The 49,010-nt window shown below is 62.1% G+C and carries 39 protein-coding genes, 2 pseudogenes and 2 riboswitches; of the genes and pseudogenes, 21 read left to right on the top strand and 20 right to left on the bottom strand.

From position 1 onward, the window contains the following. Positions 1–551: 551 nt before the first annotated feature. The 4 genes from VMJ11_RS04060 to VMJ11_RS04045 all read left to right on the top strand — a co-directional run bounded on the left by VMJ11_RS04060 (position 552) and on the right by VMJ11_RS04045 (position 7,247). Positions 552–2,336, top strand: a complete 1,785-nt coding sequence (locus VMJ11_RS04060) for an IlvD/Edd family dehydratase (RefSeq protein ID WP_325617144.1) — start codon at positions 552–554, stop codon at positions 2,334–2,336. A gap of 79 nt (positions 2,337–2,415) precedes the next feature. Then, positions 2,416–3,594: a fumarylacetoacetate hydrolase family protein gene (locus VMJ11_RS04055; RefSeq protein WP_325617142.1), complete on the top strand. Its 1,179-nt coding sequence runs from the start codon at positions 2,416–2,418 to the stop codon at positions 3,592–3,594. A 47-nt stretch (positions 3,595–3,641) separates the two neighbouring features. Beyond that, positions 3,642–5,084 carry an aldehyde dehydrogenase family protein gene (locus VMJ11_RS04050; protein ID WP_325617140.1) on the top strand — a complete coding sequence of 481 codons (1,443 nt, stop codon included), beginning with the start codon at positions 3,642–3,644 and terminating at the stop codon, positions 5,082–5,084. Between the two features lie 201 nt (positions 5,085–5,285). Continuing rightward, positions 5,286–7,247, top strand: a complete 1,962-nt coding sequence (locus tag VMJ11_RS04045; protein ID WP_325617138.1) for an enterotoxin — start codon at positions 5,286–5,288, stop codon at positions 7,245–7,247. 19 nt (positions 7,248–7,266) lie between these two features. Here VMJ11_RS04045 and VMJ11_RS04040 read toward each other — a convergent pair whose 3' ends face one another. Then, positions 7,267–9,138, bottom strand: a complete 1,872-nt coding sequence (locus tag VMJ11_RS04040; protein WP_325617136.1) for a beta-galactosidase — start codon at positions 9,136–9,138, stop codon at positions 7,267–7,269. Between the two features lie 136 nt (positions 9,139–9,274). Here VMJ11_RS04040 and VMJ11_RS04035 point away from each other — a divergent pair, with 136 nt between their 5' ends. Beyond that, positions 9,275–9,793 (top strand): DUF308 domain-containing protein, encoded by a 519-nt coding sequence (locus VMJ11_RS04035; protein ID WP_325617134.1) that lies wholly within the window; start codon positions 9,275–9,277, stop codon positions 9,791–9,793. A 116-nt stretch (positions 9,794–9,909) separates the two neighbouring features. After that, a complete protein-coding gene (locus VMJ11_RS04030; RefSeq protein ID WP_325617132.1) occupies positions 9,910–10,290 on the top strand; it encodes an SHOCT domain-containing protein in 381 nt (126 codons plus the stop codon). A gap of 77 nt (positions 10,291–10,367) precedes the next feature. On the opposite strand, the gene VMJ11_RS04025 is transcribed toward VMJ11_RS04030, so the two are convergent. After that, positions 10,368–10,700, bottom strand: coding sequence for an RcnB family protein (locus tag VMJ11_RS04025; RefSeq protein ID WP_325617129.1), 333 nt, complete (start codon positions 10,698–10,700; stop codon positions 10,368–10,370). A gap of 422 nt (positions 10,701–11,122) precedes the next feature. Here VMJ11_RS04025 and VMJ11_RS04020 point away from each other — a divergent pair, with 422 nt between their 5' ends. Genes VMJ11_RS04020 through VMJ11_RS04010 form a run of 3 tightly spaced genes read left to right on the top strand, consistent with a single transcriptional unit; the run spans position 11,123 to position 16,936 of the window. Next, a complete protein-coding gene (locus VMJ11_RS04020; RefSeq protein ID WP_325617127.1) occupies positions 11,123–12,280 on the top strand; it encodes an efflux RND transporter periplasmic adaptor subunit in 1,158 nt (385 codons plus the stop codon). A gap of 11 nt (positions 12,281–12,291) precedes the next feature. Further along, positions 12,292–15,486 carry a multidrug efflux RND transporter permease subunit gene (locus tag VMJ11_RS04015; RefSeq protein ID WP_325617125.1) on the top strand — a complete coding sequence of 1,065 codons (3,195 nt, stop codon included), beginning with the start codon at positions 12,292–12,294 and terminating at the stop codon, positions 15,484–15,486. Continuing rightward, complete coding sequence (locus VMJ11_RS04010; protein WP_325617123.1) at positions 15,479–16,936, top strand: efflux transporter outer membrane subunit; 1,458 nt, start codon at positions 15,479–15,481, stop codon at positions 16,934–16,936. Before VMJ11_RS04015 ends, VMJ11_RS04010 begins: the two co-directional genes overlap by 8 nt. Positions 16,937–16,987: 51 nt before the next feature. Here VMJ11_RS04010 and VMJ11_RS04005 read toward each other — a convergent pair whose 3' ends face one another. Next, a complete protein-coding gene (locus tag VMJ11_RS04005; protein WP_325617121.1) occupies positions 16,988–18,487 on the bottom strand; it encodes a diguanylate cyclase in 1,500 nt (499 codons plus the stop codon). Positions 18,488–18,940: 453 nt separating this feature from the next. Between VMJ11_RS04005 and VMJ11_RS04000 the strand changes: the two genes are divergently transcribed. Beyond that, positions 18,941–20,662, top strand: coding sequence for a dihydroxyacetone kinase family protein (locus VMJ11_RS04000; protein ID WP_325617119.1), 1,722 nt, complete (start codon positions 18,941–18,943; stop codon positions 20,660–20,662). 229 nt (positions 20,663–20,891) lie between these two features. On the opposite strand, the gene VMJ11_RS03995 is transcribed toward VMJ11_RS04000, so the two are convergent. From VMJ11_RS03995 to VMJ11_RS03985, 3 genes are all read right to left on the bottom strand, one after another. Next, the gene (locus tag VMJ11_RS03995) at positions 20,892–21,323 is read right to left on the bottom strand and encodes a DUF6402 family protein (RefSeq protein WP_325617150.1); all 432 of its coding nucleotides are present in this window, start codon (positions 21,321–21,323) and stop codon (positions 20,892–20,894) included. A 333-nt stretch (positions 21,324–21,656) separates the two neighbouring features. Continuing rightward, entirely contained in the window at positions 21,657–22,187 is a 531-nt protein-coding gene (locus tag VMJ11_RS03990; RefSeq protein ID WP_325617116.1) for a cytochrome b, read from the bottom strand. A gap of 189 nt (positions 22,188–22,376) precedes the next feature. After that, complete coding sequence (locus VMJ11_RS03985) at positions 22,377–23,588, bottom strand: FAD-dependent monooxygenase (RefSeq protein ID WP_325617114.1); 1,212 nt, start codon at positions 23,586–23,588, stop codon at positions 22,377–22,379. Between the two features lie 173 nt (positions 23,589–23,761). Between VMJ11_RS03985 and VMJ11_RS03980 the strand changes: the two genes are divergently transcribed. Beyond that, positions 23,762–24,706 carry a LysR family transcriptional regulator gene (locus tag VMJ11_RS03980; RefSeq protein WP_325617112.1) on the top strand — a complete coding sequence of 315 codons (945 nt, stop codon included), beginning with the start codon at positions 23,762–23,764 and terminating at the stop codon, positions 24,704–24,706. A gap of 255 nt (positions 24,707–24,961) precedes the next feature. On the opposite strand, the gene VMJ11_RS03975 is transcribed toward VMJ11_RS03980, so the two are convergent. Next, positions 24,962–25,762 (bottom strand): ROK family protein, encoded by an 801-nt coding sequence (locus tag VMJ11_RS03975; protein ID WP_325617110.1) that lies wholly within the window; start codon positions 25,760–25,762, stop codon positions 24,962–24,964. Between the two features lie 44 nt (positions 25,763–25,806). Beyond that, on the bottom strand, positions 25,807–27,393 hold the full coding sequence (gene zwf, locus VMJ11_RS03970; protein ID WP_325617108.1) for a glucose-6-phosphate dehydrogenase: 1,587 nt from the start codon (positions 27,391–27,393) through the stop codon (positions 25,807–25,809). A gap of 268 nt (positions 27,394–27,661) precedes the next feature. On the opposite strand from zwf, the gene VMJ11_RS03965 reads away from it, so the two are divergent. From VMJ11_RS03965 to VMJ11_RS03955, 3 genes are all read left to right on the top strand, one after another. Beyond that, positions 27,662–29,416, top strand: coding sequence for an IlvD/Edd family dehydratase (locus VMJ11_RS03965; RefSeq protein ID WP_325617106.1), 1,755 nt, complete (start codon positions 27,662–27,664; stop codon positions 29,414–29,416). A 70-nt stretch (positions 29,417–29,486) separates the two neighbouring features. Continuing rightward, positions 29,487–29,550: riboswitch (Fluoride riboswitch) on the top strand. A gap of 160 nt (positions 29,551–29,710) precedes the next feature. After that, entirely contained in the window at positions 29,711–31,246 is a 1,536-nt protein-coding gene (locus VMJ11_RS03960; protein WP_325617103.1) for a MutS-related protein, read from the top strand. After that, positions 31,243–32,793 carry a MutS-related protein gene (locus tag VMJ11_RS03955; protein WP_325617101.1) on the top strand — a complete coding sequence of 517 codons (1,551 nt, stop codon included), beginning with the start codon at positions 31,243–31,245 and terminating at the stop codon, positions 32,791–32,793. The genes VMJ11_RS03960 and VMJ11_RS03955 overlap by 4 nt, the downstream gene beginning before the upstream one ends. 423 nt (positions 32,794–33,216) lie before the next feature. Here VMJ11_RS03955 and VMJ11_RS03950 read toward each other — a convergent pair whose 3' ends face one another. Next, positions 33,217–33,687 carry a hypothetical protein gene (locus VMJ11_RS03950; protein WP_325617099.1) on the bottom strand — a complete coding sequence of 157 codons (471 nt, stop codon included), beginning with the start codon at positions 33,685–33,687 and terminating at the stop codon, positions 33,217–33,219. A gap of 309 nt (positions 33,688–33,996) precedes the next feature. Then, positions 33,997–34,063: riboswitch (Fluoride riboswitch) on the top strand. A 185-nt stretch (positions 34,064–34,248) separates the two neighbouring features. On the opposite strand from VMJ11_RS03950, the gene VMJ11_RS03945 reads away from it, so the two are divergent. The 3 genes from VMJ11_RS03945 (at position 34,249) to VMJ11_RS03935 (ending at position 35,215) form a co-directional block, all read left to right on the top strand. Beyond that, positions 34,249–34,572 (top strand): DUF190 domain-containing protein, encoded by a 324-nt coding sequence (locus VMJ11_RS03945; RefSeq protein WP_325617097.1) that lies wholly within the window; start codon positions 34,249–34,251, stop codon positions 34,570–34,572. A 5-nt stretch (positions 34,573–34,577) separates the two neighbouring features. Then, positions 34,578–34,742 carry a hypothetical protein gene (locus VMJ11_RS03940; protein WP_325617094.1) on the top strand — a complete coding sequence of 55 codons (165 nt, stop codon included), beginning with the start codon at positions 34,578–34,580 and terminating at the stop codon, positions 34,740–34,742. 104 nt (positions 34,743–34,846) lie between these two features. Next, positions 34,847–35,215 carry a DUF190 domain-containing protein gene (locus VMJ11_RS03935; RefSeq protein WP_325617092.1) on the top strand — a complete coding sequence of 123 codons (369 nt, stop codon included), beginning with the start codon at positions 34,847–34,849 and terminating at the stop codon, positions 35,213–35,215. Positions 35,216–35,322: 107 nt separating this feature from the next. Here the strand turns inward: VMJ11_RS03935 and VMJ11_RS03930 are convergent, their stop codons facing one another. From VMJ11_RS03930 to VMJ11_RS03920, 3 genes are all read right to left on the bottom strand, one after another. After that, the gene (locus VMJ11_RS03930; RefSeq protein WP_325617090.1) at positions 35,323–35,589 is read right to left on the bottom strand and encodes a hypothetical protein; all 267 of its coding nucleotides are present in this window, start codon (positions 35,587–35,589) and stop codon (positions 35,323–35,325) included. Positions 35,590–35,832: 243 nt separating this feature from the next. After that, complete coding sequence (locus tag VMJ11_RS03925; RefSeq protein ID WP_325617148.1) at positions 35,833–36,936, bottom strand: TAXI family TRAP transporter solute-binding subunit; 1,104 nt, start codon at positions 36,934–36,936, stop codon at positions 35,833–35,835. Positions 36,937–37,496: 560 nt separating this feature from the next. Next, entirely contained in the window at positions 37,497–37,862 is a 366-nt protein-coding gene (locus VMJ11_RS03920) for a hypothetical protein (RefSeq protein WP_325617089.1), read from the bottom strand. A gap of 38 nt (positions 37,863–37,900) precedes the next feature. Here VMJ11_RS03920 and VMJ11_RS03915 point away from each other — a divergent pair, with 38 nt between their 5' ends. Continuing rightward, positions 37,901–38,278, top strand: a complete 378-nt coding sequence (locus tag VMJ11_RS03915; protein WP_325617088.1) for a hypothetical protein — start codon at positions 37,901–37,903, stop codon at positions 38,276–38,278. A 1,173-nt stretch (positions 38,279–39,451) separates the two neighbouring features. After that, positions 39,452–40,411 (top strand): virginiamycin B lyase family protein, encoded by a 960-nt coding sequence (locus VMJ11_RS03910; RefSeq protein ID WP_325617146.1) that lies wholly within the window; start codon positions 39,452–39,454, stop codon positions 40,409–40,411. A gap of 87 nt (positions 40,412–40,498) precedes the next feature. Here VMJ11_RS03910 and VMJ11_RS03905 read toward each other — a convergent pair whose 3' ends face one another. The 3 genes from VMJ11_RS03905 to VMJ11_RS03895 form a co-directional block, all read right to left on the bottom strand. Next, positions 40,499–41,089: a TetR/AcrR family transcriptional regulator gene (locus VMJ11_RS03905; RefSeq protein WP_325617086.1), complete on the bottom strand. Its 591-nt coding sequence runs from the start codon at positions 41,087–41,089 to the stop codon at positions 40,499–40,501. Positions 41,090–41,138: 49 nt separating this feature from the next. Next, positions 41,139–41,588: a MaoC family dehydratase gene (locus VMJ11_RS03900; RefSeq protein WP_325617084.1), complete on the bottom strand. Its 450-nt coding sequence runs from the start codon at positions 41,586–41,588 to the stop codon at positions 41,139–41,141. A 971-nt stretch (positions 41,589–42,559) separates the two neighbouring features. Continuing rightward, complete coding sequence (locus VMJ11_RS03895; RefSeq protein ID WP_325617082.1) at positions 42,560–43,477, bottom strand: LysR family transcriptional regulator; 918 nt, start codon at positions 43,475–43,477, stop codon at positions 42,560–42,562. Here VMJ11_RS03895 and VMJ11_RS03890 point away from each other — a divergent pair. Continuing rightward, a pseudogene (locus tag VMJ11_RS03890) lies at positions 43,477–44,235 on the top strand (ABC transporter substrate-binding protein). The gene VMJ11_RS03895 and the pseudogene VMJ11_RS03890 overlap by 1 nt on opposite strands. A 228-nt stretch (positions 44,236–44,463) precedes the next feature. Here VMJ11_RS03890 and VMJ11_RS03880 read toward each other — a convergent pair. Then, positions 44,464–44,931, bottom strand: coding sequence for a nuclear transport factor 2 family protein (locus VMJ11_RS03880; RefSeq protein ID WP_325617080.1), 468 nt, complete (start codon positions 44,929–44,931; stop codon positions 44,464–44,466). 681 nt (positions 44,932–45,612) lie between these two features. Here VMJ11_RS03880 and VMJ11_RS03875 point away from each other — a divergent pair. Next, positions 45,613–46,293 carry a VIT1/CCC1 transporter family protein gene (locus tag VMJ11_RS03875; protein WP_325617078.1) on the top strand — a complete coding sequence of 227 codons (681 nt, stop codon included), beginning with the start codon at positions 45,613–45,615 and terminating at the stop codon, positions 46,291–46,293. Position 46,294: 1 nt separating this feature from the next. Here the strand turns inward: VMJ11_RS03875 and hpnJ are convergent, their stop codons facing one another. The 4 genes and pseudogenes from hpnJ to VMJ11_RS03855 all read right to left on the bottom strand — a co-directional run. Beyond that, positions 46,295–47,716 carry a hopanoid biosynthesis associated radical SAM protein HpnJ gene (hpnJ, locus tag VMJ11_RS03870; RefSeq protein ID WP_325617076.1) on the bottom strand — a complete coding sequence of 474 codons (1,422 nt, stop codon included), beginning with the start codon at positions 47,714–47,716 and terminating at the stop codon, positions 46,295–46,297. Between the two features lie 205 nt (positions 47,717–47,921). Continuing rightward, the gene (locus VMJ11_RS03865) at positions 47,922–48,470 is read right to left on the bottom strand and encodes a hypothetical protein (RefSeq protein WP_325617074.1); all 549 of its coding nucleotides are present in this window, start codon (positions 48,468–48,470) and stop codon (positions 47,922–47,924) included. Positions 48,471–48,527: 57 nt separating this feature from the next. Then, the gene (locus VMJ11_RS03860; protein ID WP_325617072.1) at positions 48,528–48,773 is read right to left on the bottom strand and encodes a hypothetical protein; all 246 of its coding nucleotides are present in this window, start codon (positions 48,771–48,773) and stop codon (positions 48,528–48,530) included. A 53-nt stretch (positions 48,774–48,826) separates the two neighbouring features. Then, positions 48,827–49,010 (bottom strand): annotated as a pseudogene (locus tag VMJ11_RS03855) (hypothetical protein); the annotation flags it as partial.

The raw sequence follows: 49,010 nt of genomic DNA, 5'->3' as shown, positions 1-49,010 counted from the left end.
CCTTTTGCATAAGTCATTGAACGGTCTCGCTGCGAAGCAGACCGTTCCCGCTACTTCGTCGTGGTGTGGCCGGGCTTTGCCCGGCTAGTTCAAGGGCGCGCGCGTTCGAGTTGCGAGGCGTCGAGGCGCTGGTCTCGCGGCGTGGGTGCCGTGGTTGCGTGGACAGTCGATACTCAAACCAGTCATCGTGAGTGAAGGGGCTTGCGCTGTTGTGGTGTCGGTAGTATTTCTGGGCCAGTCTCCCGTCACAAATATGTTACCGGTAACTAAGCGATTAAATTATCACGGTGCGCAGCTCCGCGGCAAGCCAGGGGTTTCCACCTGGATCAACCGCGAAATCGCATGGCATCCACCAGGTGCACAGACCCTGCACAGCGTGATAACATCGAGAAATGTTACCGATAACAATGGCGCCGATCCATTCGTGAATCGCCTTGCGAATCCGGCATCGCGCGAACGGCCGGCTCAGTCCGCCGGGCGCTGACACTGTCAGCCAGGCAGGCGAGCGTGACCACCCCATCGTCAAGACAAGGAACCACGGAGCAAGACCTATGACCCAGCCCAACGCACGGCGCCTGCGCAGCCAGGAATGGTTCGACGATCCCGCCCATGCCGACATGACCGCGCTCTATGTCGAGCGCTTCATGAACTACGGCCTCACGCGTGAAGAACTGCAATCGGGCCGCCCCATCATCGGCATTGCGCAAACGGGCAGCGACCTCGCGCCGTGCAATCGTCACCATATCGAACTTGCGGCCCGCACCAAGGCGGGCATTCGCGATGCCGGCGGCATTCCGATGGAATTCCCCGTGCATCCGCTCGCCGAGCAGAGCCGCCGGCCCACTGCGGCCCTCGACCGCAATCTCGCGTATCTCGGTCTCGTCGAGATTCTTCACGGCTTCCCGCTCGATGGCGTCGTCCTGACGACGGGCTGCGACAAGACCACGCCCGCGTGCCTGATGGCCGCGGCAACGGTCGATATGCCCGCCATCGTGCTCTCGGGCGGGCCGATGCTCGACGGCTGGCACCATGGCAAACGTGTGGGCTCGGGCACGGTCATCTGGCATGCGCGCAATCTGCTCGCGGCCGGCGAGATCGACTATGAAGGCTTCATGGAGCTCACCACGGCTTCCTCGCCTTCCATTGGCCACTGCAACACCATGGGCACGGCGTTGTCCATGAACAGCCTCGCGGAAGCGTTGGGCATGTCGCTGCCCGGCTGCGCCAGCATTCCGGCGGCCTACCGCGAGCGCGGCCAGATGGCGTATGCAACGGGCAAGCGCATTGTCGACCTCGTGCGCGACGATGTGCGGCCTTCCCGCATCATGACGAAAGAGGCGTTCGAGAACGCCATCGTCGTCGCTTCGGCGCTTGGCGCGTCGACCAACTGCCCGCCGCACCTGATCGCGATTGCGCGGCACATGGGCATCGAACTGAGCCTCGACGACTGGCAGCGCGTGGGCGAGCAGGTGCCGCTCATCGTGAACTGCATGCCGGCAGGCGAGTATCTGGGCGAGGGCTTCCATCGGGCGGGCGGCGTGCCGGCGGTGCTTCGCGAGCTCGACCGCGGCGGCCTCGTGCATCGCGAGTGCCTGACGGTATCGGGCCGAACCATCGGCGCCATTGCCGACAGCACGCCCGAGCCCGACCGCGAAGTCATCAAGACCACCGACGACCCGCTCAAGCACGGTGCCGGATTCATGGTGCTATCGGGCAACTTCTTCGACAGCGCGATCATGAAAATGTCGGTGGTCGGCGATGCGTTCCGGCAAACCTATTTGAGCGAGCCCGGCGCGGAAAACACGTTCGAAGCAAGAGCGATTGTGTTCGACGGTCCTGAGGACTACCATGCCCGCATCAACGACCCGTCGCTCGACATCGACCAGCATTGCATTCTCGTGATTCGCGGCACGGGTACGGTGGGTTATCCGGGCAGCGCGGAAGTCGTCAACATGGCGCCGCCGGCGGAACTCGTGCGCAAGGGCATCACGTCGCTGCCAACGCTCGGAGACGGGCGGCAAAGCGGCACTTCGGCGAGCCCTTCCATCTTGAACATGTCGCCCGAAGCCGCCGTTGGCGGCGGCCTCGCGCTGCTGCAAACGGGCGACCGGATTCGTGTCGACCTGAATGCGCGCAGCGTGAACGTGCTCGTCGACGAAGAGGAACTCGCGCGCCGCCGCGAGACGGTGAGCTTCGACATTCCGCCGGCCCAGACGCCATGGCAGGAGCTGTATCGCAAGACGGTGGGGCAACTGTCCACCGGCGGTTGCCTCGAGCCGGCAACGCTCTATCTGAAAGTCATCGCCGAGCGCGGCAACCCGCGACACTCACACTAAACCGGATCGGGCTTGCTCCAAACATTCGGGCCAGCCCTGCCGCATCAGCGGCGCACACGAACTGGAGACATTGCGCACCATGACCTCGAACTCCCAATCCGCCTCGCTTCCCCGCGACCTCGAAAAGGCGCTGCTCGTTGGACGCGTATGGCGTCGAGCGGGCGAGCACGAAGGACCTTCCGTCGTGCTCGTTCGCAACGGCGAAGTCCTCGATATCACCCGCAGCGCGCCGACCACCGCAGACCTGTTCGATCGCGAGGACGTCGCCCGGTTTGCGCGCACGGTGACGGGAGAGTCGCTCGGTTCGGTTCAGGCGCTGCTGGAAGCGAACCTGCCCGGCGCGAAGGACCCCGCGCTGCGTCTGCTCGCGCCCAATGACGTGCAGGCCATCAAGGCATGCGGCGTGACGTTCGCAGTGAGCCTCATCGAGCGCGTGATCGAAGAGCAAGCCGGCGGCGACCCTGCGAAGGCGCGTGAGGTTCGGGAAACCATCGCCGCCACGATCGGCACGGATCTTTCGAAAATCAAGCCGGGCTCGGAAGCGGCGATGAAGCTCAAGGCTGAACTCGAGCGGCGCGGCGCGTGGTCCCAGTACATGGAAGTGGGCATTGGCCCCGACGCCGAAGTCTTTTCGAAGTCGCAGCCCATGTCGGCGGTGGGCTTTGGTGCGGACATCGGATTGCTGCCCGCATCGAACTGGAACAACCCCGAGCCGGAAATCGTGCTTGCCGTAAATAGCCGCGGTGAGATCGTTGGCGCGACGCTCGGCAACGACGTCAACCTGCGCGACATCGAAGGCCGCTCGGCATTGCTGCTCGGCAAGTGCAAGGACAACAACGCTTCCTGTGCGATCGGCCCTTTCGTGCGACTGTTCGACGAGTCGTTCGACCTCGACGCCGTGCGCCAGACCAGCGTCGCGCTGCGAGTCGAGGGTACGGATGACGGCTTCGTTCTCGAAGGCGTCAGCCACATGAGCGAAATCAGCCGCGACCCCGCCGACCTCGTCGCGCAGACCTGGGGCCGCCATCACCAGTATCCCGACGGCTTCATGCTGTTTCTCGGCACCATGTTCTCGCCCATCAAGGACCGCGACACGGAAGGCGGCGGCTTCACGCACCACCTCGGCGACAAGGTCACCATCTCGACACCGCAACTCGGCGCACTGACCAACACCGTGCAGTTGAGCACGGAGATCGCGCCGTGGACCTTCGGCGTGCGCGCGCTCTACCGCAATCTGGCTGCCCGCGGATTGCTCTGAGCCATCGTGCGCGTTGCGTTCACTAACGCTGTAACAGGAAAGACAACATGAACACGTTCGACAATTACATCGATGGCCAGTGGGTGCGCGGCGCCACGGCCTCTGTCAATATCAACCCTTCGAATCTCGACGACGCGATCGGCGAATTCGCGCAGGCAGACGAGGCGCAAACGCTGAGCGCCATCGCAGCCGCGCGCAAGGCGTTCGCCAAGTGGTCGCTGTCTACGCCGCAGCAACGCTTCGACCTGCTCGACCAGGTTGGCAGCGTCATTCTTGCCCGCAAGGCCGAACTGGGCCGGGTGCTCGCGCGCGAAGAAGGCAAAACCCTTCCCGAGGCAATCGGCGAGGTTGGCCGCGCGGCACAGATCTTCAAGTTCTTTGCCGGCGAGGCGCTTCGTATTGGCGGCGAGACGGTGCCTTCGGTGCGCCCTGGAATGACCGTCGAGGTGACGCGCGAGCCGCTCGGCGTCATCGGGATGATTACGCCCTGGAACTTTCCGATCGCCATTCCGGCCTGGAAGATCGCTCCCGCGCTGGCTTATGGCAACACGGTCGTCATCAAGCCTGCGGACCTCGTGCCAGCGAGCGTGTGGGAACTCGTGAAGATCATCGCGGAAGCGGGCGCGCCGGCTGGCGTGATCAACCTCGTGATGGGCCGTGGCTCGGTGGTTGGCGAAGCCATCGTAAGCTCGCCCGATGTCGATGCCGTGAGCTTCACCGGATCGGTCGCGACGGGCCGCGCGATTGGTGCGAAGTGCTTCGCAACGGGCAAGAAGTTCCAGCTCGAGATGGGCGGCAAGAACCCCATGGTCGTCCTCGACGACGCCGATCTCGATGTCGCCGTCGAAGCCTGTATCAACGGCGCCTTCTTCTCGACGGGGCAGCGATGCACAGCGTCGAGCCGGCTCATCGTCACGGAAGGCATTCACGACCGCTTCGTCGCTGCCATGAAGGCCCGGATGAAGGTGCTCAAGACTGGTGATGCGCTGGCGGACGGTACGCATATCGGGCCTGTCGTCGACGACAAGCAGCTTCAGCAAGACGAGCGGTATATCGCGATTGCACGCGAGGAAGGCGGAGAGGTGTTTGGCGGAGAGCGCGTGGAAGGCGCTACGCGCGGCTACTTCCTTGCGCCGGCGCTCATCACCAATACGACCTCGGGAATGCGAATCAACCGCGAGGAAGTGTTTGGCCCGGTCGCTTCGGTCATCAAGGTCAAGGACTATCACGAGGCGCTTGCCGTGGCCAATGACACGGAGTTCGGGTTGTCGGCGGGTATCTGCACGACTTCGCTCAGTCATGCCAACCATTTCCGCCGCCACGTGCAGGCCGGTATGGTCATGGTGAACACCGCAACGGCTGGCGTGGACTATCACGTTCCGTTCGGCGGTCGCAAAGGGTCGAGCTATGGTCCTCGCGAGCAAGGCAGCTATGCGCGCGAGTTCTATACCACGGTCAAGACTGCCTACATCAATCCGGGCGTCGTTTGATAGGGCGCGGGCGGCTCCTCCAAGGCGCCGCCCGCCGCACCGCCTTTGGATTGGGTGCGAAAAGGCGTTCCACATCGACGATTTCCAGTCACATCGTGCAGGTAGGCGGGCTTGAAAACGAATGGCAATCGCCCCGCTTGAAAGCGCGAGGCCATTGCCGTTACCCTATGGAAACTGCTCCTGACAGAGACAGGTCTTTCCATGCGCGCCAACGATGCCCTGCCTGCACAAGCCGGCATGCCCGTATTCCAGAGAAGGGGCGATTCGTGTTCATTCGGTAACGACGCGATCGCATTACGCTGGACGGTCACGGACGCACGCCTCGCCAACTTCTCGCTGATCGATTGCGCGCGCTCGCACACGCTGCCCGTCGTTGCGCCGTTCGCGCTAATGCTCGCCGATGGAAGTCTCGTCGGCCTGGCAGGGCTGAGGGTGCAGGCACAGCTGAGCGAAGCCACGCTCGCACCCAACTCCCGCGCGTCGCGCCTGGCTGAACGAATCGCGGGCCGGAGCGTGAATGTCACGCTCGTCGATGCTCAAGAACGCTTAAAGGTGCAATGGAGCATCGAGCAGCGCGATGGCTCGCGATACCTGCGCATGCAGATCGCGGTTACGGCGCTCGTTCAGGACGAAGCCATCGCTGTTGTTTCCATGCTGGAAACGCGTGTTGCCGGCGCGCAAGCCAGCGGAGAAACGAGAGGCACACCGGTCGTTGCAGGCAACTTCTATCTGGGTTTCGAGCACCCGCTGGCGGCGAGTCACGTGGAAGGCGACAGCGTCAGCTTCAAGCTGCAACGCGTGTTGCCGCTGGAAAGGAACAGGACGCTCGTCTATTCCGCAGTGATCGGCGTGGCAGGCGATGGCCAGTTGCGGCGCGACTTTGCCACTTACCTGGAACGGGAGCGCGCTCGCCCGTATCGTCCTTTTCTGCACTACAACAGTTGGGGCGATATCGGCTACCTCACGCCGTACACGCAGGAGCAGGCGTTAGAGCGCATCGAAGCGATCGGCTGCAAGTTGCACGTGGCGCGTGCGGTGCAGATCGATTCGTTTTTGTTCGACGACGGCTGGGACGATCTTGGCGGCGGCTGGCGGTTCAGCAAGGCATTCCCGCGTGGCTTCGTTCCGCTACGAGAGGCCGCAGCACGATACGGTGCCGCGCCTGGCATATGGCTTTCTCCGTGGGGCGGTTATGGCGCGCAGAAACAGGAGCGCGTGGCGCGCGGCCATGCGGCCGGCTACGAGGTCATCGATAACGGCCTCGCGCTGTCGGGTCCGCGCTATTACCGACGCTTTCATGAAGTCGTGATGGATCTGCTCGACAAGGACGGCATCAACCAGTTCAAGTTCGACGGCACGGGCAACGCCGACAAGGTGTTTCCAGGCAGCCTCTTCGATAGCGATTGGGACGCGGCGATCCAGCTCATCGAAGATATTCGCGCGGCCAAACCCGAGACCTACATCAATCTCACGACAGGCACGCATCCTTCGCCGTTCTGGCTGCGCTACGTCGACTCCATCTGGCGCGGCGGCAACGACGACGGCCTGGCGGGCAGCGGCACGAACCGCGAGCGCTGGATCACGTACCGCGACGCGCAGACCTGGCACAACGTCGTGATACGGAGTCCTTTATTTCCACTCAATTCGCTGATGCTGCACGGCGTGTTCTGCGCGCAGTGCAATCCTCGCCTCAATACGTCGGCAGGGGACGCCTTCGCCAACGAAGTTTGGTCATACTTCGGCAGCGGCACGCAACTCCAGGAGCTATACATTACCCCCGCGCTGCTGGGCGAGCGCGACTGGGACGCGCTCGCGGAAGCCGCCAGATGGGCGCGCGAACACGGCGACGTGCTGCGCGATAGCCACTGGATTGGCGGAGCGCCGGACGAACAGGCGGTATACGGCTGGGCCGCGTGGGCGCCGCATAAGGCGATCGTGACGCTGCGCAATCCGGACAGCCGCGCGCAACGCTTCACGTTCGATCTGCGGCGGCAACTGGAACTGCCAGCGGCGGCGGGCTGGTTCAATACGCGCAGCATTCGAGATGCGGGGGCTTTCGGTATTCCAGCTGTACTGCACGCGGACTTGCCGCAGGAAGTTCAACTCGCACCGTTCGAAGTGCTCACGCTGGAGCTGTTGCCGGTCGTCGAAGCGCCGCAGTGAAGCGGCGTTGGCGCAAGCGCTACTCAAGCGTACTCGCCATTTGCACGGGCTTCGGGTCGATCTGATGCAGGTCGAAGACAAGCACCTCGTTATCGCCTCGTGTAAGCCACGGCGCGGGGCAATACAAGCGCCTTTGCGGGCCGATATTCCAGTAGCGTCCGAGATTGTGCCTGTTGACCCAGACGATCCCCTTGGTCCACTGATTCATGTCGAGCCAGGTATCGGCGACTTCATCCAGCCGTAAGCTCGCCTTGAAGAAGAGGCCGGGTTTCAGTGGATTCGTGCAGCGCGCCTTCAGGTTAGCGATAAACGCCTCGTCCATCGGCAGCAGGAAGACTTCCCAGTCTCTTAGCATGGAGAGCGATCCGTCAGCGTGTTTCAGCGCAACCGGTTCGAGCAGCCCTTTGCGGTCGACGATCGCGGGACCGAAGTTGACGCGACCCATGCCTTCGACAAGGATCTCTAACGAATTCGCACCGGCAGCCTTCGCCTCGTGCGCCTGGGACGCCGAAGCCAGGACAAGCGGCGCGCGATGCATGACGCGCAGCGGTTGCGCATACGCAAGCGGCATTGCCTTCCGCGACACAGCGCCCGCGTAGCGCTCGCCGACGAAGACGGTCGCATAGTCGTGCACGCCGCTGATGTCCAGCGCGCCGTTCATATATTCCAGCAACGGCTTGCGGTACAGCACGAAGCCAAATGCCTGGCCATAGTGTTCGAAGGGCTGCGGGTCGATGCTCTGCTCACGCGGCAGGGCAGCGGGCAGGTTGTCCCAGATCGATGCATAGCGCGTGGGCATCAAGGCATCGGCACCGGCGCAATCAAGCGTGGGGATGGCGTCGGGTATGTCCGGCAAGGGCTCTGGCAGATAGCGCGCGATGATGTCGCGATACAACATGTACTTCCGCGTCGCGACGCCCTGCTCGGTGATCGGCGCCGAATAGTCGTAGCTGGTGATGTCGGGTTGATAGTTGCCCGAATCATCCACGTTCGCACCGGCATAAAAGCCAAAGCTCGTGCCGCCGTGAATGACATAGAGGTTGAACGACAGTTGCGAGCGCATGAATGCGTTCAACGTGCCGGAGAGATCGTAGTTCGTCCCCGCGAACACCGGCTCGCCCCAATGCGTGAGCCACCCGGGGTACACCTCGCCCGCCATTGCAGGCACGGTGGGGAATTCGCGGCGCACCGTTGCGATTTGTGCTGCGTCGCCGTTGCTCAACGCAATCGCACCGCCGCTTACCGTGGTGCGATTGCGCTGGAGTTGCGGCAGGCCGTCTTCGGTGTAGAACGGCCCCGTAATGCCGCCGTTGAGCCAAAGCTGCCTGAGTTCTTCGAGGTAAGCGGGATTGCTCGCGTACGATCCAAATTCATTCTCGATCTGGATCATCAGGATCGGTCCGCCTTGCCCGATCATCAATGGCTTGATGCGCACAACCAGTTCGTCGATGTAACGAGCCACCGCTGCCATGTAGCGGGGATCGGTGGCGGAGTCGGTCCTCAACTGGATGTCAGGCTCGCTGAGCAGCCAGGCCGGGAGGCCCCCCAGATCCCACTCGGCGCAGACGTAAGGCCCCGGGCGCAGCAGCACCCACAGGCCTTCGGACTGGCACAGGCGGATGAACGTCTCGACATCGCGGTTGCCGCTGTGAAAATCGAACACGCCGCGCCGCGTCTCGTGGTAATTCCACATGATGTAGAAGGCGATGCAGTTCATCCCCATCGCCTTGGCCATGCGGATTCGGTGCTGCCAATACTCGCGCGGGATGCGGGCTGGATGTATTTCGCCACTGCGAATCTGGAACGGCTCGCCGTCGAGCAGGAAGTGCTCGCCTTCAGCGCTGAAAGAAAACGTGTGGCTGCGTTCGAGATTCACGATGTATTCACGCATCGGCGCCCGCGGCGCGTTGATTGTCATACGGACGCCCGAAGCCTCGGCCCGTGCGTGCTTGTATTTGCGTACTCAGGCACTATACTTTCACGACTGATCGTAGAACGCTTAATTTCACGAAATCTCACATTCAAATATGAAAAAGCGTGCTATTTTTCCCATTGCGAGTTCGACGCTCTTCGTAATAGCGGGAATTTTCTGTATCGTCATATCGCTGACGAGCAGTTCATTGATCGGTACGCTTTTCATTGCAAGGATGCTGCTGCTTTGCGGCTTCGTGCATGCGTTGAATCTGTTGACAGCAAGAGGCTGGAAACTGATTCTCAGGAGAATTCCTCCTGTTGTCGTGCCGATTCTGGTCGGTCTCCTGATCCTCGCGAACGACACTGCGCGTGCACGAGGCCTCACTGTGATGCTGATGATATTCTTCGTTCTTGACGGCTTCTTCAAGATCATCGCATCGACCGACCAGGAAGTGAAGATGAACAATATCGGCCTTGTCAGTGCAGCGCTCTCATTCTTGCTCGCCATATTTCTCGCCGCGAATTTTCCGAGCGTACCGTTGCCCCTGCTCGGATTGTTTCTGGGCCTGGATCTCATTTCGATGGCCGTCGTTCCTTTTGCCGGACGCGAGCGCAGGCGCAGTTTCTACTGACGAGAGCGCCAATCTCAACGACTGTCTCGCTCGCAACCAACGACGCGTCATTCAGCACTTGAGACGCACGTGCCACGCCATTTCAGCTTTCCACGCGCAACCGACGGGGTGCTTCGATGATCTTCGCAAACGGTTTTACGTTTTCTAACTTCATTATCGATACATTTTCGATATTCATGTTCATATTGTGGTTCTGGCTATTCATCACGATCGCCAGTGACCTGTTTCGCCGACACGATATATCAGGATTTCTGAAGGTAGTCTGGATGATCTTTCTCGTCGTGCTGCCCTATATCGGCATATTCGCCTATATCCTCACACAGGGCAGAGACATGGCGGCACGCAACCAGGAGCGCGCGCAAAAGGCGCGCGACGAGTTGCGTCAAGTGGTTGGCTACAGCATTGCAGACGAGATCGAGAAGCTCGACCGTCTGAAAGCGACGGGCTCGATCACGGAGGAAGAGTACAAGCGCCTGCGCTCGCGACTCATCGATTGAGGCATGGGCAGGCATGGCAACCGCCCATGCCTGGCGCCCCGCGCTTCATCGTCAACTCCTGAATCACTACAGCTGAGTCACTGCGTACCGGGAACGATCTTCACGATTCTCCCGTTGCTTCTCGTCATGAGCACATAGTCGCCGTTTACCCCAAGCCATTGCTGGCCGCGCTTCGGCGCGTCCAGATTATGGGACTTCCAGGAGTCGCTGTTCATGACGAAGTTGTAGTGCCGGTATTTCGAAGGGACCTGCTGTCCCACATGCCAGTCGTTATGCGGCATGGTCGGCATGACCTGCTGGCGGCCGGTCCCCTGGCTTTGGTCACCGCCAGAGTTGCTTTGCGCGAGAACAGGAGAACTGATACCGACGAGGAGCGCAGCGATGGCAGAAAGGACGAGTTGGCTTTTCATGATTCGATCTCCTGACACAAGAAGATGATTGACGTCGTTCATGACCTGTGGTTTCTTTGGTTATGCAACGTCCTGAAAGCTGTGTTTCCCGGTTGTGCGAACGTGCCCTTAAAAGAGTAGGCGAATCGTTCGAAATTGAAAGAATCGAGGCGTGTGAATTGCCTATCAATAGTAGTAGAGGGAATTCCGACTGCAAGAAGTTTACGATCGACGGCTTTTGTGGCGGTTTCGAGTAATTCCTGTGAATAAGCACACCTGATGTTGATTTGCTAACACCAGGTGATCGAATTCGAAAGACTGCGCACATAGGGGGACAGAAACCGCGGTTTGAGCGAACATTTCAACGAACCGGTCAAACTTGCGCGTAATGCGCGGTCGGATGCCGGATCGTACCGACTCGATTGACTTCGGCGGAGCCTCGGGTGCCAAACTGTGAAGTCAGACGCTATCGGCCGTGCCTGCTCGTCGTCGTGGCATCGCTGGTGCTCGCGGCCGGCGCATGCCGCGACAGGCAAGGCCCGAGCGCCAGCGCGCCTCCGCCGGTGAGCGTGCTCGTCGAAACGGTTGCGGCGCAATCGATCCCGAGGGTCGTCGAATTGCCCGGACGGATCGAGGCGATCCGGTCGGCAGAGGTGCGTGCCCGTGTGGACGGCATTGTCGAGCGGCGCCTCTACGAAGAGGGCACCGATGTACCCGCAGGCGCGCCGCTCTTTCTCATCGATTCGCGCGACTACGAAGCGGCGTTGCAGCAGGCGCAGGCCGCCCTCAGTCGCGCCCAGGCGGTGCAGGGCAATGCGGCTTCCGAGGTGGCGCGATTCAAGCCGCTCGTCGAACGCCTGGTGGTGAGCGCCCAGGAATACGAGGCCGCGCTGGCCGCACTTCAGCAAGCCGAAGCGAACGTTGCGGACGCACGCGCCGCGGTTACGCTGGCCCGGTTGAGGCTCGACCGTTGCACGGTTCGCGCGCCCATCGCAGGGCGCGTGGGACGCGCGCTCGTCACCGAAGGCGCGCTCGTCAGCGCAAGCGGTGCGACCTTGCTCACGCAGGTCAACCAGCTCACGCCGGTGAACGCCGTTTTCACGCAATCGAACCTTTCGCTGCTGGAACTGCGCAAACAGTTCCAGTCGGGCGCCATCTCCGCGCCCACGGGCCGCGTGCAGGTGTGGCTCACGCTTGCGAATGGAGACGAATACAAGGAGCCGGGGGTGCTCGACTTCACCGATCTCGTCGTCGAGCCTTCCACAGGCACGCAAATTCTGCGCGCCCGCTTCGACAACGTGTCGCGCGTGCTGCTACCGGGCCAGTTCGTGCGTGGCCGCATCGAGATCGGCACCATACCGAACGGCATTCTCGTGCCCGCGCGCGCCGTGCAGTTCGGCAACAATGCGACGAGCCTCTCGATCGTCGCTGACGATGGAACCGTGGTTCGCCGCAACGTCGACCTGGGCCCGCAGGAAGCGGGGCAATGGGTCGTGAAGGACGGGCTCGAAGCGGGCGAGCGGGTCATCGTCGATGGCTGGCAGAAAGTGCAGCCGGGCCAGCATGTGGACGCCCAACCCATGCCGGCCAGCCACTCCTGACCGGCGCGCCCATGAAGCGATTCTTCGTCTACCGGCCGGTCTTCGCGTGGGTTGTCGCGCTTTTCATCGTGCTGTTCGGCGCCATCGCGCTGCTGCTGCTGCCGGTCGAGCAGTACCCCGACGTCGCGCCGCCTTCGCTGACCGTATCGGCGGTCTACAGCGGCGCCGATGCGCAGACGCTGGACCGCACGGTGACCTCGCTCATCGAGAACGAGATGAACGGCGTCGACAACTTCCTGTATATGTCGTCGACGAGCCGCTCGAACGGCACGGCACAGATCACCGTCACGCTCAAGCCCGGCACCGATCTCGATGTCGCGCTCTCGCAGGTTCAGGACCGGGTGAGCCGCGTCGAGCCGCGTCTTCCGCTCGAGGTCCGGCAGGTTGGCGTGACGGTCACGAAAGCTTCGTCGGGCTTTCTGATGCTCATCGCGCTTCAATCGGTCGACGGTTCGAAAACCGCAGTGGAACTCGGCAACTTCGCGGCCAACAACATCGTCAACGAACTGCGCCGCATTCCCGGTGTCGGCGATGCGCAGCTCTTCGGTTCTTCGTATGCGATGCGGATATGGATCGATCCGGAAAAGCTCGGCAGCTTCGGCCTGTCGGCCAACGAAGTGATGACGGCGATCCAGGAGCAGAACAGCCAAACGGCGGCCGGCGGGCTCGGCGAGCAGCCCATCGCGCCGGGCACCGAGCTCAACGCGCAGATCGTCACGCAGAGCCGCTTTTCCACGCCCGAGCAGTTCCGCGAGATCATCGTGCGATCGAACCCGGATGGCTCCACGGTGCGCGTGGGCGACGTCGCGCGTGTCGAACTGGGCAACGACAGCTATGGGTTTCGTTTTCGCGTGAATGGCAAGGAGTCCGCAGGGATCGCCATCCAGCTCGCGAGCGGGGCCAACGCGCTGGCCGTGGCGGCCGCCGTGCGGCAACGCCTCGCGCAACTGCAGCCCACCTTCCCGAAGGGCGTGGTCTGGGTCGTTCCGTTCGATACGACGCCATTCATCACGACCTCGTTACGTGGCGTGCTGCGCACGATGGTCGAAGCGTTACTGCTCGTGACGGTCGTCGTGTTCCTGTTCCTTCAGAAATGGCAGGCCACGCTGATTCCCACGCTGGTCGTGCCGATCGCGCTGGTTGGAACCTGTGTTGGGATCTATCTGTTCGGACTCACGATCAATCTGCTTTCACTGTTTGGCATGATCGTCGCGATCGGCATTCTCAATGACGACGCGATCGTCGTGGTGGAAAGCGTCGAGCGCCTGATCCAGGACGAGGGGCTCCGTGCACGGCAGGCGACCGTGAAGGCGATCGGCCAGATTGCGGGCGCCATCATCGCGAGCACGCTCGTGCTCGTGGCCGTTTTCGTTCCCATGGCCTTCTTTCCCGGCTCGACCGGCGCGATCTATCGCCAGTTCTCGGTCACCCTGACGATATCGATCTTTCTTTCCACGCTGCTTGCATTGACGCTGGGCGTGGCCATGTCGGCCGCGCTGCTGGGCAGCAAGGCGAGCAGGGACGAGGGCGTGGGCAAACGCCCTGCCGCGCATTGGCCCGCCCGCATGCAGCAGCGCATTTTCGACGCATTCAACCGCGGCCTGGACTCGGCAACCGAGCGCTACGTTCTCGCCGTGCAGGCGATGCTGCGCACGCCCGTGCGGTGGCTCGCCGTATTTGTCGTTGTCTGCGTGGCGACCGGGCTGCTCTTTGCGCAGTTGCCGCGCGGCTTCATCCCGGGCGAGGATCAGGGGCATGTCTTCGTATCGTATACGGCGGCGCCAGGCGCTACGCAGCAGCGCACGCAGCAGGTCGTCGATCAAGTCGAGGCGTTTCTCAGGCAGCAGCCCCAGGTGCGCAATATCGCTTCCATTACTGGGTTCAGCTTTTTCGGCCAGGGGCAGTCGGCCGCGATGTCGTTCGTCGACCTCAAGCCATGGGAAGACCGGCCGGGCGCGTCGAACTCCGCGGCGGCATTGGTCGGGCGCGCGAACGCCGCATTCCGCAATATTCCGCAGGCGCTCGTGTTTGCGCTCGATCCGCCGGCCATTCCCTCGCTCGGCAATGCGAGCGGCTTCACGATGAAGATCCTCGACCGCAGTGGCGTGGGTGGTGCGGCCTTGCAGCAGGCCAGCGCGCAAATACTCGCGCAGGCATCGCGCAGCCCGCTGCTTGTCGGTATGCGTCCCGAAGGCTTGCCGGCCGCGCCACAACTGTATGTCGATATCGATCGCGTGAAAGCGCGCGCACTAGGGCTGCAGATCGGGCAGGTGAACAGCGCGCTCGCGCTGGCGTTCGGCGCGAACTACGTGAACGATTTCGTGTACGAGGGGAACGTGCTGCGCGTGCTCATGCAGGCGGATGCCGATCAACGCATGAACCCCGAGGACATCGGGGCGATCCGTCTGCGCAACAACGTGGGCGAGATGGTGCCGTTTTCGGCATTCACGAGCGTGCACTGGACCTCCGGGCCCCAGCAGGTCGAACGCTATAACGGCTTTCCTTCGGCCACGATCTCGGGCCAGGCGGCACCGGGGCGCTCGAGCGGTGCGGCGCTCGCGGAAATGGAGCGTATCGCGCAGCGCGTCCTGACAGGCAACCTGACCTATGAATGGACCGGTACGGCTTTCGAAGAGCAGCAGGCGGCTGGGCAGATCGGCGCGTTGTTGCTGCTTTCTTTCATCGTGGTGTTTCTGCTCCTTGCCGCGCTGTACGAGAGCTGGGCGATTCCCGTTGCGGTTCTGCTCATCATTCCGCTGGGCGTGCTCGGCGCCGTTCTCCTGACGATGGCCCGCGGCTTTTCCGCTGATATCTACTTCAATATCGGCCTCGTGACGATCATCGGCCTCGCCGCGAAGAACGCCATCCTGATCGTCGAATTCGCGATCAAGGAGGAGGCGGCGGGCAGCGATACCGTGAGTGCGGCCGTGAACGGCGCGCGTCAGCGCCTGCGGCCGATCCTGATGACGAGCGTGACTTTCGTCCTCGGCATGTTGCCGCTCGTGCTCGCCACGGGCGCGGGCGCGGCGGGACGGCAGGCGGTGGGCACCGGCATCTTGGGCAGCATGCTGACGGCGACGCTGCTCGGCATCTTCTTCACGCCGCTCTTCTATGTCGTTGCGCGCAGGTGGCTGAGCCGCGAGAAGGCGCATGACGACGACGGCGATGAGGCGCAAGCGCCGCGCACGGGAGCGCGCGATGCGTAAGCGGATGGCGCTCATGGCGTGCCTCGTGCTGGCAGCGTGCAATTTCGCGCCGCGCTACCAGCAGCCGGATCTTCCGATTGCGGGCACGTACGAAAGCCCGGATGTTTCTACGCCGGGCGGCGAGCGGCTCGCCTCGGAAATCGCGTGGGAGGCGTTCTTTCGCGACCCGACGCTCAAGCTGCTGATCGCGGCGGCGCTGGAGCGCAACCGCGACCTCGCGGCTTCGGTGGCGCGCATCGAGCAGGCTCAGGCGCTTTATCGCGTGCAGCGCTCCGCGCAGTTGCCGCAGATCGCCGCCGGCGCAGAAGCCACTCGCGCCAAGGTGCCGCTGAACGTGGTCGAGCCCGAAGATCCCAATAACAACACCTCGTTCCACTTCAACGAGTACAACGTGCAGGTCGCGGTCTCTTCGTTCGAACTGGACTTCTGGGGACGTGTCGCCAACCTGTCCGAATCCGCGCGCCGCAACTACCTTGCTACCGTGGAGGCTACGCATGCGTTTCGCCTCTCGCTGATCGCGAACGTCGCGGCGACCTATTACGCCATTCTTTCGGGCAACGAAGGAATCGAGCTTGCGCAGCACACGCTCGCGACACGCCAATACGCCCAGGAGGTCGCGAGGCTGCGCCTTGCGGCCGGCGCCACGTCGATCGTCGACTATCAGCAGGCGAGCATACTGGTCACCCAGGCGCAGACGCAGCTAGCCGAGTTGCAAAGAACGACGGGACAGCAGCGCAATCAGTTGGCAGTCCTGATTGGTGGTCCGCTTCCCGTCGACGTTACCGGGCGGCGCGAGATGAGCGACGCCGACCAGTTCGGCGATCTCGACGCCGGCTTGCCTTCTTCGCTGCTGGCATTGCGTCCTGATATCCGGGCGGCCGAGCAGTCGTTGCGGGCGGCCGACGCCGATATCGGCGCTGCGCGGGCGGACTACTTCCCGCGCGTTTCGCTGACGTCCAGTTTCGGCTATGTGTCGCCCGAACTGAGCGACCTGTTCGTGCCGGGCAAGCAGGCGTGGCTCGTATCCGGCTTCGTCACGCTGCCGATTTTCGACGCGGGGCGCCGCAGGGCGCAACTCGGCTTTTCCGAAGCACACCGTACCGAACTCGTGGCGAACTATCAGAAGACGGTCCAGGTGGCCTTCCGCGAGGTTTCCGACGCGCTCATCGCACGCCAACGCCTCAAGGAGCAGATAGCGGCTCAGGAGGATGCGGTAGCCGCCGAGGCGCGCCTTGCCGAAGCAGCCGATCTTCGATACCAGAACGGCATTTCCATCTACCTCGAAGTGATCGATGCGAAGCGCAACCTCTTTGCCGCGCAACAGCAATTGATCCAGTTGCGCGCGGCCGCGCTTCAGAACGGCGCTTCGCTGTATATCGCGCTGGGGGGAGGGCAGGACGCGCCTGAGGCGGCTCGCGTGGGCGCCGCGAGCAGCGTTGCAAGCCCGTAGTCGCTGTCGTGTGCTATTGCGATCAGTTAAACGCCAGCGCGAAAGCTTGCGTTACGCGGTGCACGTCGCCACGCGGTTCCTGCCCTGCGCCTTGGCGTCGTACAGCGCGCGATCGGCTGCCTTGATGACCTGTGTGACGTCGATGTCCTGCTCCGGCGTCCAGCTCGCGGAGCCGATGCTCGCGGTGACGTGGCCGTACTCGCTGTCCGAGTGCTCGATGTCGAGCTCGCTGATCGCCATCCTGATGTTCTCCGCGATCGCGCACGCGCCGTCCAGCCGGGTATCCGGCAGGACTACTATGAATTCCTCGCCACCGTAGCGGGCCGCCGTGTCCACGGGCTGGCGGATGTTTTCGCCGATACACCGCGCCACGGCGGCAAGCGCGTCGTCGCCTGCCTGGTGGCCGTACTTGTCGTTGTAGGCCTTGAAACGGTCGATATCGACGAATAACAGTGAGAACACGCTTCGCGTGCGTTTTGCCCGTCGCCATTCCTGTTCGAGGATATCGCCGAGTGTGCGGCGGTTGTGCAGGCCGGTCAGGCTATCGGTGCGGGCGAGCAGCTGCAGCTCGGACTCGGCTTGCATTCTGCGCCGCAACTGCGTGCCCAGCACGAACGAGAGCACGACGAAGCCGATGGCGAACGTTGCCATCAGCGAGCCGATGGTCAGCGCGCGGCGGCGCCATGCGGCGTAGATGTCGGGTTCCGCTTCCGCGACCATGATGATCAGCGGCAACTTCGGGAAATTGCGGAAAAAGTACATGCGGCGCACGCCGTCGATCGACGACGTGTCCGAAAAGCTGCCCTCGGTGGCCGATCTGAAGTGCCGGAACGTGCTGGCCTTGCTGATGTTGCGCCCGATGACCGCGGGATCGTAGGGTTGCCGCATGATCATGGTGCCGTCCTGGGCGATCAGCGAGATCGCCCCGTGCGGCCCAAGCGAGAGCCCGGCGAACAACTGGTGAAAATAGTCCAGATTGATGGCGATCATGACGATGCCGGCGAATGAGCCATCCGGATGCGACAGCCTGCGGCTCAGCGCAATGCTCTGCGCGCCGTCTCGCGAGCGGGACCGAAACGGGGCGCTGACATAGAGGCCGGCGTTGGGATCGTCGCGCTGGACCTGAAAGTAGTCCCGGTCGGCGAAGTTGTCCTTGCTCGGCGTGTCGTCGGCCGAATCCATGATGACGTTGCCGGCCGCATCGACCACGAGCATCGAGCCCAGATATTGTGCGGTGATCGCGCGATCGAAGAGCAACTGGCCTCGCAGATGCGCCGGCAATGCCATCACGTCGGCGCTGCCCAGCCCGTCGACGACGGCTTGCAGGGAGAGCGCGTACAGCTCGAAGTTGCGCTCGATGTCGCGCTCGGCGATGAGCGCGACATTGCGCGAGTTCTCGCGCGCCCTCTCCAGGGCGTCGTGGCGGCTCTGGTACAGGACAGTCGCGCAAAGCGACGCCATGACGAAGGCGACGAGAAGGCTGCCAAAGAAAAAGGCGCGCGGCCCCGTGGGCCCTTTGAGGAGCTTAGCCTGGGTGGGTGCTGGCGGCACGGCTCGCCTCCCGGTAGGACTGCGCCGTCGCCACGTCCAAAGGACGTGCGAAGCCGCAACGTCGTGTCTTGCTGCCTCCGTTCTCGATCGCCAATTCGAACTGGCGCAGGATTGCCAGGCCTGGCGCGTCCACGCGCATGCCGCTGCGCAAGAGTCGACAGGGGACGTGTGAAAGCGCTGGCATCGGCGTTCCAGGCGAGCAGAGGGGCCAAGGCGTTCCGCCATGCAGACGGCGAAAGCACGGGCAAGTCTGCGGCCGGACGCTACTCTCGGCATAACGGCAATTGAGCGTGGTGGCTTGATCGGTGTTTTTACCTACGCTTCGCGTGGTGCCCCAGCGCCCCAGCGCCCCGGCGCCGAAGCCGTGCTTCAATACGCAAATGGCGTAAATGGCGTAAATGGGTCGCGCAAGATCCGCAGCCACTGCTCCTGTCACTCCTTCAAGGGACTGTCATGAAGAAACTCGTCAACAACCCGTCGGCTGTCGTGCGCGAAATGCTCGAGGGTATTGCGCGGACCGCGCCACATATCGCCGTGCTCGGCGACGAAAACGTCCTCGTGCGCAAGGGGCTGCCCAGCCCGGCGCAGCGCACTGTCGCCGTTATTTCCGGCGGCGGCAGCGGTCACGAGCCGGCACATGGCGGCTATGTCGGGCGCGGCATGCTCAGCGCCGCCGTATGCGGCGAGGTCTTCACGTCGCCTTCCACCGATTCGGTGCTTGCCGCGATCCGCGCCACGGCGGGCCCGCAAGGCGCCTTGCTCATCGTGAAGAACTACACGGGCGACCGGCTCAATTTCGGCCTCGCAGCCGAACTGGCGAGATCCGAAGGCATTCCGGTTGAAGTCGTCACCGTGGCGGACGACGTTTCGCTGCGCGCACGAACGCAGCGCCATCAGCGGCGCGGCATTGCGGGAACCGTGCTGGTGCACAAGATTGCGGGCGCTGCCGCAGCCCGGGGCGATGCGTTGGCTCAGGTCGCCGCGATCGCGCGCCATGCGGCGGACAACCTCGGCACGATGGGCGTGGCGCTGGACGGTTGCACGTTGCCCGGCGCGGAAAATGCGGGCTTTCGCCTCGCGCACGACGAGATCGAGCTCGGCATGGGCATACACGGCGAGAAAGGTGTCGAGCGCACGGCTCCGCTGCCGGCCAGCGAACTGACGCAAACGCTGCTCGCCAATATCGTCGAAGACCTGGCATTGAAAAGCGGTGAACGGGTGGCGCTGTTCGTGAACGGTCTGGGTGCGACCCCCGCGATGGAGCTGGCGATCGTGATGCGGGAGGCATTCGAGAGCCTGAATCGCCGGGATGTGGCCGTCGAGCGGGCGTGGACTGGCACGTTCCTCTCGGCGCTCGACATGCCGGGCTGCTCGATCTCCGTGCTCCGCCTCGACGACAAAAAGCTGGCGTTGCTCGACGCCGGCACCGAAGCGCGTGCATGGCCCGGCATCGGCACGGTCAATCGCGATATCCGCATCGAGCCTTCGAGTCCCGCACGCGATTCGTTCACTGAGGGCGGCGCGTTGCACGCGGAGGGTGGCAGCGAGGCATGGGCGCAACGGCTCGAGCCGGCGCTCCACGCCGTTGCGCACGCACTACTCGAGAACGAAGCGTTGTTGGGCGAACTCGACGCGAAAACAGGCGACGGCGATCTCGGGGCCAGCATGAGGCGAGCGGCGCAAGCCATTCTGGCTTTGCCCCAGAGCGCGCTCGCGACGCCGCACGGCGCGCTGGCGGCGCTTGGCGCCGCCTTGCGCCGCGCGATAGCGGGCAGCTCCGGGCCGTTCTACGCAACGGCGCTGCTGCGCGCCTCCCGCACGCTCGCCGAGTGTCCCGAGCCCGGCGCGCTGGACTGGGCGGCCGCTATGCGCGGCGCGGCCGAGGCGATCAGCGAACTGGGCGGTGCGAAGCCGGGCGACCGCTCGATGCTGGATGCGCTGGTTCCTGCAGTAGACGCATTGGAAAACGGGCTGAAGTCCGGCCGGACCGTTGCCCAGATATGGGCGGAGGTGGTGAGCGCCTCGGAGTTTGGGGCGCAGCAAACCGCGCAAATGATGCCGCGGGTGGGCAGGGCAAGCTATCTGGGCGCGCGTGCCATCGGCACGCCCGATGGCGGGGCGGTGGCAGTTGCGTGCTGGGTGAAGGCCCTGCAGCCGGTTGTCGGCGAGGTTTGATGCGTGACTGAGGCGAAATGCAGGGGCGGGTGTTTCGTGGCGACTCGGTAAATCCAGGGCCTGCTTCTAGTGGATACAGGCCTTGGCAGGGTGTTGAAAAGCGTCTGGTTTTGAGGACCGTAGCGCTACTTAAGGGGATTTCATATGCGATTGGCCGCTGATTTGCCGATGGATCGTCCAGGCTGCCGCCGCTGGGCAGTCGCGCCTGAGCGGCTCATTGCGCTAGTCCTTACGGCGCCGCTGTTAGTACTGCCGCCCTGGCGGTCATCGTTTCGCGCCAAGCGGTCACGAACAAAATCGCGTACATGTGCTTCCCAGCGGTGCCATGCATTGAGAATGTACGATCTGCCGTAAATATATATAGAAAGGAGATTGTCCGTCGCCTTGCCTGTCGAGAGATATCCAGCATTTTGTAGTTGCTTATAGCCGTCCTGCGTGCGCGGTACGAGAGCACCCAATCGAGCGAGATGGTGCGTGTGTCAATGCAGTCGAGCGGATAGCCCACACCTTCACGTGTATGGCCGCGTGCCTTCTGGAATGCATTTTCCGCCTGATTCTTCGGCGAATGGGCGAACCACTTATTCAGTAGTGCAGCGGCAACGTGCCAGCCCATCTTCGCCATCGCACCGGGAATTTCTGTTACTTCAAATTTCTCACTGATGTGAGACTGGCGTGCACCCGCTGTGGTGCCAGGGCCGTTGTAATCCGTGTTGACGTATCGGATATCTCCGGTGCGCTGCTGCCATTCGCCGTTACTCGGCGTAAAAACGGTTAGTTATCCTGTGCCCGTGCGTTTCCTCCAGCGACGTGAAAGCTGGGGGCAGTAACATCACACGCATCCGAAAAATTTCATACATTGTCAAGCGCGCCTAACCGTGCAATCCGCAGTGCGTAAAGTAAGTCACGTTTTCGCGAAATCTTGTTGACGATCAATGAGTATTCCCAAGCCGGCGCAGGCGTTTGCCCATCGAGCAGCACTCCATCCAACAAGCCGCTACAGCTTCATGCGCTGCAGCACACGGTCGTTGAGCGCGAAGCGATGATAGAGCGCTGCGACGACATGCAGGCAGATGAGCCCGAATAGCACCCACGCGAGCACGCCGTGGACGTCGCCCATGGCATGCCCGAACGGCGAGCCCGGCGGCGAGAGCGCGGGCAACGGGATGAACCCGAGCAGCGTGATGTCCCAACTGCGCGACGAAGCGTTGATCCACCCCAGTAACGGAACCGCGAAGAGCAACGCATAAAGGGTGCCATGCGTGAGGGTCGCGACGGTGCGCAGCAAAGGGGGCTGTTCGTCGGGCGGTGGACGATGGGTTGCGCGCCACAGCAGGCGGCATGCCATCGCGGCAAGGAGCGCGGTCCCCACGCCAAGGTGCCACGCGATCTCGCCGTCTGGCCGCGTGTCGCGATGCACGCCCGGCATGGTCCAGCCGATCACGAACTGCGTTGCCACGAGGGCAACGACAAGCCAGTGAAGCAAACGCGCAACGATGTCGTAGCGCGAATCCGCGGCGCTTTGCATTGGGGGCTCCTTGCGCAGAGGGTTCCGGTTGAAAGCGCCGATTCTAGATGGCGCGGGCTTAACAGAACATTAAGCGCAAACGCCGCACCCGCTTTCGGGCTTCGCCAAGATCTGGCCGCTCCGGGCCGTTCCCGCCCGCCCCCGCCCGCCTCGGGCCGTTCTCGCCTGGTCTGCCGGCCCGCTCCGCGCTCAAAGCCAGGTCCCGCCCTGGCGCTCGCTCGGCTCCTGTGCAAGAGCGTCGAAATCGTGAATCCAGTCCAGATGATGCAGCACGCTTTCGCGCTCACCGAGCCGGGCGTTGCGCGCTTGCGCGGCCGGCCCGTCGGGCAGATGCAGCACGTCCGCAGTCGTGATCGAAGCGTACTGCACCTTGCGCGTGCGGCCGCGGCGCAGGCGCTCGTACGCTTCCTGCGCTTCGCGCCAGTTGCCGGGCCCGGCTTTGGCGAGTTGTGCGGCCAGCACCACGGCATCCTCGATCGACTGGTTGGCGCCCTGGCCGTGGTGCGGCACCAGCGCATGCGCGGCATCGCCGATCAGGGTCACGCGGCCCTTGCTCCAGCGGCCGAGCGGGGGGCGGTGGAACAGGCCCCAACGCTGGCTGATCGGGACGGCCGTGATCATCTGCACGACGGCCGGATGCCAGTCCTTGAACAGGCGCAACTGCTCGCCCTCGCTAGCCGGCATGACCCAGTCGCGCGAAGGCCACGGCGAGGGATGGCGCTCGACCAGCAGGAAATTCTGGTCGCCCTTGTCACCAATTGGATAGTGCAGCAGATGGCCGCCCGGCCCGACCCAGAACTGGATGGTCTCGGGGTCGGGCAAGAGGTCCATGCGCTCCGCCGGCACCACGCCGCGAAAGCCCGAACAGCCCGAATACAGCACGTCGTCGTAGCCAAGCATCCAGCGTCGCGTGATCGAGCGGGCTCCATCGGCGCCGATCACGAGATCGGCTTCCACGCGCCGGCCGTTCTCGAAGCTCAGGCTCACGCGGTCCGGGTGTTGCGCGAGATCGACGAGCCGATGGCTGAGCTTGATGTGCTCGAGGCCGACCGCCTGCGACAGCACCGCCTGCAGATCGGCACGATGAACGCCCCAGTACGAGCCGCCGAATTGCTCGCGAGAGCCGGGGCTGCCGCGATGGTGGCCGATCACCGCTCCGCTGCGCCCGTCACGGTAGACGAGGCCCGGCACCTCCGCACACACCGCCTCGAATGCCGAACGCAGGCCCATGCGCTCGTAGAAGCGCGTTGCGTTGGCCGAGAGCGCGACGGCCGCGCCCACTTCGCGCAGTTCGTCGGTCTGCTCGTAGAGCTGCGCTTCGATGCCGTGCTCGCGCAGCGCGAGCGCAAGCGTGAGGCCGCCAATGCCGGCGCCGACGATGGCAATCTTCAGATCCTTCATGACCGTGTCTCCAATATCCGGATTTATGGGTTCGGGCTGCTGTGGCACGCGCCAGCGGCGTGTCGAATGCGTGCTCCGTGTCGGTATTTTCGGCACCGGACTCTCATCCCACAATAAAATGCAAAGAATCTGCTTCATCACTGGATTGAATGACCGGGAGCCAGGCGAGCGTCATGGAACTGAGCGATATCGACCTTAATTTGCTGCTGCTTTTTCAGCGGCTGATGCAGGAGCGGCGCGTGGCGAGCGTCGCCGAGCAAATGAACATGAGCCAGCCGGGCGTGAGCAACGCGCTCGCCAAGCTGCGCCGCAAGCTAGGCGATCCGTTGTTCGTGCGCGGGCCGGGTGGCGTGGTTCCCACGCCGTTCGCGCTGCGTCTGGCCGAACCGGTCTCGCAGGCGCTCGCGACCCTGCATGCCGCGCTGAACCCCGTCACCGGCTTCGATCCGCTACGTGCCACGCGCACCATGACGATCGGCATGACCGATATCGGCGAAGTCGTGTTCCTGCCCGCACTGCTCGAACGACTGTCGCGCGTCGCGCCGGGCGTCGCACTCAACACGGTCCGCAACACGAGCGTCAATCTGAGCGATGAGATGGCCGGTGGCCGCGTCGATCTCGCCATCGGCTTGCTGCCGCAGTTGCAAGGCGGCTTCTACCAGCGGCGTCTCTTCGATCAGCGTTATGTGTGCCTGTTCAGGCGCGGCCATGCGCTCGAAGAGGCGCCGCTCACGCTCGCGGCCTGGCGCGAGGCCGAGCATCTGGTGGTCGTGTCGGCCGGCACCGGTCACGGTCAGGTGGACGAATGGCTCAAGCGGCGCGGCGTAAGGCGCCAGGTGCGGCTGACTGTGCCGCACTTCATGAGCGTGGGCTACATCCTCCAACGCACCGATCTGATCGCTACGGTGCCGGAGCGGCTCGCCCTGCAACTGGCCAAACCGTTCTCGCTCAGCCTGCGCGCGCTGCCCATGACGCTGCCCGCCGCGCCGATCCATCTGCTCTGGCACGCACGGGTCCAGCAGGACGAAGGCAACCGCTGGTTGCGCGAGCAGGTGGTCGAGCTGTTCGCGGATGTGGCTCCGCCGGCTCGCAAAGGCAGCAGGGCAACGCGCGCATAAGCCAGGTTTCTGCGAGGGGGTATTTGACCGGTGCGCATGCGCATTAAAACGTAGATTGAAGGACTCCTGATTGATTGATCAATCAGCAGCGCGTTCGCCCTTGCGCAGCATCACGAGCGTCATTCGTGCACAAGCGGTAACGGCGGTGCTGGATTACGTCGAAGCCAGCGCCCCCGGGGCCGTGCAAGGCATTTCGCACGTGGCGTGAGAGCTGACGAAAAATCCACGCCTGTAGTCAGCCACACCGTTCCCGAACTACATCGAATCGCGGATCGAGCGCGGATGCCAGAGGCGTGCCCCGCCTTCGATGCCCAACTCGTTCGACACGGTCGCCACGTTCGCCGGCAGGTCGAACGTGAGGCGAGACGCGTTGCCGCCGCCAATCCACAGCTTGTCGTAATGGACGAGCGATTCGAGAATGCCGATGATCTTCTCGACGCGCCGGTTCCAGCGCTTGTTGCCGGCCTTGCGGCGCGCGGCCTCGCCGATGTATTCGTCGTAGGCATGCTTGCGGCTGACCGGGTGGTGCGCAAGTTCGAGGTGGGGCATGAGTTCGCCGTCGCGGAACATCGCCGTGCCCGCGCCCGTGCCGAGCGTGAGGACGAACTCGAGACCTTTACCTTCGATGGCGCCGAGGCCTTGCATTTCCGCGTCGTTGATCATGCGCACCGACGGGCCGCCCAGGCGTTCGGCGAGCATCTGCGCGAGAGGCACGTCGGTCCAGCCTTCGCCGCCAAGATGCGGCGCCGTCAGCACGCGGTTGTTGCGCACGAAACCAGGAAAGCCGATCGACACGTGCGTTGCCGGGTAGTGCTCGATCAGCGGTTCGACGAGCGTATGAAGCGTGTCGACGAGCAACGCTGGCGGGCACGGATGCGGCGTCGCCACACGCGCGCGGGCGGTGCGCATCTTGCCGTTCGCGTCGATGATCGCAGCCTTCAGGCCGGTTCCGCCGATGTCGATGGCGAGAATGTTCTCGATGCCCGCGCGTGCCGGCGTTGTCTTGCTTGTGGTGTGTTTTTGCGTGCGCGGCTTCGCGCTCTTCGTCTCCGCCATCTGGTCCTCCGTTGGTCGTGCGTGCCAGGGGTGCCGTTTTTGGGTCAGGTCTGCCTGAGGGTACGCCACGCATTGCCGTCGCGCGCGAGCAGCGCATCCGCTTCGGCGGGCCCTTCGCTGCCCGCCGCATAACCGTGCACCGGGATCGCACTGTCGCGTCGCGGATGCAGTACGCCTTCCACCGCCGCCCATGCCGCTTCGACGCCGTCTGCGCGTTGAAAGAGCGTCTGGTCTCCGAGCATGCAATCGTACAGCAGTGTTTCGTAGCCGACGTTGGCGTGGTCCGCAAAAAAGTCGTCGTAGTCGAAGGTCGAGTGCACCGCGCCGATCTGCACGAGCGGTCCAGGGGTCTTGACGTTGAAATCGAAGGTCGTGCCGTGCGATGGATCGATGCGCAACGTCAGCACGTTGGGCGCAAGGGTATTCACGGAGGTGTCGCGAAAGAGCAGGAACGGCACGCGCCTGAGCTGCACCGCAATCTCGGTGCGCCGCCCGGCAAGCCGTTTGCCGGTACGCAGATAGAACGGCACGCCGGCCCAGCGCCAATTGTCGATCTGCACGCGGGCCGCGGCGTATGTTTCTGTCCGAGTGTCCTTCGCCACGTCGGGTTCGTCACGGTAGGCCACGCCCGCCGGACCTTTTTCGTATTGCCCGAAGACCACGTCATCCGGCGTGAGCGGTTCGATGGCTTCGAATATCTCGGCTTTCTTGTTGCGCACCGCTTGCGCATCGAACGAATTGGGCGGCTCCATCGCGATGATGCCGAGCAACTGGAACAGATGGTTCGGCACCATGTCACGGAATGCGCCGGTCTGTTCATAGAATTTGCCACGACCTTCCACGCCGATCACTTCCGAGGCCGTGATTTGCACGCTGTCGATATACTCGCGCCGCCACACTGGCTCGAACAGCGCGTTGGCGAAGCGCAGGGCGAGAATGCTCTGCACGGTGTCTTTGCCGAGAAAGTGATCGATGCGGTAGATCTGCGATTCATTCGCAAAAGTGCGCAGATGCCGGTTCAGATCGCGCGCCGAAGCGAGGTCGGTGCCAAACGGCTTTTCGATCACGATACGGCGAAAAGCGCTGCCAGCGCTCTCATCTTCCTTCAGCAAGCCGGCTTTGCCCAGACGTTCCACGATCGGCTTGAAGAAGCGCGGACTCACCGCGAGGTAGAACACGACGTTGCCTGCCGCGCCGCCGCCGAGTTGTTGCGCGAGACGCTGATAGGCGCTGTCGTCGTCGAATTCGCCGGCCATGTATTGCAGACGCTGCGCGACCCAGTTCCATGCCTTGTCGTCGAGCTTGCCGGCGTGAAAGGTGCTTGCCTTGTCGGCGGCGAACTGCTGGATGGCGCCGTGAAGATCGTCGCCCCACGCCTTCGTCTCGCGCTCGCCGCGGTTGATGCCGACTATCTTCATGTTGTCGTCGAGCAGGCGATCGACGGCGAGGTTATAGAGCGCCGGCGTCAGCAGGCGTTTGGTCAGATCGCCGCCCGCGCCGAAGATGACGAGCGTGCACGGGGGCGCCGGTTGTTTGCCGGCCGGCGAGGCGGACGCGCCTTGCGGATACAGGGGCAACTTCGCGCTGGGGGCCGCGCGGGAGGAATCGTGGGTGGGCTGTTTCGTCGACATGATCTCGCTTCCGTTGGCCGGGATGATCTTTGGTAGCAAATTTGATACCTCGAAGGGCGAGCATTGTGCGGGTTCGGTCCAATCCGTATGCGGATGCGACTTACCGCGTGACGGCGCGCCGGCAGTGCAGGCGTTCTGTAATTTGCGGGGGCCGTTCCGGCAACAGGCGAGGTGCCAATTCAGGATTCACGATGTAGTCGAGGCTGCATTGGGGATTCGCAGTACCCTTACGGGAGACCGCTTTCAAACCGAGTTGAGGATCGTAGCCATGTCCGAAAAGAAAAACCCCGACGAAAAGCATTCCGGTGCTCCCGATGGTATGCGAGGCGGACTGACGAACTACGGCGACACGGGCTTTTCGCTATTCCTGCGAAAGGCCTTCATCAAGGGGGCGGGATATACCGACGACGCGCTCGATCGTCCAGTTATCGGCATCGCGAATACGGCGAGTGCGTACAACCCGTGTCACGGGAACGTGCCTCAACTTCTCGAGGCGCTCAAGCGTGGCATTCTGCTGGCCGGCGGCTTGCCGATGGAATTTCCGACTGTCTCGATCCACGAGAGCTTCTCGCAGCCGACGAGCATGTACATGCGAAACCTCATGTCGATGGACACCGAGGAGATGATTCGCGCGCAGCCGATGGACGCGGTCGTGCTGATCGGCGGCTGCGACAAGACGGTGCCCGCGCAGCTGATGGGCGCCATATCGGCGGGGATTCCCGCCATCCAGCTCATTACGGGGTCCATGATCACGGGCGCGCATCGCGGCGAACGAGTGGGCGCGTGCACCGATTGCCGCCGCTACTGGGGCAGGTTCCGCGCGGGTGAAGTCGGCGCGCAAGAGATTGGTGAGGTGAACGACAGACTCGTTCCGAGCGTGGGCACGTGCGCCGTCATGGGTACGGCCAGCACGATGGCCTGTGTGGCGGAAGCCATGGGCATGACGTTGCCGGGTGGCGCGTCGCCTCCGGCCGTGACGTCGGACCGTATGCGCATCGCCGAGCAGACCGGAGCCCAGGCTGTGGAGATGGCACGACAACGGCTTACCATCGACAAGGTCCTCAGTGCAGATTCCTTCGAGAATGGCCTGCGCGTTCTCCTGGCCATTGGCGGCTCGACAAACGGCATCGTGCATCTTGCCGCCATTGCCGGGCGACTCGGATTCGACATCGACCTGGATGCGGTGGACCGCATGGGCCGCGAAACGCCGGTGCTTCTCAACCTCAAGCCCTCCGGCGAGCATTACATGGAAGATTTCCATCGGGCGGGTGGCATGGCCACGCTGTTTCGGGCGCTGAAGCCATTGCTCCAGCTCGACGCCATGACCGTGACCGGCCGCACGTTGGGGGAGGAGATGGAACGCGCCGGCCCGAGCTTCCCGCAAGACGTGGTGAAGCCGCTGGCTGCACCGGTGTATCCGGAAGGCGGTCTTGCCGTTTTACGCGGAAATCTTGCGCCGGGCGGTGCCATCATCAAACAGTCCGCGGCCTCTGCGACCTTGATGGAGCACGAAGGCCGTGCGGTCGTGTTCGAAGACGCAAGCGATATGGCGAACCGCATCGACTCCGACGAACTCGACGTTCACGCAAATGATGTCATCGTTCTCAAACGCATTGGGCCGAAGGGGGCACCGGGGATGCCGGAGGCTGGCTACATCCCGATTCCGAAGAAGCTGGCTCGGGCCGGTGTGAAAGACATGGTGCGGATTTCGGACGGACGCATGAGCGGGACGGCATTCGGGACAATCGTGCTGCACGTTACACCCGAAGCTGCCATAGGTGGGCCGCTTGAGCACGTACGTAACGGCGACCGCATCAGATTGAGCGTGGCGAACCGCGAGATTGTCTTGCTCGTGAGCGACGAAGAGCTGGCGCGCCGAGCTCAGGCGAATCCGGTTTCCGCGCCGACAGCAAGCCGTGGCTATCACAAGCTTTTCCTCGACACGGTGACTCAGGCAGACCAGGGCGCGGATTTCGATTTTCTGAGAGCCACCGAATCGCGAGGCCGCGTGCCGAGGAAGTAGCATGGGAGCGAAATGAGTGCCATATAACGCGTGATTGGGGGACTTGTTGTGCAGCTATCAGCGGCGTAGAGTTGCCAGAGGAGATGGCATTCCTCCTGAAACCGCCCCGACGGGCTAATGATGCCTACAGGCCTGGGAACAGGCATTGTCGGTGCGTGCGGTTTCTTCGCTGGCCCCACCTGTGCCTGTGCCGTCAAGACGGCGATTCCCGGTTCACATCCTCACAGCTCAAACTTCGTTTGAGCCTGGGTCTCGTCGCGCCCTGATAAAGGCGTGGCGCCGAGGGGACGGGAAATGGGATATCACAGCATCCTGTTCGAGACGCTCGAAGACGGGCCGCCCCGTGATGATGTGCCCGAGCCTGAATGTTTCGGCGACCTGAATCTCGACGAGATTGAGCGAAAGGTCACGCAAGGGTACGACGAATACAGTCTGACGCCATTTTTTCGCACCGCGCTTACTCGCGAGAGTGCAGTGCGGTACCGACATGCCGTCATGCGCGATCTCGGGAGCCAGGAGATTTCCCGGTGCATCCACGCCTTTGCGCAGTCAATGCGCAAGATGCGGGCATCGTTGGCGCAAGCGGAAAAGCTCCATTACCCGAGACAAAAGCAGTGGTGGTTCCTCGAAGCGGCTTCCCGGTACTGCGATGCGCTTGAGGCGTTGGACGTGAGCCTACGTAAGGCTTGTCCCCGGTCGAAAGGTTTGCGCGAATTCAGCTCATGGCTTGCAGGGTATCTTCGTGGCGAGGCGTTCGCCGGACTCAGGCGAGACGTGGTGGACCTGCATGCTGCGCTGGAAGCCATTAGCTATGCGATTCATATTCACAGCAACGCCGTGACGGTGTTGAACTACGACGGCGAGAGCGACTACAGCGCACGCGTTCTGGCCATCTTCGAGCGCTTCAAGCAAGGCGACGTCAAGGATTACAGCGTCGAGCCAAAAGAGTGGCCGGAAATGAATCACGTCGAGGCACGGATACTGGACTTCGTTGCGCAGCTTCAACCTCGACCGTTCGCGATGCTTGCCGGCTTCGCGCAGAGTCACGCCGATTTTCTTGACGCCGGAGTCGCTGCATTTGACCGTGAGGTGCAGTTCTATATCGCATACGACGCGTACATCCAACTATGCCGGGAACAAGGCCTCTCATTCTGCTTCCCCGTGGTGTCGTCTTGCAGCAAAGCCGAGCGTTGTGACGATACGTTCGATCTCGCACTCGCACACAAGCTCTGCAGCGAGAAGCTTCCAGTGGTCCGCAACGATTTCTGGCTCGAGGGAGCCGAACGCATCTTCGTTGTCTCCGGGCCCAACAATGGCGGCAAGACCACCTTCGCGAGGATGTTCGGGCAACTGCACTACCTTGCGAGGCTTGGATGCCCTGTGCCTGGTATTCACGCGAGCCTGTATCTGTGCGACCAGCTCTTCGCCCATTTCGAGCGCGAAGAGAACACACGGGACATGCGCGGCAAGCTTCAGGACGACCTCACGCGTATGCACACGATCCTGGCGAATGCCACGCCACGCAGCGTTGTTGTGATGAACGAGATTTTCAGCTCCACCACGCTCGCTGACGCGGTTTTTCTGTGCCGTCGAATCATCAGCCAAATCATGGGCCGTGACTCGCTATGCGTTTGCGTGACCTTTATCGAAGAGCTGTCCCGGCTTGGTCCGCAGACGGTGAGCATGGTCAGTGAAACCAGCGCAGCGAACCCGGCGGCGCGAACGTTCCGCATTCGCCGAAAGGCCGCAGATGGACGCGCATACGCCATTTCCGTGGCCGCGCAGTACGGTCTCACTTATGAGCGCCTGAAGGAGCGCCTTGCATCATGAAAGCATGGCTCCTCTACGCCGAACGCGACTTCGACTGGCATCGCGATGAACGCTGGAACGAAAGGACCCTAACCCAGGACCTGGAGCTCGCCACCGTCTATGGTGCGATGGCTGCTGGCGATGCATTCATCGAGGGGGTGGCACGGAAGGTACTGCCCGTCAGCCTGGATGGACTGGATGACATCCTTTACAGACAGGCCATCTTGAAGGATTGCGTGAGCCACGAGGCCATTGCACGGCAACTGTATGCGATTGCCGTGGAGGCACAAGAGACAGAGCGGAAGAGCTTCTACTGGGGCCTGACGGCTTCGGCCACCAGCATCCTGCACTCGGCCCGAGACCTCGTGCAGGCGTATCTCGTCTCGCTGGGGAAATTGCGCCAGCTCGCTGACGAGGAGGCGTCGTCATTCGAGTCTGCGGGATTCAGGCGATTCTTCGCGATGGTGCGCGACGAGTTGGCTGATGATTACTTCGCGGCAGTCAAACACTGTCTGAAGGAGCTCAAGTTCAACTCCGGCGTGCTGATTAGCGCGCAGCCAGGTCGTGGCAACAAGGGGACTCACTATGTCCTGCGCAGGCCGCACGAGCCGGGCCCGAACCTGATTCACCGGCTGCTTGCAAAGAGGCCGCCGTCGTACACGTTCCGCATTGCCGAGCGAGACGAGAACGGCGCACGCGCGCTCTCTGAGCTTGAGGCGCGTGGCATCAATCACGTTGCGAACGCACTTGCCCAGTCGGCCGATCACATCAAGAGCTTCTTCACGATGCTGCGCGCTGAGCTTGGCCTCTATCTTGGATTCGTGAACTTACGCAGCAATCTGGCGAAGCGGGGATTGCCAGTCTGTTTTCCAGTGCCTTTCCCAATCGAGCAGCGGAAACACAATTTCGCAACGCTATACGACGTGAGCCTCGCGCTACGTATGGAGCAGGGGCCGGTCGGAAACGACGTCGATGCGAACGGAAAAGACGCTATCGTCGTGACAGGTGCGAACCAGGGCGGGAAGTCTACTTTTCTGCGTAGTGTTGGAATCGCACAGGTGCTGATGCAGGCAGGCGGGGTTGTCGGTGCTTCGGCGTTTGGGGCGAACATTGCGACTGGAATCTTCACTCACTACAAGCGGGAGGAGGACGCCACGATGCAAGGGGGCAAGTTTGACGAAGAGTTAAGACGTATGAGCGAGCTTGTTGACCATATCCGGCCACACGCGCTCTTCCTTTCAAATGAGTCGTTTGCATCGACCAACGAACGTGAGGGCTCGGAAATCGGCAGGGAAATTTTCAATGCCTTGCTCGAAGCACACGTGAAGATATGCCTTGTCACACATCTTTATACGCTGGCGAAAGGCCTCTCGGATGATTGTGCGTTCCCAACACTGTTCCTCCGGGCTGAACGTCGGGAAGATGGGCGGCGCACTTTCCGCCTGATTCAGGGCATACCACTGCAGACGAGCTTCGGAGCAGATTTGTACCGCGTCATATTCAGGGAAGACGTAGCAGAGTCAGGTGACGCGAGGCGTGTACCAGTGTCGTCGGGCGTTCAAGCTTGACGGTTCACATAGTGCGCTGATTCATTGCGCGCTTTCAGGTTTTCGCATGGAAATGCCTGGTTATACTAAGCATGTATTCGAATACTTGCAGGATGTTTATCCAGTCGCTACACCGAAAGATTGTAGCAATGAGCGCGCCGCGATCGTTGTCGGTGTCTGTGTGTCTGTGTCGCGGCAGGTTTCACGGAACGCGCGCACGAAAGGGGATGGCGGGCGCTGCCGGCAAGCCAGATGCGCTGCTGGACCAATTGTCTTTGGTCTCACAGGTTGAGGCCCCAAGCACCTGCGCAAGCGAACCCGATTTCGTCGAGATTCGTGCACGCTGTCACGGGTCGTAGACGCGTGCCTGTATCCGTGCCGAAGGCTGCGGGCGATGCGCCGCCCGGTTGGGGAGGGCGGGTGAATCGACATAGGCATCCGAAGTTATGCTCTCAAGGTCGCGATGAGCCGTTTCGGCTTGAGTAGAAGGTCAAGCCCTTCCTCCGCATGGCGCACCACGATGTCGGCAGCCGCTAGCGCATCGGCTGCGAGCCCTTCGGTACCCAGGACTGCTATGCCCAGCGCCGACTGCTTTAGCATCAGTGCGTCATTCCTGCCATTGCCAATTGCCACCACGCCGGACTGTCCCAGGCTGAGCGCGTAGTCGCGCTTGGCTTGTGCCTGTCCAGTGGCCGCGAGGCAAACGACTTCGGCGGCGCAGTCCCGCAGTTGATCCTGCGCGTCGCCATGTGTGTTGCCGGTGACAACGTGCAGATTCAAATCATTCGCGAGTGCTGCCATACGCGTCGCAATGCCGGGAAGAATCCGCCCGTCTACGGCCAGGGTGCCGTTAAAGTCGAGAATGAGATGGGTGAGCCTGAGAGTCCCGAAACCCGGGATATCGATTGTGATCATGCGTCTTCTTTCGTACGGTGCGAACGCCGTTTGCTATGGTGTGGACCCGTCAGCGGCAAAAACGGGGAGAGGTGCGCTTAAGCCACGGCGAGAAAAGCGCGACGAGGTCCTGGGTGAAGGACAGACGCAGGCATCATTGAGTGAGTCATCCCGGGTTGGGGCGGGTGCCTTCCCCGCAAGGTCATCTTCCACTCTACGAAAAGCGAGGGCGCTTCGCAATCGCATTCTGGTGACTCTGAGTTAGTAATGCCTTGATGGGCGCGGGGCGACGCCAACTGCCATGGCAGGTGAAAAACCTGCGTGCTACACTGAATTACAGGAGATGGCATTCCTCCTTTAACCGTCGGCATGGCCGGCTAATGATGCCTACGGGTCCTGGGTCGGGGCGTCGTAGGTATCGTCCTGGCGTTCTGCCGCCCAGATTTTTCGTCGCAGAAGTCTGGTTTCCCATGCAAGCAAATTTATTTTCGCACACCCCGGCGAGCGGGGTTACGGTGCGTTGTCGTCTCTTCTCGGTCCTTGCACCCAGCGCAGTCATTCACTCGATGGCAGGAGGCATTCATGAGAGGTAGTCAACTGACCATATATACGGCGAATCGGAGCCATCGCGTCCGGCACTTGTTGGTCGTCGACTGGTTACTCGAGGAAGCCAGGCACGCTGGCATTCAAGGCGCAACGGTCGTCGAGATAGCGGAAGGCATAGACGCAATGGGCAAATATCATGCAGCTCGCTTTTTCGAGCTTGCGGAACAGTCGGTTGCCGTCACGCTCGTGGCCGAAGATGCCCGGATTGACGAGCTGCTTGAAAAGCTCAACGCCGGCGGTGTTCGGCTCTTCTATACGCGTGCGCGAATCGAGTTCGACACGCTTGGAACGAACGAATAGAACTGGTGAACTTCAACAAGACATCCACCGGTGCTTTCCTGCTCGGTGCCGTATATGACGCCATGATGCGTCCTGTCGCGCGCGCCTTTTCGGGACGCGCGCCATGGCTTGGCATGCGTAATGTATCGCGTGAACGTGTTGCGATGCAGCATATGTCGGCGCCGGAATGATGCACTAGAATCAATTGAGCGCGTTTCGGTGGCCGGTGGGCATCGGGCCGTTCATCCGGCCGCGGCTTTCGCTCAGCGGCCCGGTGCGCAGGGGGGAGAAAGACATGAACGGTTATCAGCTTACGTTCTACACAGAACATAACCGCCATCATGGCCATCGCACGGTGTGCGAGTGGCTACTTCATGAAGCGAAGAATCTGGGCATCCACGGCGTTTCCGTCATTAATTGCGCCGAGGGTACCGGGCATGCGGGCGCGCATCACGCAGCGCACATGTTGAAGCTCGCCGACCAGCCGGTGCAGATCATCCTCGCCGTCACTGAAGACGAGGCCAGGCGCATGCTTGAAGCCGTCGAAGCGGAACACGTTCACGTTTTCTACACGCGCTCACCCATCGAATTCGGGGTGCTTGGCGTGGAAGATCATCGCGAGGAGCACAAGCATTTTTCGATATTCGGGCATAAGCCACAGTGAAGCCGGCGAGGCCGTTCATGCGCACTGGCATGCGAGGCCACGTTGCGAGGCGCCGCGCTACACGTGGCGCGCGAAGTCAATGCCACCCCTCAGTTTGAATGCGCAAGCTAGTTGATACAACGTTCAATCGCGCGTGATGTTGATTCGCGCGAGCCGGCTTTCCCGTGTTCCGTGGGCTCATCGGCCAGCGAACGAAGGCAGCGCTCGAGATTGGAGCGAGCGCTGAGCGGCGCGTACATGACGGCGAGCGCCAGCAACGACGCTGTCACTGCAGCGGACAGAATGATGCCGCCGCGCAAGGTCGTACGGCGGCGGGCGGGCAACGGGAACCGTGCGCGAAAGCGATAGGTCTGTTCGACGCTGGATCGGAACATGGCGGGCTCGTGTCGATAATGTCGAAGTTCGACATCAAGGTAGGCAGGTTGGCCTCTTGCGACAAGACCCAGTCGTGCCTCAAAAGATGGAGCCACGCAGGAAGAGAAACAGATTTGCACTCACAACGCGCAAAGGCATAGCCTGGAGGCGGCGCGCTTGCCGCCGCCGCAGTCTCTTGCCTCTCGGGTCAATGCATGGGCGAACGCGCTTTGCCGTACATCAGCAATGCGCGGTTCTTTGTGTCATTGCTTGCCACAAAGCAGCAGCAAGCGCTCCTGGTCCGAGCATGGCTTTGCTGCCGCACCGTTGCCTTGCTGCGTGGCGACGGCATTTTGCGGTGGCGCTGTCTGCGTCGCGGCGCGATGCGCGAAACATGCCTTCAGGCGACGTTCGACCGGCTGATAGTATTGCCACCCTTTGCCGAGGCTGGGAAGTTCGAGCTTCACCTCCTTCCACTTCGGGTGTCCATGCTCCTGAAGGTTGTCGAAGTTCTCGCAGAGTGAATCGGCAAAGCGCTTCATGTTGCCGACCGTACCGCGCAGATTGTAGTCATAGGTAACGAGAAAAGCCTTGACTGTCCATGTCGGCACGTCCTCCTTCAGCCAGTTCGGGTAGCTCGATACTCGGATCGTCGCGGGGAAATAAGTTTGCTTCGCGCGTGCCGTTTCGGGGGCGTTCGGATCGACGCGCAGGAAACGGATCTGCTGTAGCAGATCGGGGTTCATGTCGGTGAAGAGCTTCGCAGGTTGCCCGGCGACGATGATCGCAACGTCGATCTTCTTTACGATCAGCGCGGCAAGCGCGTCTTCGTTGCTCAGGTGTTGTGCGTTCTCATCGGGAATTGGCTGACCGAACATCAGGCGGTACAGCGTCGTTGCCGATTGCGCGGTCCCGCTGCCGATCAGGCCGACGCTGATGACCTTGTCCTTGATCTCGTTGATCGTCTTCATCGGTGAATCGTTTCGAACGACGAAATAAATCTCCTCGTCATAGAGCGGCATGATGAGCCGTAGCGGCCGAATCGTCGTGCCGGCGTCTTCGTTGCCGGAATTGGCCATATCAACGTAGGCCTGGTAGACGTCCGACTGGACGAGCGCGAGCTTCACGCCAGGCTCGAAACGCATGCGCTGAACGTTTTCCGCCGAGCCTTTCGAAGGAACCACTTCGAGGTCGATACCGGCCGGTTGGGCAACCCATTTCGACAGGTCCTGGCCGATCTGAATGTACGTGCCGCGCTCCGGGCCAGTGACGATCTTATAATGCGCATCTTCCGAAGCTGCGACGGCGAGCGTCGCGAAAATCAGGGCGATCAGCGCCGCCAGTCCAGCCAGAGTCGTTTTCAGCATGGTCTCTTCTCCCGTTTTGGACGCGATATACGGCAGCCTTCGATATGTTCTGGAATCCTTCTCAATGCGTGGCGTCGGGCGGCGTGACGGCGTGCTTCCAGCCGAATTGCCGGATCGCACGCTCCTGCGCATCGACGCTGTTGTCGGTGCTAGCCGGCCTGGCGGCGCTGGCTGCATTTACAGTAGCAGGCTCGCTCGCACTGGCCGCTGTGGCACGCCCATTCGCACTGCTGGGGGGCGCGGGATTTTCTTCCGCTGGTGTGTTCGATGTGTTCGGTGCGTTCGTAGTGCTAGCGGCGATTGGTGCGTTCGGTGCTTTGGCCGCATTCGTTGCGTTCGTTGCGTTCGTTGCGTTCGGAGCGCTCGGAGCGATTGGCGCGTTCGCCGAATTTGTTGCGCTCGTTACATTAGCCGCGTTTACTGCCTTCGCCGTATTCGCTGGATTCGTTGCGCTCGCTGCATTCACCGCATTCGTTACGTTCGTTGCGCTCGCTGCATTCACCGCATTCGTTACGTTCGTTGCATCAGCCGCATTCGTTGTGTTCGTTGCGCTCGTTGCATTAACTACGTTCGGTGCTTTCGTCGCGTTCGCCGCGCTCGTTGGGTTCGGCGCATTCGTCGCGTTCATCGCATTCGGTACTTGCGGTGCTTGCGGCGTAGTCGTCGCGTTCGGCGCTTTTGTCGCGCTCGCCGCATTCGCCGCGTTCGCCGCGTTCGCCGCGTTCGTCGCTTTCGCCGCGCTCGCCGCATTCAACGCGTCGGGTGCTTGCAGCGCATTCGTTGCGTTCTGTGCTTTTGCCGCTTTTGCGGCATTCGTTGCACTCGGCGGCGGATGTGGCGCGGGTGCGGGCCGGACTTTCGATACGGCCGGCCTGGGCGCTTGCGGAGCGGTGGTCGTCGAATTCGGCGGACTGAGCGGTGCCCAAGCCGTCGCCACGATGGCGTGCTCCATCAACGATTGCGCGTGCTGGCTGCTCGAATCGATCGCGAGCGCTTCCGAAGCCTGCTGCTGGACGCAGGCCCAGGCACGCTGCTTCGCACACTGGTCAGCGCTTTGCAACGCGTTGTCGCGCCGTTGCTCGCGCGCCGCGATGTCGCGCTGTATCGTGCGTGCGTCTTCGTTGTCAGCGTCGAGCGCGAGCGCGGCATCGTTCGCGGCCTTTGCATCAGACAAGTTGTTTTCCGCGAGGCTCGCGCGCGCGGCACGCAGACTATCAGGCACATCCTTGAATTGTGGCGTTGGGCGCGGCTTTGGCGTGGCGGATTGCAGCTGCGTGTCGGCAGCCGGCGGCATCGCGTTCGTCTGTTGCTCGGGCGAGTAGAGCGAGACCGAACCGCCTGATGTGTGCGTGCCTTGGTTGTCGATTGCGCTTTCCTGCTTGCGGCTTTGGCCGAGCACCAGATAACCGACATACGCGAGCGCGATAACGAACCACACAAGCACAAAGCCCTTCACGAAGCTCCAACGACTCGCATGCCAGAACGGCGGGCCCTGCTGGAGCTCATAGTTGTGCTGGTAGTCGGGCTTCGCGGATGTGCGGTCGGATGCCGGCGCGCCGGCATCAGGGACCGTCGCGGCCGTGGGAACGGGTGGCGCTGACGCTGTGGGACCTAGGACTCGTACCGTGGCTTTCGGGCGCATCTGTGCATTTGTGTCGAGTGGGTGTTCCGCGCCGCAGTGAGGGCAGAAATCGACGTACTGGAAGATCACGCCGCCACAGCGCTTACACGGTGCGGGGAGATTTTGGTCACGAGTGATCTGAGCGGACATGCTTTCGTCCCACCGTTATGGCGATGCCATTTCGGCATGCTCAGGACCGTTGTTGAAGCGATCGGCGAGGCCTCGCGGAACTCACGACCTGCATGCACAGGGAGGCGGCGGGGCCGGACCGAGCGCAGCCGCTTGGGTCAAAATATGGGTGATTTCCCACAGTTCGTCAATCACCGTTGTTACCTACCGCACATATGCGTTGCTGCGCCATGCACCTGGGCTATTGAATCGCGGGAACTTCTCGCAGCGCATGCACAGTTCGCGTGCACGTCATTTTTATTCATAAGAATAGCTAATTGACGAGCGAATTTTTTTTCGCACGCTCAGTCGCTTTGGACATTAGCGAAGTAGGTGCTTGCGTAGCGGCTGATACAGCGCCAGTCACGCGGCCATGAAGGCGAGCGAGATAGCGTTCAGTCGTCAGACGAACCGGTATCCGCATGCCTGACGCGATCAGGAATATGTCCCCATTGAGCCACTTTGGCCCATTATGCGCAATACGTATGAGGCGTTGCCGCGCGACCCGATGGGGCGTCTTCTCGCGCACGATATGCATTTTCCATGAGGACGAGCGTCGGGGCCTGCGCGATGCAACGGCTTTGAATGTCACAATGAAGCTGTCGTGTGCTTTCAAATGCATCCTGGGACATGGAGGCGGACATGCTGGAGATCGCGATGCGTGACGTGGCGGCAGCGGCGGGCAAGCTAATCGCATCCCTGTTGGTCTCATTCTTCGCGTGCGCCATGGTGAGCGCCACGCTCGCCATGGCATTGGCGCAGGCGCAGACATCGTCGTTCGATACGTTCGCAGTGCCCGCCGGCAGTGCACCGCACGACGTCGCCCCGTCACCCGACGGCACCGTCTGGTACACCGCGCAGGCACGCGGCGCAGTGGGTCGGCTGGACCCGCACAGCGGCAAGGCAGACTGGATCGCGCTCGGCGATGGGGCGGCACCGCATGGCGTGATCGTCGGCCCCGACCGGGCGGCGTGGGTCACCGATGGCGGCCAGAATGCGATCGTGCGCGTGGACCCGAAGACACTCGCCGTCACGCGTTTTCCGTTGCCGAAAGACCGGCCGGGCGCCGATCTGAACACGGCAGTCTTCGACAAGCACGGGCATCTGTGGTTTACCGGGCAAAACGGCATCTACGGCGAGCTCGAACCGGCTAGCGCCAGGGTTCGTGTCTTCGATGCGCCGCGCGGGCGTGGACCTTACGGCATCTGCGTGACCCCCGACGGCAGCTTGTACTTCGCGTCGCTGGCCGGCAGCTACCTCGGCCGCATCGATCCCGCGAGCGGTGCGGTGCAGGTCATCGAGCCGCCGACGCCGAATCAGGGGGCGCGCCGCGTATGGTCCGACTCGAAAGCGCGCGTCTGGGTCAGCGAATGGAACGCCGGAAAGGTTGCCATGTTCGACCCGGCAACGCGTCAATGGCGCGAATGGCGATTGCCTGGCGAGGATCCGCACGCCTACGCGATATTCGTCGACGATCGGGACATCGTCTGGCTCAGCGATTGGAGCGCCAACGCGCTGGTGCGCTTCGATCCGCGAGGCGAGCGGTTCGATGTCCTTGCGCTGCCGCGCCCGCACGCGAATGTGCGCCAGATGATGGGGCGCCCGGGAGAGGTCTGGCTGGCCGAATCCGGCACCGATCATCTGCTGCGCTTGCGGTCTCGCGCAGCGGGCGCCGGCAACGACTGAAAGCATCAACCGACGGCAGCCACCGAAAGGCGCACGGCGGGGCCATGACTGGAACTATGGAGGCGACAGAAGCGTGTGGGGAGCCTTTCAGGGAGGCGGGCAATCCGCGGGTTCCACGAAGAGCGTTCCTTCTACGCCCGCGGCCCACTTCTTGTCGCCCGTAGAGCGCGTGAGCATGTTTGCGCCTACCATTGCGGCGAATGCGATCCGTAGCTCGTCGTCGGACAAAATGCAGCTTGTGTCGGCATGCGCGATTTCTACGAACGTGGCGAACAGTTGGTCTACGCCTTCACGGTACGCCTTGTTCAGTTCGGGGCTGGCATGGTGGGGCGCTGCGTCTTGCCCAAGTGCCACCATGGGGCAGCTTTGCTCGGGCGGCTTCTTGCTCAGGTAGTAGCCGACGATGCGCCTCAAGGTTCCGACGATGGGCGTTCCAGCCGCGACTGCCCTGGTTCTCCAGTTTCGCGCGGAGCGAGCGAACCCCGATGCGACCGCCTCTGCAATCAAGGCGTCCTTCGATTCGAAATGATTGTAGAAGCCGCCTTGCGTCATGCCCGCTCGCGACATGATCTCCGATATGCTGACAGCCGCCACGCCACCGCTGCGAATGACCGCGCCTGTCTGCTCGACGATGCGCTCGCGATTCTGTTGCGCCTGTTCACGATTCGATCGACCCACGACGCCATACCCCCGGTAATATTCTCGACGCTCTTGCGCTGGGTGACGGCTAGCCGCGCCGGAATGCCAGAAGCCGCGCCACGCTACGCTGGCATAGCGCTTGATGCTGGTTCAGCGTATCGCTCTGCACGGTCACCATGCCTCGGTCCGGCTTCGAGCTCGATGGCGCAATGTCCATGATCGTACTGACCACACGTAGCGTGTCGCCAGGTCGCGTAGCTCGAGGCCATGTCACCTCACTTCCCGCCCCGATGATTCCCCCCGCGATCGGTACGCTCTGGACAATGAGCCTCATCGTGATCGCGGCCGTATGCCACCCGCTTGCCGCCAGACCGCCGAAGAAAGTTCCTTTTGCTGCTTCCTCGTCGAGGTGGAATGGCTGCGGGTCGTAGTGGCGAGCGAATTCACGAATCTGGTCCGCATCCACGGTGTATTCGCCGCTCTCGAAGACCATTCCAACCCGCAAATCTTCGAGGTACAGATACTGATTGGGGGACATACCGTATCTCCTGCTTCATACTACCTGTTCCAGCACCCACTGCTGGGCCTTGCGCATGGAATATATGACGGTCAACATTTATTTTTTCGCAAGCGTATCACATCCTGTTTAGCCGTAACGCTGGTTCGCGGCGCCACGCCGGGCCGGCGTGTCGAGAGGGGCAGTGGCTCGATATGGTCGTCCGCTGGGGCAATCCGATCGCGAAGTGCATGTTCGCGGATCACACCGGCCCCGATATGACTCTGGAGATCAAAGCAAGCTTGTGCGCGACGTGCCAAAATGCGCGCACTCCCGTAACGAGGCGTGCCACCGACCGCATCTCACTACTCTGTCCCCGCTTTGCTGAGCCGCGCGCACGCGAATAGAAGGCGGCCGGTTACACTTGAGAACAGGACGCCGAAGCCCATTTACCTTTCGTGAAACAGCGTACCCGCACCCCCTTGCCGCCTGGATGGCCCTTTCCGCCGAGTCGCGATGTCGCCGGTCGCGGCTTCGGCGATCTCGTCGCGCTCCAATATCGTGGCGCCGACGTGTGGCTCTGGCGATGCCGCTGCGGCGCCCACGTAACTGCCGCACTGGAAGCCGTGGAGGGCGGCCGCACGCGCGATTGTGGCTGCGTTGAGCAGCGTCGTGTGTGGCGGTCCCGACCGGGCTCACCCGCGCTGCGGGGCGGTGAGGTGTTCGGCCAACTCACGACGGATCGGTACGCCGGTAATGGTTTGTGGGTTTGCCGCTGCGACTGCGGCGGTGCGACGACCGTGAGTGCCGGGCGCCTGCGATTGGGCCAGGCGCGCTCGTGCGGCGGCTGCGTTGTCGCGTCGACGACCTGAGCGGCACGAGCCGCCCGGTTTGGTCATGGCATGAGCAGCGTGTTCATCCGATGTTCCGCGCGGTGGGTGGTAGGCCCCCCAAGTCAGCGCCCATTCGCCCGGCACAGTTCTTCGGTGGTTCGTACGCCAGCTAATCGAGTTTTATCGGGTGCCGACCCGCGGAGACCGCGTAGTTTGCCGCGTGGCTTCATCCGATAGACGCTCCACGAATGTCGCCGCAAGCGGGGACAGCCTGCCGTTGCTCCGCACGAGGCAACCGACGTCGCGCGGCCACTTCGCCCCATTCACCGCGAGCACTTGCAATCCCAGTTGCTCTGCGACGGGTTGATGCTGCGTGCCGCATATTCCGAGCATGTCCGTGCTAGTGATGAGAAGGAAGACGCCCATCGGCGAGCTATAGTTGCTTTGGACTTGCACGTGTGGCCCGGTGAGCCGATGCCGATGAAAATAGTCTTCGATCTGCTTGCGGACCGAAACGCCGGGTCCCGGCAATATCCATGGAAATCGGACATGGTCTTTCGGCGTCGTCGCCTCCTTCGTTTGAAACAAGGGGTGCCCCTTCCTGCATACGACCGAAGTCGATTCGCTCGACAGCGTAATCGCGTGCAATTCTTCCGATAAATCCACGGGCATCGGCGCAACCGCCAGGTCGATCTCTCCCGCGAGCAATGCCTTGATCAGCACGTCGGATAGCTGGACGGTCAGATCCATGTGCAGCGCAGGGCGCTTCTTCAACAACGAGAGGAACGTGCGGCTGACCAGTGGCTCGGCGGCCGGCGTCGACCCGATCCTGACCTTCGCCAGTTCACCCGCGTGAAGTTCGGCGACTTGATTCAGCGCATCTTCGTAAGCGGCGCGAAGCCCGATCGCGTGCCGCTGGAATGCCGCGCCATACCGGGTAAGTTGCATTCCATTAGGAGTGCGTTCAAAAATCGTGACACCCAGTTCGGCCTCGACGCGTCGAACTGCTTTGGTCAACGCCGGCTGGCTGACGCCCATCTGAGACGCCGCCCGATGCAACAAGCCGGTCTCCGCGACGGCCAGGAAATACGTCAGCATTGACCATTGCCTGTCTTGCCGCTTCTTTCGCGGCTCAAGCGAAAGAATGGACGACTATACGATTCGCGACGGATGCGAGCTATCCTCCGTTCGAATCCAAGGCGCCCGACGGGAGTCTTGTTGGCTTCGATATCGATCAGGGCAATGAGATCTGCGCGCGCATTCACGCCAAATGCGTGTGGATCGAAAACGCGTTCGACGGCATGATCCCGGGGCTCGAGGCGCGCAAGTTCAATGCCGTTCTTTCCTCGATGACGATGATGCCCAAACTCGAAGAACAGATCGCGTTTTCCGTTCGCCTGTACGACACCGGAAGTCGCCTGATCGTCGCCACGGGCTCGAATTTGCATCCAGATGCCGAGTCTCTTGCCGGCAAATCGGTCGGCGTCGAATAGGGCACGATTCAGGAGACTCACGCGAGGACTTACTGGGAGCCCGAGGGAGCACGAGTGGTCGCTTATCAGAATCAGGATCAGGTCTACGCAGATCTGATGACCGGTCGGCTCGATGCCGTGCTGCAAAATCAGGTGCAGGCCGAACGGGGCTTTCTGAAGACGCCGCGTGGCACGAAGTTCACGTTCGCGGGTAGTGCGCTGAACGATCCGAAAATCCTGGGCAAAGGCACCGGCATTGGCATGCGCAAGGACGATACCGATCTGAAGACCGATATCGATGGCGCGATTGCCGGAATGCTCAAGGACGGCACGTACCAGAAGATCACCAGGAAGTACTTCGATTTCAACATCTACGGCGAATGATCCAATGCGGCGCCGATACCGATGCGATGTTGATTGCGGCGCCGCCTCGCGCCGTTGTGACGCCAGGAAATCCGCTTCGACGCTTGCTGTGCACAGAGGATAGTGCCGATCGCATTGAGCGCGAAAATACGCGATGTGCAAACCGAACTGCCTCATAGACTTGAAGCGCAAAATCCGCGTTGTTTCGATGAGCGGCCAATGTGCATGCAAGGAGTCCGCGGGAAAAAATCAGTCCTTATCAGGGTATGCAATGTAACGAATGATCTTCCAGCTACCGTCAGGCTGGCGGCCGAATACATCGAGACCCGTCTCGTCATGAGTTTCCTGTTTGCCGCTTTTGGTAAGAGTCGATCTCCATGTCAGGCGCACGATCGCGAGGTCACCGGAGACGATGATCTCTTTGATTTTAAGGTCGTAACCAAGCGATTGCGTAGTGTCGGCCAGCGCATGACGCAGACGGGCACATAGCAACGGATAGGTGCGCTCGGGCGCCCCATAGAAGTCGTAACGAAGATCGGGTGCGAAGAGGTCGCAGATATGCTCGGTACGTCGTGCGTTGAAATCTACACGCCACTGTTCCAGAGCGGAGCGGATGGTGCTCGCGGGATCGTTGTTGACTGTCGCTGCGTTTAGCGTGCAAGGGAGTGCGGTGAGGACAACACCGACCGTGGCGATGCGGAGTACGTGTTGTGCCATTTTGGCTCCTCGTGTGTGTATGCGCAGCACCAGTCGGGTTCCACCGGCCAATTGTAGGCCACTGTACTTACTGTCGGCGCTGAGGAAGCTTCACGCACGGTCGATTCCAACTCCATATCGCCCGGCAGCGGCAGAAGACCAGTGAGTAGTTCGCCGAAGAAGACCGATCGGTCAGCCGCTATCGTTCTAATCAAATGACCGCTTCAGAGAGGCGCGACTGTCCCTTCCGAAGGATAGGACCAAGGTCCCATTTCGCGGCGGCGGATTGTGTGGTCTCGTCTTGACAGTTCGGATGGGTTCGCAGGGCCGTTCGAGCTTTCGGAGCAACAGGGGACTTCACGACCACGGAAAGCGCACAACCCTCGTGTGGCTGACGGGGCACCCCGGACCATCGGACGGCAAGGCGTACGCGATGGCCGAAAGGCAACTTCCCGCCGCCGCCGTACGCGTCGGCAACGCGGCGGCTGCCAGAGGCTGGCGTGTGATATTCGTGCCGGTACGGTGGCTGGCGAAGTACAAGCTGCGGTGGCACTCCTGAGATCTCGTGGCCGGCGTCGCGCTTGGCGCCATTGGCATTCCTGTCTCGCTCGCACAGAACTCCGACACGCTGGCATGCAGTTCACCCGCATCCCTATGGAACCGTAGCATAACGTAACATTGTCAACTTCGAGGCGAGGTCATATGAACACCGCCATGCAAACCCGGCAAGACGAGCCTGAGAAGCGCGAGCCGATACTCAATACCGTCGATCGGGTGTCCGAACTTTGCTTCGGACTATTCATGGCCCTGACGTTCGTGGGCGCCGTCAAGGCAGTCACGGCCGGCGAAAATGCGGCCCACAAGATGTTCTTCGCCGCACTCGGATGCAACCTCGCGTGGGGCCTTGCTGACGCCGTAATGTATCTCGTACGCACGCTTGCCGATCGCGGAAAGCGCCTGAAACTCGCACTGACCGTGCAGCGGGAGCCAGACCAGGCGGCTGCCGTACGTGCGTTGCGCGACGCCTTGCCTGAGGCACTGGGGCCGCTCGTCGAAGACGCTGACCTCGAACGGATTCGTGTGCGCCTCGCGGCCGCTACGACGCTGCCGCCTCGGGCGAATTTCGTGCGCGATGACTTCGTCGGTGCGCTGGGAATATTCCTGCTTGTCGTCCTCGGAACCTTTCCGGTTGCACTGCCATTTCTTCTCGTCGCGGATGTCAAAACAGCGCTCATCGCCTCACGTGTGCTCACACTAGCGATGCTTTTCACCGCGGGCTATGTGCTGGGGCGCTACAGCGGTGCGGGGGAGTGGCGAGCCGGCTGCGCAATGACCGCACTCGGCGTGCTGCTGACGATTGCGATCATTATGCTGGGCGGTTAGGCTACACCTTGCGCGCGCGGAGGAATCTGAAGAACTCCACGCCTTCTTGCAGGCGACGCTTCATCATCTCCCAACTCATCAGCATTTCGCGCAAGATTTCCCATATCTTCGACGGGCGGAAATAGAAGCGCTTGTAGAACTCCTCGACACCAAGGTAGATTTCTTCGCGCGACAGGTGCGGGTAACCAATTGTGGAAGCCTGGGTGCCGGCGTCGTTGATGAGGGTGATGACCTTGGTGTCGTTGAGCCATCCGTTCTCTACCGCCTGCTTATGAAGGACCGTTCCCGGATACGGGGCCGCGAGCGACACCTGGATCGTATGGGGGTTGATCTCCTTCGCATACTGGATCGTCTTCTGGATCGTTTCGTGCGTCTCGCCGGGAAGCCCAAGAATGAACGTGCCATGGATCTTGATGCCTAGCTTGCGGCAATCCTCGCTGAACTGCCGAGCCATATCGGTTCGCAGGCCCTTCTTGACGTTCACGAGAATCTGGTCGTCGCCGGACTCGTAGCCGACGAGCAAGAGCCGCAACCCGTTGTCCTTCATCACCTTCAGGGTCGAGTAAGGCACATTCGCTTTCGCGTTGCACGACCACGTCACGCCGAGCTTGCCAAGGCCGCGAGCGATTTCTTCGGCTCTCGGTCTGAGATCGGTAAAGGTGTCGTCGTCGAACATGATTTCCTTGATTTCGGGCATGTTGTCCCGGATCCATTTCACCTCTTCGAGTACGTTCTCGACCGAACGTGTGCGATAGCGATGACCACCTACCGTATGCGGCCAGAGACAAAAGGTGCATCGGGATTTGCAACCTCGCCCCGTGTAGAGCGACAGATACGGGTGCTTGAGGTAGCCGCTGAAGTAATTCTTGCTCGTCAGGTCCCGCTTGTAGATGGGTGAAACGAACGGAAGCTGGTCCATGTCTTCAAGAATGGGGCGCGCGTCGTTGTGCATGATGGAGCCGTCGGGAAGACGATAGCTGAGGCCAAGAATCGACTCGAACGGCAGCCCCTGCGCGATGTCGCGACATGTGAAGTCGAATTCTTCCCGGCACACGAAGTCGAGCGCGTTGCTTGCGCTCAGTGATCCGTGAGGATCGACGGCTACCTTTGCACCGACCATCCCGATCAGGATCGAGGGCTTGCGCCGTTTTAAATGCTCCGCGAATTGAACGTCGCTTGCGAAAGACGGTGAACTCGTGTGGATGATAATAAGTTCGTATTCCTGAGCAATGTCGAGGGTCGTCTCAAGCGTGAGGCCATCTGCGGGCGCATCCACGAGGCGGCTGTCCTTGACCAGCGCCGCAGGCTGGGCAAGCCACGTGGGGTACCAGAATGATCGAATTTCGCGCTTCGTTTGGAAACGTGAGCCCGCTCCACCATCGAAGCCGTCGTAGGAAGGCGCCTGCAGAAACAGTGTTTTCATGAATGCCCTCGGAGAGACAGTCCGTGCGACCGGGCTCAGCGACTGGCTGGGGCTCGCCTTGCGGGCTGTCGGGGTTGGTATTTCATTTTCCTTTCAGAGCCGAATCGCCGCTCACATGAAGCGGCGTAGCTGCGGCGATCACCGGGAGCGGCGGCGCCGATCAACAATACTATGACGTGCAATCGCGAGATGCAAAGAAAGGTAGCTAACCGACAAGCATCGCCAGTCCGACGCAGGCGGTAGTCACGGGGCCGAGCGCGCGCAGCCGAACGCTCGGGCGAACGAGCCTGTAACCGGCCAGAGCGCCGACAAGCCCGGCCAGCACATAGAGCAAGCCCAGCAGGCCGCTGACCCAGAATGCGTTGGCTGGGCCGTTCTTCACCAGCACCGCGACGAATACCGAGAGGTTGTCGGCGCTGCAGGACAGGAAACAGGTGACCATGACGCTCAGGGAGGTCGTTGTGGGCGGGAGTGGTCCCGCGGGGCGATTCCTCATGCCTTGCGCGAGTTGGGAGAACCCGACGAACAACGGCACGAGGCCGAACAATCGTGCAGGAATGTCCACGGAACTCGCCAGCAAGCTGATGATGAGGCTGGCCAGCACCACGCAGGCGCCGACGCTGACGAAGGCGGCAAATACTTTCTCTGGCCGGGCCGTGCCGGAGAAGGCAAATATCAGCGCTGCGGAATCCAGATTTGTGGCGGCGAACGCGGCGCACGTCGCAAAGGCCAGCAAGAGCGCAGTTTCGTTCACTCGGGTGGTCTCTCTGTTCGAAACGCTTCATTTCGCAAGCGAGTGCGCCTGCGCGGTTCAATCCGGGACCAGCGAGCCGCGCGCGAATGCCCTGAGAGCGGCGACGGCTATCGCGATCCCGTAAGCGAGATTCCATTGTGGCACAGGGCCCTTGCGCCGCAATGCGTTCGCACGGCGGCCATGTTGGACGACCGCGGCAAGCAGGGCGATGGTTCCGGTCACCATCACGGCGGTACCGGCCACTTTGGGGGACCAGGTTGCGCCGCAACGGCCGACGATCTGCGATTCGCGTTGGCCTTCCATGGACCTGGCCACGGTGCGGCCACGGCGGCGCGCCCCCGGTGCGCGGGAGCGGGTTAGCCCGGCGAGAGCGATTGCTGCAAGCTCAAGAGATTGAGCGGGACGACGCGGATAAACCCGCCGCGTGGGCTGTCGATATCGGCGATGAGTGAAAGCCAGAGCGAAACGGTAATCGGCAGGACGAACATCAGCACACGTCGGCCTGACTTGCCGCGCGCCCCGTAGCCCTGCATCAGATTG

It is taken from the genome of Paraburkholderia sp. (genome assembly GCF_035501035.1).
Taxonomy (GTDB): Bacteria; Pseudomonadota; Gammaproteobacteria; order Burkholderiales; family Burkholderiaceae; genus Paraburkholderia.
Note: the sequence above shows the minus strand (reverse complement) of the source record. Positions and strands in the feature narration are given on the sequence as shown.

Bases quoted from the DNA above. Each gene is read 5' to 3' on its own strand.
- VMJ11_RS04060 (WP_325617144.1), top strand. From the start codon at position 552: ATGACCCAGCCCAACGCACGGCGCCTGCGCAGCCAGGAATGGTTCGAC.
- VMJ11_RS04055 (WP_325617142.1), top strand. From the start codon at position 2,416: ATGACCTCGAACTCCCAATCCGCCTCGCTTCCCCGCGACCTCGAAAAG.
- VMJ11_RS04050 (WP_325617140.1), top strand. From the start codon at position 3,642: ATGAACACGTTCGACAATTACATCGATGGCCAGTGGGTGCGCGGCGCC.
- VMJ11_RS04045 (WP_325617138.1), top strand. From the start codon at position 5,286: ATGCGCGCCAACGATGCCCTGCCTGCACAAGCCGGCATGCCCGTATTC.
- VMJ11_RS04040 (WP_325617136.1), bottom strand. From the start codon at position 9,138: ATGCGTGAATACATCGTGAATCTCGAACGCAGCCACACGTTTTCTTTC.
- VMJ11_RS04035 (WP_325617134.1), top strand. From the start codon at position 9,275: ATGAAAAAGCGTGCTATTTTTCCCATTGCGAGTTCGACGCTCTTCGTA.
- VMJ11_RS04030 (WP_325617132.1), top strand. From the start codon at position 9,910: ATGATCTTCGCAAACGGTTTTACGTTTTCTAACTTCATTATCGATACA.
- VMJ11_RS04025 (WP_325617129.1), bottom strand. From the start codon at position 10,700: ATGAAAAGCCAACTCGTCCTTTCTGCCATCGCTGCGCTCCTCGTCGGT.
- VMJ11_RS04015 (WP_325617125.1), top strand. From the start codon at position 12,292: ATGAAGCGATTCTTCGTCTACCGGCCGGTCTTCGCGTGGGTTGTCGCG.
- VMJ11_RS04010 (WP_325617123.1), top strand. From the start codon at position 15,479: ATGCGTAAGCGGATGGCGCTCATGGCGTGCCTCGTGCTGGCAGCGTGC.
- VMJ11_RS04000 (WP_325617119.1), top strand. From the start codon at position 18,941: ATGAAGAAACTCGTCAACAACCCGTCGGCTGTCGTGCGCGAAATGCTC.
- VMJ11_RS03990 (WP_325617116.1), bottom strand. From the start codon at position 22,187: ATGCAAAGCGCCGCGGATTCGCGCTACGACATCGTTGCGCGTTTGCTT.
- VMJ11_RS03985 (WP_325617114.1), bottom strand. From the start codon at position 23,588: ATGAAGGATCTGAAGATTGCCATCGTCGGCGCCGGCATTGGCGGCCTC.
- VMJ11_RS03980 (WP_325617112.1), top strand. From the start codon at position 23,762: ATGGAACTGAGCGATATCGACCTTAATTTGCTGCTGCTTTTTCAGCGG.
- VMJ11_RS03975 (WP_325617110.1), bottom strand. From the start codon at position 25,762: ATGGCGGAGACGAAGAGCGCGAAGCCGCGCACGCAAAAACACACCACA.
- zwf (WP_325617108.1), bottom strand. From the start codon at position 27,393: ATGTCGACGAAACAGCCCACCCACGATTCCTCCCGCGCGGCCCCCAGC.
- VMJ11_RS03965 (WP_325617106.1), top strand. From the start codon at position 27,662: ATGTCCGAAAAGAAAAACCCCGACGAAAAGCATTCCGGTGCTCCCGAT.
- VMJ11_RS03960 (WP_325617103.1), top strand. From the start codon at position 29,711: ATGGGATATCACAGCATCCTGTTCGAGACGCTCGAAGACGGGCCGCCC.
- VMJ11_RS03955 (WP_325617101.1), top strand. From the start codon at position 31,243: ATGAAAGCATGGCTCCTCTACGCCGAACGCGACTTCGACTGGCATCGC.
- VMJ11_RS03950 (WP_325617099.1), bottom strand. From the start codon at position 33,687: ATGATCACAATCGATATCCCGGGTTTCGGGACTCTCAGGCTCACCCAT.
- VMJ11_RS03945 (WP_325617097.1), top strand. From the start codon at position 34,249: ATGAGAGGTAGTCAACTGACCATATATACGGCGAATCGGAGCCATCGC.
- VMJ11_RS03935 (WP_325617092.1), top strand. From the start codon at position 34,847: ATGAACGGTTATCAGCTTACGTTCTACACAGAACATAACCGCCATCAT.
- VMJ11_RS03930 (WP_325617090.1), bottom strand. From the start codon at position 35,589: ATGTTCCGATCCAGCGTCGAACAGACCTATCGCTTTCGCGCACGGTTC.
- VMJ11_RS03925 (WP_325617148.1), bottom strand. From the start codon at position 36,936: ATGCTGAAAACGACTCTGGCTGGACTGGCGGCGCTGATCGCCCTGATT.
- VMJ11_RS03910 (WP_325617146.1), top strand. From the start codon at position 39,452: ATGGTGAGCGCCACGCTCGCCATGGCATTGGCGCAGGCGCAGACATCG.
- VMJ11_RS03900 (WP_325617084.1), bottom strand. From the start codon at position 41,588: ATGTCCCCCAATCAGTATCTGTACCTCGAAGATTTGCGGGTTGGAATG.
- VMJ11_RS03895 (WP_325617082.1), bottom strand. From the start codon at position 43,477: ATGCTGACGTATTTCCTGGCCGTCGCGGAGACCGGCTTGTTGCATCGG.
- VMJ11_RS03880 (WP_325617080.1), bottom strand. From the start codon at position 44,931: ATGGCACAACACGTACTCCGCATCGCCACGGTCGGTGTTGTCCTCACC.
- VMJ11_RS03875 (WP_325617078.1), top strand. From the start codon at position 45,613: ATGAACACCGCCATGCAAACCCGGCAAGACGAGCCTGAGAAGCGCGAG.
- hpnJ (WP_325617076.1), bottom strand. From the start codon at position 47,716: ATGAAAACACTGTTTCTGCAGGCGCCTTCCTACGACGGCTTCGATGGT.
- VMJ11_RS03860 (WP_325617072.1), bottom strand. From the start codon at position 48,773: ATGGAAGGCCAACGCGAATCGCAGATCGTCGGCCGTTGCGGCGCAACC.